At 52.7% G+C, this 55,975-nt stretch carries 60 protein-coding genes, 1 tRNA gene and 1 pseudogene (1 of these 62 cut by a window edge); 37 read left to right on the forward strand and 25 right to left on the reverse strand.

The window, feature by feature from the left end; all coding sequences use genetic code 11:
• From RJ38_RS19515 to RJ38_RS19070, 4 genes and pseudogenes are all read right to left on the reverse strand, one after another.
• Positions 1-216: pseudogene (locus RJ38_RS19515) on the reverse strand (IS6 family transposase); the annotation flags it as partial.
• Between the two features lie 153 nt (positions 217-369).
• Positions 370-1,473 (reverse strand): T6SS phospholipase effector Tle1-like catalytic domain-containing protein, encoded by a 1,104-nt coding sequence (locus RJ38_RS12895; RefSeq protein WP_202903890.1) that lies wholly within the window; start codon positions 1,471-1,473, stop codon positions 370-372.
• Positions 1,413-2,927, reverse strand: a complete 1,515-nt coding sequence (locus RJ38_RS18200) for a DUF4123 domain-containing protein (protein WP_052245382.1) — start codon at positions 2,925-2,927, stop codon at positions 1,413-1,415. The genes RJ38_RS12895 and RJ38_RS18200 overlap by 61 nt, the downstream gene beginning before the upstream one ends.
• The gene (locus RJ38_RS19070) at positions 2,878-3,204 is read right to left on the reverse strand and encodes a hypothetical protein (RefSeq protein ID WP_162183572.1); all 327 of its coding nucleotides are present in this window, start codon (positions 3,202-3,204) and stop codon (positions 2,878-2,880) included. The genes RJ38_RS18200 and RJ38_RS19070 overlap by 50 nt, the downstream gene beginning before the upstream one ends.
• A gap of 261 nt (positions 3,205-3,465) precedes the next feature.
• Between RJ38_RS19070 and RJ38_RS12900 the strand changes: the two genes are divergently transcribed.
• Together RJ38_RS12900 and RJ38_RS18905 are read left to right on the forward strand one after the other, a co-directional pair.
• Positions 3,466-3,831: a hypothetical protein gene (locus RJ38_RS12900; protein ID WP_420319420.1), complete on the forward strand. Its 366-nt coding sequence runs from the start codon at positions 3,466-3,468 to the stop codon at positions 3,829-3,831.
• 192 nt (positions 3,832-4,023) lie between these two features.
• Positions 4,024-4,350, forward strand: a complete 327-nt coding sequence (locus RJ38_RS18905) for a hypothetical protein (protein ID WP_156121861.1) — start codon at positions 4,024-4,026, stop codon at positions 4,348-4,350.
• Between the two features lie 55 nt (positions 4,351-4,405).
• Here RJ38_RS18905 and RJ38_RS12905 read toward each other — a convergent pair whose 3' ends face one another.
• Positions 4,406-4,693 (reverse strand): hypothetical protein, encoded by a 288-nt coding sequence (locus tag RJ38_RS12905; RefSeq protein WP_039019302.1) that lies wholly within the window; start codon positions 4,691-4,693, stop codon positions 4,406-4,408.
• Positions 4,694-4,795: 102 nt separating this feature from the next.
• Between RJ38_RS12905 and RJ38_RS18910 the strand changes: the two genes are divergently transcribed.
• Positions 4,796-4,933 carry a hypothetical protein gene (locus RJ38_RS18910; RefSeq protein ID WP_156121862.1) on the forward strand — a complete coding sequence of 46 codons (138 nt, stop codon included), beginning with the start codon at positions 4,796-4,798 and terminating at the stop codon, positions 4,931-4,933.
• Positions 4,934-4,994: 61 nt separating this feature from the next.
• On the forward strand, positions 4,995-5,705 hold the full coding sequence (locus RJ38_RS12910; RefSeq protein ID WP_039019303.1) for an IS6 family transposase: 711 nt from the start codon (positions 4,995-4,997) through the stop codon (positions 5,703-5,705).
• Between the two features lie 93 nt (positions 5,706-5,798).
• Here the strand turns inward: RJ38_RS12910 and RJ38_RS12915 are convergent, their stop codons facing one another.
• Positions 5,799-6,995 carry an NnrS family protein gene (locus tag RJ38_RS12915; protein WP_052245383.1) on the reverse strand — a complete coding sequence of 399 codons (1,197 nt, stop codon included), beginning with the start codon at positions 6,993-6,995 and terminating at the stop codon, positions 5,799-5,801.
• Positions 6,996-7,139: 144 nt separating this feature from the next.
• On the opposite strand from RJ38_RS12915, the gene pheS reads away from it, so the two are divergent.
• Genes pheS through RJ38_RS12930 form a run of 3 tightly spaced genes read left to right on the forward strand, consistent with a single transcriptional unit; the run spans position 7,140 to position 9,185 of the window.
• The gene (gene pheS / locus RJ38_RS12920; RefSeq protein WP_039019304.1) at positions 7,140-8,213 is read left to right on the forward strand and encodes a phenylalanine--tRNA ligase subunit alpha; all 1,074 of its coding nucleotides are present in this window, start codon (positions 7,140-7,142) and stop codon (positions 8,211-8,213) included.
• The gene (locus tag RJ38_RS12925) at positions 8,210-8,731 is read left to right on the forward strand and encodes a hypothetical protein (protein ID WP_039019305.1); all 522 of its coding nucleotides are present in this window, start codon (positions 8,210-8,212) and stop codon (positions 8,729-8,731) included. Before pheS ends, RJ38_RS12925 begins: the two co-directional genes overlap by 4 nt.
• 19 nt (positions 8,732-8,750) lie before the next feature.
• Positions 8,751-9,185 (forward strand): ASCH domain-containing protein, encoded by a 435-nt coding sequence (locus tag RJ38_RS12930; protein WP_039019306.1) that lies wholly within the window; start codon positions 8,751-8,753, stop codon positions 9,183-9,185.
• A gap of 18 nt (positions 9,186-9,203) precedes the next feature.
• Here RJ38_RS12930 and RJ38_RS12935 read toward each other — a convergent pair whose 3' ends face one another.
• Positions 9,204-9,419 (reverse strand): hypothetical protein, encoded by a 216-nt coding sequence (locus RJ38_RS12935; protein WP_039019307.1) that lies wholly within the window; start codon positions 9,417-9,419, stop codon positions 9,204-9,206.
• Between the two features lie 252 nt (positions 9,420-9,671).
• Here RJ38_RS12935 and pheT point away from each other — a divergent pair, with 252 nt between their 5' ends.
• Positions 9,672-12,068 (forward strand): phenylalanine--tRNA ligase subunit beta, encoded by a 2,397-nt coding sequence (gene pheT / locus RJ38_RS12940; protein ID WP_039019308.1) that lies wholly within the window; start codon positions 9,672-9,674, stop codon positions 12,066-12,068.
• Between the two features lie 32 nt (positions 12,069-12,100).
• Here the strand turns inward: pheT and RJ38_RS12945 are convergent, their stop codons facing one another.
• Complete coding sequence (locus RJ38_RS12945) at positions 12,101-13,036, reverse strand: LysR family transcriptional regulator (protein WP_052245384.1); 936 nt, start codon at positions 13,034-13,036, stop codon at positions 12,101-12,103.
• An 85-nt stretch (positions 13,037-13,121) separates the two neighbouring features.
• Between RJ38_RS12945 and RJ38_RS12950 the strand changes: the two genes are divergently transcribed.
• On the forward strand, positions 13,122-13,790 hold the full coding sequence (locus tag RJ38_RS12950; RefSeq protein ID WP_039019309.1) for a class I SAM-dependent methyltransferase: 669 nt from the start codon (positions 13,122-13,124) through the stop codon (positions 13,788-13,790).
• 17 nt (positions 13,791-13,807) lie between these two features.
• Here RJ38_RS12950 and clpB read toward each other — a convergent pair whose 3' ends face one another.
• A complete protein-coding gene (gene clpB, locus RJ38_RS12955; RefSeq protein WP_039019310.1) occupies positions 13,808-16,423 on the reverse strand; it encodes an ATP-dependent chaperone ClpB in 2,616 nt (871 codons plus the stop codon).
• 435 nt (positions 16,424-16,858) lie between these two features.
• On the opposite strand from clpB, the gene RJ38_RS12965 reads away from it, so the two are divergent.
• Both RJ38_RS12965 and pyrF read left to right on the forward strand, forming a co-directional pair.
• Positions 16,859-17,083: a hypothetical protein gene (locus RJ38_RS12965; protein ID WP_039019312.1), complete on the forward strand. Its 225-nt coding sequence runs from the start codon at positions 16,859-16,861 to the stop codon at positions 17,081-17,083.
• A 120-nt stretch (positions 17,084-17,203) separates the two neighbouring features.
• Positions 17,204-17,914 (forward strand): orotidine-5'-phosphate decarboxylase, encoded by a 711-nt coding sequence (gene pyrF, locus RJ38_RS12970; protein WP_039019313.1) that lies wholly within the window; start codon positions 17,204-17,206, stop codon positions 17,912-17,914.
• 72 nt (positions 17,915-17,986) lie between these two features.
• Here pyrF and RJ38_RS12975 read toward each other — a convergent pair whose 3' ends face one another.
• Entirely contained in the window at positions 17,987-18,271 is a 285-nt protein-coding gene (locus RJ38_RS12975) for an NfeD family protein (RefSeq protein ID WP_039019314.1), read from the reverse strand.
• Complete coding sequence (locus RJ38_RS12980; protein ID WP_039019315.1) at positions 18,268-19,167, reverse strand: SPFH domain-containing protein; 900 nt, start codon at positions 19,165-19,167, stop codon at positions 18,268-18,270. The genes RJ38_RS12975 and RJ38_RS12980 overlap by 4 nt, the downstream gene beginning before the upstream one ends.
• Positions 19,168-19,276: 109 nt before the next feature.
• On the opposite strand from RJ38_RS12980, the gene RJ38_RS12985 reads away from it, so the two are divergent.
• A complete protein-coding gene (locus tag RJ38_RS12985; RefSeq protein WP_039019316.1) occupies positions 19,277-20,539 on the forward strand; it encodes a DNA polymerase IV in 1,263 nt (420 codons plus the stop codon).
• Between the two features lies 1 nt (position 20,540).
• Here the strand turns inward: RJ38_RS12985 and RJ38_RS12990 are convergent, their stop codons facing one another.
• Complete coding sequence (locus tag RJ38_RS12990) at positions 20,541-21,431, reverse strand: N-formylglutamate amidohydrolase (protein WP_337588976.1); 891 nt, start codon at positions 21,429-21,431, stop codon at positions 20,541-20,543.
• Between the two features lie 147 nt (positions 21,432-21,578).
• Between RJ38_RS12990 and RJ38_RS12995 the strand changes: the two genes are divergently transcribed.
• Positions 21,579-21,653, forward strand: a tRNA-Val gene (locus RJ38_RS12995).
• A 107-nt stretch (positions 21,654-21,760) separates the two neighbouring features.
• Positions 21,761-21,886, forward strand: a complete 126-nt coding sequence (gene ykgO, locus RJ38_RS18555) for a type B 50S ribosomal protein L36 (protein ID WP_008562923.1) — start codon at positions 21,761-21,763, stop codon at positions 21,884-21,886.
• 107 nt (positions 21,887-21,993) lie between these two features.
• Here ykgO and RJ38_RS13000 read toward each other — a convergent pair whose 3' ends face one another.
• The 3 genes from RJ38_RS13000 to RJ38_RS13010 all read right to left on the reverse strand — a co-directional run bounded on the left by RJ38_RS13000 (position 21,994) and on the right by RJ38_RS13010 (position 23,719).
• On the reverse strand, positions 21,994-22,296 hold the full coding sequence (locus RJ38_RS13000; RefSeq protein ID WP_156121863.1) for a LysE family transporter: 303 nt from the start codon (positions 22,294-22,296) through the stop codon (positions 21,994-21,996).
• A gap of 29 nt (positions 22,297-22,325) precedes the next feature.
• Complete coding sequence (locus tag RJ38_RS13005; RefSeq protein ID WP_039019317.1) at positions 22,326-22,772, reverse strand: hypothetical protein; 447 nt, start codon at positions 22,770-22,772, stop codon at positions 22,326-22,328.
• Positions 22,773-22,852: 80 nt separating this feature from the next.
• Positions 22,853-23,719 carry a branched-chain amino acid aminotransferase gene (locus RJ38_RS13010; RefSeq protein WP_039019318.1) on the reverse strand — a complete coding sequence of 289 codons (867 nt, stop codon included), beginning with the start codon at positions 23,717-23,719 and terminating at the stop codon, positions 22,853-22,855.
• 189 nt (positions 23,720-23,908) lie between these two features.
• On the opposite strand from RJ38_RS13010, the gene RJ38_RS13015 reads away from it, so the two are divergent.
• The 8 genes from RJ38_RS13015 (at position 23,909) to RJ38_RS13050 (ending at position 29,979) form a co-directional block, all read left to right on the forward strand.
• On the forward strand, positions 23,909-24,424 hold the full coding sequence (locus RJ38_RS13015) for a MarR family winged helix-turn-helix transcriptional regulator (protein ID WP_039019319.1): 516 nt from the start codon (positions 23,909-23,911) through the stop codon (positions 24,422-24,424).
• Positions 24,421-25,119: a response regulator gene (locus tag RJ38_RS13020; RefSeq protein ID WP_039019320.1), complete on the forward strand. Its 699-nt coding sequence runs from the start codon at positions 24,421-24,423 to the stop codon at positions 25,117-25,119. The genes RJ38_RS13015 and RJ38_RS13020 overlap by 4 nt, the downstream gene beginning before the upstream one ends.
• A 7-nt stretch (positions 25,120-25,126) precedes the next feature.
• The gene (locus RJ38_RS13025) at positions 25,127-25,549 is read left to right on the forward strand and encodes a DUF5360 family protein (RefSeq protein WP_052245385.1); all 423 of its coding nucleotides are present in this window, start codon (positions 25,127-25,129) and stop codon (positions 25,547-25,549) included.
• The gene (locus tag RJ38_RS13030; RefSeq protein ID WP_039019321.1) at positions 25,546-26,472 is read left to right on the forward strand and encodes a histone deacetylase family protein; all 927 of its coding nucleotides are present in this window, start codon (positions 25,546-25,548) and stop codon (positions 26,470-26,472) included. The genes RJ38_RS13025 and RJ38_RS13030 overlap by 4 nt, the downstream gene beginning before the upstream one ends.
• Entirely contained in the window at positions 26,469-26,702 is a 234-nt protein-coding gene (locus RJ38_RS13035; protein WP_039019322.1) for an exodeoxyribonuclease VII small subunit, read from the forward strand. The genes RJ38_RS13030 and RJ38_RS13035 overlap by 4 nt, the downstream gene beginning before the upstream one ends.
• Complete coding sequence (locus tag RJ38_RS13040) at positions 26,703-27,569, forward strand: polyprenyl synthetase family protein (RefSeq protein ID WP_039019323.1); 867 nt, start codon at positions 26,703-26,705, stop codon at positions 27,567-27,569. It abuts the gene before it with no gap.
• A 30-nt stretch (positions 27,570-27,599) separates the two neighbouring features.
• The gene (gene dxs, locus RJ38_RS13045) at positions 27,600-29,522 is read left to right on the forward strand and encodes a 1-deoxy-D-xylulose-5-phosphate synthase (protein ID WP_039019324.1); all 1,923 of its coding nucleotides are present in this window, start codon (positions 27,600-27,602) and stop codon (positions 29,520-29,522) included.
• Positions 29,523-29,784: 262 nt separating this feature from the next.
• A complete protein-coding gene (locus RJ38_RS13050) occupies positions 29,785-29,979 on the forward strand; it encodes a hypothetical protein (protein WP_039019325.1) in 195 nt (64 codons plus the stop codon).
• Between the two features lie 97 nt (positions 29,980-30,076).
• Here RJ38_RS13050 and RJ38_RS13055 read toward each other — a convergent pair whose 3' ends face one another.
• Entirely contained in the window at positions 30,077-30,778 is a 702-nt protein-coding gene (locus RJ38_RS13055; protein ID WP_039019326.1) for a GntR family transcriptional regulator, read from the reverse strand.
• Positions 30,779-30,854: 76 nt separating this feature from the next.
• Here RJ38_RS13055 and RJ38_RS13060 point away from each other — a divergent pair, with 76 nt between their 5' ends.
• Complete coding sequence (locus tag RJ38_RS13060; RefSeq protein WP_039019327.1) at positions 30,855-31,388, forward strand: HutD/Ves family protein; 534 nt, start codon at positions 30,855-30,857, stop codon at positions 31,386-31,388.
• A 6-nt stretch (positions 31,389-31,394) separates the two neighbouring features.
• Here RJ38_RS13060 and RJ38_RS13065 read toward each other — a convergent pair whose 3' ends face one another.
• The gene (locus RJ38_RS13065) at positions 31,395-32,762 is read right to left on the reverse strand and encodes a formimidoylglutamate deiminase (RefSeq protein WP_039019328.1); all 1,368 of its coding nucleotides are present in this window, start codon (positions 32,760-32,762) and stop codon (positions 31,395-31,397) included.
• A 74-nt stretch (positions 32,763-32,836) separates the two neighbouring features.
• On the opposite strand from RJ38_RS13065, the gene hutI reads away from it, so the two are divergent.
• The 8 genes from hutI (at position 32,837) to RJ38_RS13105 (ending at position 40,336) form a co-directional block, all read left to right on the forward strand.
• Positions 32,837-34,051 (forward strand): imidazolonepropionase, encoded by a 1,215-nt coding sequence (hutI, locus tag RJ38_RS13070; RefSeq protein ID WP_039019329.1) that lies wholly within the window; start codon positions 32,837-32,839, stop codon positions 34,049-34,051.
• Positions 34,048-35,571 carry a histidine ammonia-lyase gene (gene hutH, locus RJ38_RS13075; RefSeq protein ID WP_039019330.1) on the forward strand — a complete coding sequence of 508 codons (1,524 nt, stop codon included), beginning with the start codon at positions 34,048-34,050 and terminating at the stop codon, positions 35,569-35,571. Before hutI ends, hutH begins: the two co-directional genes overlap by 4 nt.
• Positions 35,568-36,350 carry an N-formylglutamate deformylase gene (gene hutG, locus RJ38_RS13080; RefSeq protein ID WP_039019331.1) on the forward strand — a complete coding sequence of 261 codons (783 nt, stop codon included), beginning with the start codon at positions 35,568-35,570 and terminating at the stop codon, positions 36,348-36,350. The genes hutH and hutG overlap by 4 nt, the downstream gene beginning before the upstream one ends.
• Positions 36,347-36,691 carry a hypothetical protein gene (locus RJ38_RS13085; RefSeq protein WP_052245386.1) on the forward strand — a complete coding sequence of 115 codons (345 nt, stop codon included), beginning with the start codon at positions 36,347-36,349 and terminating at the stop codon, positions 36,689-36,691. The genes hutG and RJ38_RS13085 overlap by 4 nt, the downstream gene beginning before the upstream one ends.
• 13 nt (positions 36,692-36,704) lie before the next feature.
• Positions 36,705-38,384: a urocanate hydratase gene (gene hutU, locus RJ38_RS13090; RefSeq protein WP_039019332.1), complete on the forward strand. Its 1,680-nt coding sequence runs from the start codon at positions 36,705-36,707 to the stop codon at positions 38,382-38,384.
• Between the two features lie 153 nt (positions 38,385-38,537).
• Positions 38,538-39,056 (forward strand): YHS domain-containing (seleno)protein, encoded by a 519-nt coding sequence (locus tag RJ38_RS13095; protein WP_039019333.1) that lies wholly within the window; start codon positions 38,538-38,540, stop codon positions 39,054-39,056.
• A 14-nt stretch (positions 39,057-39,070) separates the two neighbouring features.
• On the forward strand, positions 39,071-39,520 hold the full coding sequence (locus RJ38_RS13100) for a rhodanese-like domain-containing protein (protein WP_039019334.1): 450 nt from the start codon (positions 39,071-39,073) through the stop codon (positions 39,518-39,520).
• A gap of 3 nt (positions 39,521-39,523) precedes the next feature.
• Positions 39,524-40,336: a CE1 family esterase gene (locus RJ38_RS13105; RefSeq protein WP_238321702.1), complete on the forward strand. Its 813-nt coding sequence runs from the start codon at positions 39,524-39,526 to the stop codon at positions 40,334-40,336.
• Between the two features lies 1 nt (position 40,337).
• Here RJ38_RS13105 and mdoH read toward each other — a convergent pair whose 3' ends face one another.
• The 5 genes from mdoH to RJ38_RS13130 all read right to left on the reverse strand — a co-directional run bounded on the left by mdoH (position 40,338) and on the right by RJ38_RS13130 (position 47,329).
• Complete coding sequence (gene mdoH, locus RJ38_RS13110) at positions 40,338-42,245, reverse strand: glucans biosynthesis glucosyltransferase MdoH (protein WP_238321703.1); 1,908 nt, start codon at positions 42,243-42,245, stop codon at positions 40,338-40,340.
• Complete coding sequence (locus RJ38_RS13115) at positions 42,221-43,729, reverse strand: OpgD/OpgG family glucan biosynthesis protein (protein ID WP_039019335.1); 1,509 nt, start codon at positions 43,727-43,729, stop codon at positions 42,221-42,223. The genes mdoH and RJ38_RS13115 overlap by 25 nt, the downstream gene beginning before the upstream one ends.
• Positions 43,729-44,895: an OpgC family protein gene (locus RJ38_RS13120; RefSeq protein ID WP_238321704.1), complete on the reverse strand. Its 1,167-nt coding sequence runs from the start codon at positions 44,893-44,895 to the stop codon at positions 43,729-43,731. Before RJ38_RS13120 ends, RJ38_RS13115 begins: the two co-directional genes overlap by 1 nt.
• A gap of 28 nt (positions 44,896-44,923) precedes the next feature.
• Complete coding sequence (locus RJ38_RS13125; protein ID WP_039019337.1) at positions 44,924-46,279, reverse strand: tetratricopeptide repeat protein; 1,356 nt, start codon at positions 46,277-46,279, stop codon at positions 44,924-44,926.
• 195 nt (positions 46,280-46,474) lie between these two features.
• On the reverse strand, positions 46,475-47,329 hold the full coding sequence (locus tag RJ38_RS13130) for an SDR family oxidoreductase (protein ID WP_039019338.1): 855 nt from the start codon (positions 47,327-47,329) through the stop codon (positions 46,475-46,477).
• 146 nt (positions 47,330-47,475) lie between these two features.
• On the opposite strand from RJ38_RS13130, the gene RJ38_RS13135 reads away from it, so the two are divergent.
• A complete protein-coding gene (locus RJ38_RS13135) occupies positions 47,476-48,246 on the forward strand; it encodes an ion transporter (protein WP_039019462.1) in 771 nt (256 codons plus the stop codon).
• A gap of 6 nt (positions 48,247-48,252) precedes the next feature.
• Here RJ38_RS13135 and RJ38_RS13140 read toward each other — a convergent pair whose 3' ends face one another.
• Together RJ38_RS13140 and RJ38_RS13145 are read right to left on the reverse strand one after the other, a co-directional pair.
• A complete protein-coding gene (locus tag RJ38_RS13140; protein WP_039019339.1) occupies positions 48,253-49,095 on the reverse strand; it encodes a carbon-nitrogen hydrolase family protein in 843 nt (280 codons plus the stop codon).
• A gap of 1 nt (position 49,096) precedes the next feature.
• Positions 49,097-49,981, reverse strand: a complete 885-nt coding sequence (locus tag RJ38_RS13145; protein ID WP_039019340.1) for a MurR/RpiR family transcriptional regulator — start codon at positions 49,979-49,981, stop codon at positions 49,097-49,099.
• A 371-nt stretch (positions 49,982-50,352) separates the two neighbouring features.
• Here RJ38_RS13145 and dctP point away from each other — a divergent pair, with 371 nt between their 5' ends.
• From dctP to RJ38_RS13170, 5 genes are all read left to right on the forward strand, one after another.
• Positions 50,353-51,363, forward strand: a complete 1,011-nt coding sequence (gene dctP, locus RJ38_RS13150) for a TRAP transporter substrate-binding protein DctP (RefSeq protein WP_039019341.1) — start codon at positions 50,353-50,355, stop codon at positions 51,361-51,363.
• An 81-nt stretch (positions 51,364-51,444) separates the two neighbouring features.
• On the forward strand, positions 51,445-52,008 hold the full coding sequence (locus tag RJ38_RS13155) for a TRAP transporter small permease (protein WP_039019342.1): 564 nt from the start codon (positions 51,445-51,447) through the stop codon (positions 52,006-52,008).
• On the forward strand, positions 52,005-53,297 hold the full coding sequence (locus RJ38_RS13160) for a TRAP transporter large permease (protein ID WP_039019343.1): 1,293 nt from the start codon (positions 52,005-52,007) through the stop codon (positions 53,295-53,297). Before RJ38_RS13155 ends, RJ38_RS13160 begins: the two co-directional genes overlap by 4 nt.
• Before the next feature lie 203 nt (positions 53,298-53,500).
• Positions 53,501-54,988, forward strand: coding sequence for a SulP family inorganic anion transporter (locus tag RJ38_RS13165; RefSeq protein ID WP_039019344.1), 1,488 nt, complete (start codon positions 53,501-53,503; stop codon positions 54,986-54,988).
• Between the two features lie 12 nt (positions 54,989-55,000).
• Positions 55,001-55,864, forward strand: a complete 864-nt coding sequence (locus tag RJ38_RS13170) for a universal stress protein (RefSeq protein WP_039019345.1) — start codon at positions 55,001-55,003, stop codon at positions 55,862-55,864.
• 54 nt (positions 55,865-55,918) lie between these two features.
• Here RJ38_RS13170 and RJ38_RS13175 read toward each other — a convergent pair whose 3' ends face one another.
• On the reverse strand, positions 55,919-55,975 hold the final stretch of the coding sequence (locus RJ38_RS13175; RefSeq protein WP_039019346.1) for an aspartate aminotransferase family protein. 1,269 nt of this gene lie beyond the right edge of the window; 57 of the gene's 1,326 nt are visible here — the last part of the coding sequence; its start codon lies beyond the right edge, outside the window; its stop codon occupies positions 55,919-55,921.

Genomic DNA, 55,975 nt, shown 5'->3' on the forward strand with positions numbered 1-55,975 from the left:
GGAACGGCATAGGTGCCGCTCGGTCCTTTTCGCAATTTCAGGCCCAAACTTCTGCACCCATCGAAAAACTGTTGAACGATCTAGGGCGATACCACGCTCTGCCAAAAGGTCAGTAACATCATGACATGAAAGTGGATAACGGCAATACCAACGCACCGCCAAAAGAATGATGCCCTGCGGAAAACGATGGCGCTTGAAGGGATTTCGACGTTTCATCTCACACCTCAAAATACAAAGTTTGACCAAACAAGTCAGTTAATGCAACAGCCCGTTTGGGTGGCTCCGCGCGAGTTCTTGAAAATCGCTCCTACAATTCACCTTTCAGTTCGTCCGTTAACGCATCGGTAAGCGTAAAATTTCCTCCTAGGGCTACCTTTCCGCTTTTGTTTTATCATTTGCATATTCTTTTCTACGAAGACCGCCTTGTGGGCGAAACCCCATCCACGCGTTTGGATCATCCATAAAGGCGTCAAATTTGCTAGAGCAATGTACATACTTGTTGCGGAGCCTTTTATGCACAACGAGATCAACAGGTTCCCCCGCCATTAATGCCTCTTTTGCCAGAACAATATCCGGATCATCCATGGGAAGATCGTAGTCTGGACCCGAGAGCATGTCTGAAAATGGGAAGCCATCAATTTCCCGTGCTTGTTGGTGCATGTAGTGTAGCGGAATACGAGACAGTCTATTACTCAGCTCCCGTGTCATTATGTATGCGATTTCAAATGAGTAATCTATTACTGGTGGCATTGTCGGAATAATAAATCGCTCAATACTCGATTCTTTAACTGATATTTGCGACTGTGTGGCCCACCCTTCATCCAACATTTTGGTGACTACGGGAGGTAAATCCTTATTGGCAGCCAGATCTAACTCCATTTGCGTTTTTTGACGCGTAAGTAGAGTTTCAGCTCCTGTACGACTTCGGGAAATACCTGAGTATTTATACAATAATCGTTCTTCAGGCCCCGTGTGATACCCCCCGCCTACATCTGTATGGGCTCCAGGGAAAACCTTCTGAATACCTCCGTCTGGCGTATTGCAGTTCAGCCTGAAATTTGTTCTGAATTCATCATTTTCATCGGCCACGAGGTGGACAATCTTTTCCGCGGAGACACCATCTTCTAGATGGACATTTACGTCATAATTGTACGAATTGGTTGCAAGGCCAATCGCGGCTACTGTGTCAAAGATACCAACAAATCTGATTTTAATATTCCGTCCTTCGGGCACCTCAGCTTCATGCACTGTGGGCGAATTAAACAAAATATCCCACATGCTATATTCTGAATATGTCACGCTCCCTTTATTGAAACAGTTCACAAAATATCTGGCGGCTGCAGCACCTCGACTAAATCCAAAGACATCCAAGATTATTTCTTTTGGTTCTGCATCAGGTGAGAGTTCCCTCACTAATGTCCCGATCTCCAAGCAAGCCTTGTAAACTGTATTTTCAACGCCTGCCGGCCCCATGCCGAAAAGTTTTCCCCAGAATTTGTCATCATCTCCCGAAATTGTTCCAATGCCAGGTTGGTACGTCGCCCTGTACCTAGTCTTGGGTCTCCGAATTTTTGATTTGATGGGAACTCAGAAACACATATTTCAAATAGCGTGCCCTCTGGATCTTTCCTTTCAAATCCCTCTCCGAGCATGACATCTAAGTAGGAAAAAGTATAAATGTGATCCATTCGGGTAAACCCAAAGTTGCGGAATCGAGCTGCGCATTCTCTCACGATTTCAAGAGATTCTTGCATGGAAAGGCTTGGTTTTGAGGCTGATACCGCTTCAAAAACATTCGAGGCGATCACTTCTAAGTCACAATTATACTTGGCTCCGTTCAGCGCCTGATATTCTTCCTCTGTCAGAATGAAATTTCGAGATGTAGCTTTCCTACGGTCACATTCGAATATGGCACGGGTACATGTCGGTCCATGCATATCGTTTGACATTACACAGATCGAATGCACGGAACCCCTTCCCGAATATAGCACTTCCCAGCACCAAACTGTATTCAGATTTTCACGTATTTTTTCAAAATATGCCCCAAGGGTTGCACCCTCCCAGAATCTGAATAGGAACCACTTTCCCTTTTCATTTTTGATGCGTGTGAACTTTCTGAAGTGTCTCCATATATCATCGAAATTCGCACGTGATCTGATGTATATACCGGGATCGAGATCCCACATATTTGAAGCCATACCCGCACTGGTGAATATATCGCGGGTGAAGGCGCTGTTCTCTTCCAGTTCGACCAAATAGGGCGCGACATTCTTAAGCTTATCAGCCGTCTCACCTTTGAACAGGCACCGAAATTTCAAACCAGAGTTGGCTAGAAACAATGGCAAATGCAAGACCTTCGCCGCGTCTAGGATGGCGTAGGTTTTCATGGAGGGGACGTTGGCAACGCTTCCATGTTGTTCAACCTCTACTTCCGTCGGCGCGACAATCCCAAACAGCGGTTCTCTTAGCACTTCGGGAACTGATTTTTTTGGATGCGCACCGAATTGATTGTCCAAAGGGGCAAAGCCTCTGATTTCTTTAATGGCTAGGTAGCATTCTGTTTCAATGCTACCGTTTTGCGCTTTCAGCGTAGACAATTGGACCAAATGCCCGGGATGCACTGCCCGCGCAAGTGGTCCAACGTTCTGCTGATGTCCATGTCTCCCGATATATTCTGGAGCAGCAAGGCATTCTTCCACCCAGAGGGTTCTAAACCCGATCCCCTCCAGGTGTGCGGCATTTCTTATGGCAGTCATGTGATCATTCACATTTTGCTCATAGATCATCGTTGGCCGTATTTTGGATACGTTTTGATCAAGCGCCACATGTACATTCCTGAACCGTGTTTTGCGCGTCACCTCGTTCCAATATTCTTGATCACCAGTTTTCAGCGTTTTGCCAGCCGTGTTGATTGATGCATATGTCATTGGTTTTCCCTTCGTGACATGTTGATTTTTGGTCTATGTCCGTGCATCCCGCTAAAAAATGAAGGCGGGTCGGGGATGCCGAAGGCACCAGCTCTGCTGGGCGGAAAAGTTTTGGAATGACTAAGATCAACACAATCGGAACCCGCAAAAATCTGCGCAGCTTTTCAACCCAGCGATAGGTTTCCGAAAAGTTTTTCACTCCTTGACGCGGGTTTATTTTGGAGCCAATCCGGAGGATATAGTTCCAAATATCAGCAGAGCATTCCCGATCAGCCACCGGAGACGCACGACCGGGTTAGAGATTTTGGGAGACAGGATGTAACGCAGGAAACCAGATTCATCTGGGTGACGCAGTGCAATCGTGGATTTCTAAATCTCTAACCCGAACTCGCGTGGCCTCGGTGGCGGGTACTGGATACAAGACGCGCGACTGCGCCACGGGCCAAAGGCACGTTCTATAACACCGCGCGCATTGGCAGACACGTTGACATTTACCTAAAATGTTCTTATTTTGTTCTTATAGATTTTGGAGGATACTATGCAAGCTGCCGCTCATATAATTCGCGAAGATAGCCCCGCACCATACGGCGGGCCCAACCCGATCTTGTTGGCCCCGACACAAAAGCAAATGGCCTATGCACGTAAGATTGCATCCAGCCGCGCGATCACACTGCCTTGGGACGTTCAGCAATCGCGCATCGCGCTTTCTCGTTGGATTGATCGCAATTTGCACACCTCGGCAAAAAGCAATCATTCATCCGATCTGCCGACATCGAAACAAGTTGCCTTTGCCGAACGTGTCGCCACTATCAAGCGCACAAATGTTCCCCGTGAGTGCTTTAAAAGCCGCCAACTCATGAGCAGATGGATCAACGAAAATAAGCCCGCACATCGCCACGCATGACGCCTTTAGGTGTTCTTAGCGAAAGCGCCAGTCTGGTCCAATTTCGGCGTAGTCGGGATTTGGTCAGACACCTAATAATACCTTCAAATCAACCAATACACTTAATTTGAAGGTTAAGCGGCCTGTCCGCTTTGTTCCTTGATACAATGCGTTACCATCGATAGTGTGGATTAAGATGGGGACGGACATAATATGAATATAACCAAATTTACGATATGTGGTTTGATAGCTTTACTTGCAGGATGTACAAACCCAATAAATCATGTTCCAATTGAACAACCTAGGCTGTACTCGCCACCTGCCGCATCGGGTCTGCTCTCTAATAAAACTTTTTTATCTCCGAATACAATTTGTGAACCCATAGGGGAAAACGAATTAACTGTTGATTATCTTGATCATACGGCGACTTTAATCGGATGCCCAGTACACGAAAGAATGGCAATTCAAGACCAACTAGATGCAGGTGCTGAGAAGCTAGATGTCGTTGGTCAGTGGCTGTTGCTTTCATTACCCGACTAATAATTCAAAAGGGCCGGATTAACTCCAGCCCCTTTTTCAATTGTCATTTCACAGATCAAAAGCAATTTGGCACCCAGCTATCAATAACCGCGCCCTGCTCTTTCGTGACCCCCGCTGCGTCACGATAATCTTGATCACTGATCAGCTTGTGCATGATGATGTTTTTCTCGCCCTTTTTCGATTTGGCAAACCCTTTGAAAATATCGCTGGTTTCATCCAACTCAAGCCAGCCCAAAAATATCACATCAAGCTGTGCTGATTTTAGACGTTTGAAACAGTTCTCAACCGTTGGCGTCCAGATTGCCCGAATGTCGGCTCCGGTCTCGGCTTCAATACGCGCCATGAAATTACCGCGTGAGGTTTTTAGGGACTGCGCAAATGCTTCTGTGATCTGAGTATTGCGGTTCTTTTTGCCAAGTTCACGGAATGCTTTGAATGCTTCGCTTTGATCCTCAAGCGCAAGTTCCCCAATAGCGTCATTTTCAATTTCCTGCGTCTCCGTCAGTTCGCCACCGATCCGGCCATCAAGCGTGAACCCATCGTCAATCTCTGGCTTGTTTTGCTCGTGATCAAAGCGCAGTGATAAAAGGGGGCTGTTGCATTAACTGACTTGTTTGGTCAAACTTTGTATTTTGAGGTGTGAGATGAAACGTCGAAATCCCTTCAAGCGCCATCGTTTTCCGCAGGGCATCATTCTTTTGGCGGTGCGTTGGTATTGCCGTTATCCACTTTCATGTCATGATGTTACTGACCTTTTGGCAGAGCGTGGTATCGCCCTAGATCGTTCAACAGTTTTTCGATGGGTGCAGAAGTTTGGGCCTGAAATTGCGAAAAGGACCGAGCGGCACCTATGCCGTTCCAGTTTGAATTGGCACGTTGATGAAACCTATCTCCGAGTAGGTGGGCAATGGCGATATCTGTGGCGCGCCGTCGATGCGAATGGTCAATTGGTTGATTTTCGTTTAACCGCAAGACGTGATGCCAAGGCCGCGAAATCCTTTCTAAGTAAGGCGATTGAGCGTGTTAGATTGCACCGACCTGTTTCAATCATCACGGATAAAGCACCCAGCTATCGTAAAGTAATCCGCGATATAAATTTCCGGTATGATCCGCATTTCGACGGTATTAAGCACATCGATAAAAAGTGGCGAAACAATAGGATCGAAAGCGATCACGCCGCTTTAAAACGGTTGTTGGGTTACAGGCAAAGCTTCAGATCATTACGAACTGCCAAGGCCACTTTGCAAGGAATTGAAACCATTCGAACGATCAAAAACCAACACATCCATTACCCGCGCCCCAGCATTCTGGGTGAGATGGAATTCGTGAAAAATCTGTCCATTATCAGCGCCTGATCGTGGAAGGATCCCGTTCTTCATAAGCCCGTGAAGTTAATGCAACAGTCCCCTGAGGCGTGGGTTCTGGGTGTTGCCTGAACCCGCTTCGGTCTATTCCTTTGCTTTTGAAAACAAGACGGGTGCGTAAAGCACAGCAAATCCTGCGAATGCCATGATCCATGCGGTCGCTGCGATATGCAATAGGAATTCGGGCGTTGGGAAGGCCGCAATCACGCGAACGACCGAGGCGATCAAAATCATCCCGTAGATGAAAACCTCACGCCAAGTTGTGTGCAGCTCGCGCCCAGAATGTCCCAGGCTTGCGCGCGTCATAACGGCCAACATCATGCCGCCCATCGCGCCGCTAAGCCATGCGTGAAGCCCTGCAAGTGATGGCACAGTTTCGGGCGAAATCATAGATAGGCCTTGCAGTAAAAAGCCAAGCGGAACAAAGCTATAAGCAATATGAAGGGCCATTACGATAGGTACAGATGCGGTCTTCTGGCCTTGCCAGCGGGACATGCGAATGATGTGCAGAATACCCGCAGTGAGAAATAAGAAACCCGTGATCAGGTTCGGCATGGCAACCACCCAGGTCAGCAAGGACACTGCCGAAATGCCAACTGTGACCTTGTCAAGCCCATTGAACATAATGGGCAGGTTTTCGGCGCTGTGTTTGATCAGCCAATTGCGTGTGAAGGCCGGGATAATCCGCCCCCCGATGAGGCTGAGGAGCAGAATAATGGCACCAACGGACAGCTTTGCGCCAGGGCTGACAGAGGCATATCCACCTGCCAGCGAAATCACATCAAAGAAGACCTGGCCCATCAAGAACAACAGGATGATCGCCAGAACGGGCATGTTCTTTTGATTGCCGGATTTTAGTAAAATTCGCGCGGAGATGATTAACAGCGCAAGCAAAAATGCGATGTCCAGAAGGATCACCACCACCAGGGGCAGTCCGCCTGACAGCCACACCGCAACCCGCCCCAAAGCCCAAAGCACGGCCAAAAGCGCAAGGGGGGTGCCTGTGATCATCTTGGTGTCGGTCCAATTGGGGATGGCGGTCAACAGAAATCCCCCCAGCACCGCCGGGGCAAATCCGTATAATATGCTGTGCATGTGCCAGTCTTGCGGCAGCATTGCCCCGGATGGTAGCTCGGTTCCAGCTGCCCAAAAGCTGATCCAGGCGATCATCACATAAGCGGCCCACAGTGCGGCCATGAAAAACATGATCCGAAAACCACCTTGCAAGATTGTCGGTGTGGTTTTGATAGGGGCTGTCTTGGGGGATTTGGGCGTGGTCATTGGGTGCTCCTTGCGGCTGGGCCTATCTGAACCGCCGGGCAGGGGAAGTGCAATATGATAATCCGTCGCGCTTATATCCTTCGGCGCGCTTGCATTTCGGCGTTCATGTGGTAGCAGAACAGCAACAAATTTCGGGAGCGCCAGATGGACGATCTAAGACAAAAATACCTGACAGCCATTTCTGCCGCGTCTGATGAAGGCGGTCTTGAAGAGCTGCGCCTGCAAGCCGTCGGCAAAAAAGGCGAAGTCAGCCTAAAAATGCGTGAGCTGGGCAAGATGACTCCGGAAGAACGCCAGGTCTTTGGTCCCAAGCTGAATGCGCTGAAAGACGAAATCAATTCAGCCCTTGCCGCCAAGAAAGAAGCCCTTGGCGATGCCGCTTTGGAAGAACGTCTGAATTCCGAATGGCTTGACGTGACCCTGCCGGGGCGCACGCGTGGTCAAGGCACCATTCACCCGATCAGCCAGGTGTCTGAGGAAATCGCAGCGATTTTTGCTGATCTTGGTTTTTCTGTCGCAGAAGGTCCGCAGATCGAAAACGATTGGTACAACTTTGATGCGCTCAACATCCCACCACACCACCCGGCGCGCCAGGAATTTGACACCTTCTATATGCACCGCGATAAAGATGACGAACGCGCGCCACATGTTTTGCGCACCCATACGTCCCCCGTGCAAATCCGTGAGATGGAAAAAACCGGCGCCCCGATCCGGGTGATTGCGCCGGGTCGTGTGTATCGTTCCGACTACGACCAAACCCACACGCCAATGTTCCACCAGATCGAGGGCATGGCGATTGGCAAAGACATTTCCATGGCGAACCTGAAATGGGTGCTGGAAGAATTCTTCGCGGCCTTCTTTGGCATCGAGGGCATTAAAACCCGTTTCCGCGCGTCGCATTTCCCGTTTACTGAACCTTCGGCCGAGGTCGACATTCAGTGTTCTTGGGTCGATGGACAGCTGCGCATTGGCGAAGGTGACGGCTGGATGGAAGTGCTGGGCTCCGGCATGATGCACCCGAAAGTTCTGCAAGCCGGTGGCGTTGATCCCGACGAATACCAAGGCTTTGCCTTCGGTATGGGCATCGACCGCCTCGCTATGCTGAAATACGGCATCCCCGACCTGCGCGCCTTCTTTGACAGCGACCTGCGCTGGCTGAAACACTACGGCTTCAACCCACTGGCGCAACCAAACCTGCATGGCGGCGTGAGCGGATGACTCCTGAAGCTCTTAAGCTAATCGAAACTTTTCTCCCTGCTGGAATCGCGATTCTGACGATTTTGGGTGGGGGGATAATGTATCAATTGCAAAAGAGTGCAGACCGTAAGAATCAAATCTTGCAAGAAAGACGCGAGCTATACCGGAAGTTTATTGGTAGAGCTCAACAGCTTGAAATACATCGATTAACGAAGAATGAAGCAGCGGCTATTTCCGAGTATCCGGATTTTAAGGTGTTACTTTCCGAGTTGATGGTAACAGCACCCGACGAGGTAGTTGAGACCCTTCGAGAGCTGGACAAATGTGTGGCAGCCTTGCTAGCTAAAACGTTTCAAGCAAATCCAAAAGGCGCACATTTTGGGGATAGTACGGATGAGGCTACACTTCTGAACAATATGTCTAAGGCTTTCGAAACAGCGGTTGTGGCTATGAGGCGTGATAGCTTTAAAAATACAAATTTCACTGTATTGCTAGTAGGTGATTTATTGAAAATCAGCACTGGTATTGTGAAGCGATAAGTTGAGTGAAAGTAATCAAATGACCGAAACTGAAAACGACGACTTCGAAGATCTTCAAAAGACCTATCCTGGCGCGGGCTCTTACCGTTTTGGCGGGTCTCAGGCGCAGTGTGAAAAGCTGCTGAAGCTTGTGCGCACGGGGAAGAAAACTGCGAATTGCGAGGCTTTGCGTGAATTTGCCCAGGAACCAGATGCCCTGCCGAAACCTGGCCGTTGCGATATCGCCACGCTGTGGGATGGCACGCCAACCCTGATCACCCGCACGGTCAGCGTGAACAACATTCGTTTTTGTGACGTGACTGAAGAACAGGCGCGCCAAGAAAGCGATCTGCCGTTGGACGATTGGCGCATGATGCAGCAAAAACATTTCAGTAAATCTGGCGGCTTTGACCCTGAAATGCTGTTGGTGTTTGAGGTGTTTGAAGTTGTCGAAGATCTGCGCGAACGCGTGTAGCAAAAAGGCGTGGGGCGGCTAGCGCCCGACGCTGACAAAACGGGTTGTGCGCCGCGCGCCGTCACAACCGGTAGGCCCAAGAACAGCTTTAAGCGTGGCCGTGTTGCAGCGGGAAAGCTGGCTTGCGAGGCTTGCGCGGAAATGGTTCGTTGGGTCACCAAGTTGGTTAAAGGCGATCACCGAGACCACAAGCCCAAGCGCGAATAAGATACGGGTCGGTCCGCTGAGTTCCATGGCGATTTCCTAACACTCATGATCAAGCTGAATTCATTACCCTTCAAATATGCTGAAATTTGAAAATTTCACGTGTTTTCTTAACAGCTGGTTAACGTGGCGCATTGGGTTTTACAGGGTCATTCTCCGTTAACCACGTGTGAATGTGACGAAAGATGAAGTCCCATAGCCCAGAAACGTATTCTGCCCTTCCCTGCTTAGGCCCAATCGGATAAGCACGTTTCAACCATTAATGCGATGAAAGACTGACCCGTGAAATTCACTTTGTCCTGGCTGAAAACACACCTCGATACCGAGGCTTCTGTTGATGAAATCCTTTACGCTCTGACTGATCTTGGTCTTGAAGTGGAAGAGGTGTCCAATCCCGTTGACCGCCTGAAGGATTTCACTTTGGGGTATGTCGAAACCGCTGAAAAACATCCGGATGCGGATCGTTTGAATGTCTGTCAGGTGAAGACCGACGAAGGCATGAAACAGATCATCTGTGGTGCGCCAAACGCACGCGCTGGCATCACCGTTGTTGTTGCGAAACCTGGCGTTTACGTGCCTGGCATCGACACAACCATTCAGATCGGTAAGATCCGCGGCATCGAAAGTCACGGCATGATGGCCTCTGAACGTGAGATGGAATTATCCGAAGAACATGACGGCATTATTGAGTTGCCTTCCGGCAATGTTGGTGATCGTTTCGTCGATTGGCTGTCTGAAAATGATCCTGCCAAAGTTGACGTGATGATCGACATCGCCATCACGCCAAACCGTCCCGACGCCCTTGGTATCCGTGGCATCGCGCGTGACCTTGCGACCCGTGGTTTGGGTGTGTTGAAACCCGCCCCGACGGCCAATGTTGAAGGCACCTTCAAAGCGCCGTTTAACATCACGATTGATGCGGATACCGCTGATGGTTGCCCTGTTTTCATGGGTCGTTTGATCAAAGGCGTGAAAAACGGGCCAAGCCCTGAATGGCTGCAACGCCAACTGAAAGCCATCGGGTTGCGCCCGATTTCGGCTTTGGTGGATGTGACCAACTTTTTCACCTATGATCAGAACCGTCCTTTGCACGTGTTTGACGCGGATAAAGTGCAAGGTGACCTGCGCATTCACCGCGCCAATGGCGGCGAAACCCTGGTTGCGCTGGATGAAAAAGAATACACAATGCGCGAAGGTATGGTCGTGATTTCCGATGACAATGGCGTGGAAAGCGTTGCTGGCATCATGGGTGGTTTGGCGTCCGGGTGTACGGACGACACGACCAATGTGATATTGGAAGCGGCCTTCTGGGATACCATCCAAATCGCGAAAACTGGGCGTGCGCTGAAGATCAATTCTGACGCGCGTTACCGCAATGAACGTGGCATTGATCCGGCGTTTAACGCCCCCGCGATGGAACTTGCGACCCAGATGATCATCGACCTTTGTGGGGGAGAAGCCTCTGAGGTTGTGATCGCGGGCGAAGTACCCGACGTGGCGCGTGCCTATAAGCTGGACACCGATCGCGTTCAAAGCCTTGTTGGTATGGAAATTTCCCCTGAAACCCAACGTAAGACCCTGACAGACCTTGGTTTTGTCATGGAAGGCGATATGGCCCATGTGCCAAGTTGGCGCCCTGATGTCTTGGGGTCTGCGGATCTTGTGGAAGAAGTCGCACGGGTTGCGTCCCTGACCAAACTGCAAGGCAAACCTATGACACGTGAGAACGTGGGTGTGCCAAAACCGATCCTGACGGCCATGCAGAAACGCGAAGGCATGGCGCGGCGCACAATCGCCACGCTGGGCTATAATGAATGCGTGACCTACAGCTTCATTGACCAGCCAACTGCTGAATTGTTTGAGGGTGGCGCGGATGCGACCAAACTCGACAACCCGATCTCATCTGAAATGAGTCACATGCGCCCGGATCTGCTTCCTGGCCTTCTGCAAGCTGCCAATCGCAACCAAGCGCGCGGTTTCGCGGATATGGCTTTGTTCGAAGTTGGTCCTGCCTTCCATGGTGGTGAACCCGAAGAACAGCACTTGCAAGCCGTAGGCATTTTGATCGGTCACACGGGACCAAAAGACGTGCATGGTGAACGTCGTGCTGTTGATCTCTATGATGCCAAAGCCGACGCCGAAGCCGTGCTGTCCGCGATTGGCGCCCCCGCCAAAGCCCAGGTTCTGCGCAGCGCGCAATCTTGGTGGCACCCTGGTCGTCACGGTAAAATCTGCCTTGGCCCGAAGAAGGTTCTCGCGACCTTTGGTGAAGTTCACCCGAAAATCCTTGCGAAAATGGGCGTCAAAGGCCCAGCCGTTGCTTTCACAGTTCTGCTGGAAGCCGCCCCTTTCGCCAAGAAAAAATCATCTACCCGTGACGCGTTGAAGATCTCTGATCTGCAAGCCGTTGAACGTGATTTCGCCTTTGTGGTGGATGCAGGTGTTGAGGCGCTGAGTATCGTGAATGCGGCGACTGGCTCAGACAAAGCACTGATTGAAAGCGTGCGTGTATTTGACGAATTCATTGGTGGGTCTTTGGGGGATGACAAGAAATCCATCGCAATCACAGTGCGTCTTCAGCCCGGCGAAAAGACCCTGACCGAGAAAGAAATCGAGGCGGTTTCTGAAAAGGTCGTGGCGAAAGTCGCGAAAGCTACGGGCGGCATTCTGCGAAGCTAAGTCCACGACGAAACACGATGATGCGGGGCAGTTTACGGATGTAACTGTCCCGGTGGCAGGTCCGCTTTTTGATCCCAACGGTCAGATAACACTTCGGCCAAGACGTCGAAGACAAGCCGTATGCGGCGGCTGCTGTGTAACTCACTATGTGTGACGAGCCAAACCGGATACTTTAGCGCGGGGCGATCTTCAAGCAGTGGCACGACGTCGGGGTGCAGGCGTGCAAGCTCTTCTGACATCAGGGCGATGCCGTGACCTCGGCGCACAAATTCCCACGCGACAAGCGGCGTTTCACAGCACATTGCGATCTGGTTTTCCTGAACAGTAATGCCAGTTTCTGCTTTCAATACGTCAATCATCTGGGCAGGATTGTCGAAGCCAACGAAGCGGTGGTTGATTAAGTCCAACTCTGTCTGGGGGGTGCCATGGCGGGCAAGATATGCGTGTGATGCAAAAAATCGGGCATTTGCTTCCCGGATTAGACGGGCAAACAACCCGGGCTGGGTTGGCCTGACATGACGTATCGCGATGTCTGCTTCGCGGCGGCTGATATCCTGAACTTCGTTTTCTGCAATGATATCAATGCGTAGGTCAGGGGCCAGCTGTTGAATTTTTTCGACAGCATAGGGCAGCACCCAAGCGGCCATCAAATCTACGGCGGTTATGCGTACAACACCTGAAATGGATTGCGTTTGGCCTGATGCCACGAGAGATACTTGACCTGCGGCTTCCCCCATTGGGCGAATTTTCGCAAGAAGTGCGCGGCCTGGATCTGTCAGAATGAGTGACTTTCCGACCCTTTCAAAAAGTTGAATATTTAGATCGTTCTCAAGCGCTGCAACTTGCCGGCTTAGCGTCGGCTGAGACGCACCTAACACGCGGGCGGCAGCTGATAATGTTCCTTCCTCAGCAGTTACCAAAAAGGCGCGTGCATGGTTCCAGTCAAAGTTTATGTTTTTCCAGTTCATGCAAATATGTATAACATCTCTGCATTTTTTGCCAATTTGTATTTATATTTGCATGTGTATGCTGCCTGTCACAAAGGAGAGCAACATGGTTGATGCGGAGAAATTTTGGGATGGCGTGGCAGCTTCCTATGTGAAAGGCAAAATTGGGGATATGTCGTCCTACGACATGACGCTTGAGCGGGCAGCGGCACATCTGAAGCCAGAAGACAGGGTGATTGAACTGGGTTGTGGTACGGGCATGACCGCGCGGATCTTGGCACCTGGTGTGAAAACTTACATAGCAAGCGACATCTCGGCAGAAATGTTTGCGCAAGGGCAGCGGACGGCACGTGAACACCCCTCAAACATTAACTTTGCCAAGGGGGATACGTCGCAGGTATTGGGAGAGCAGAAAGATTTGAATGCGGTCTTGGCGTTCAATGTGCTGCATTTACTAAAAGATCCAGGAGATGCAATTCGCGCCGCTCATACTGCGCTGAAACCTGGTGGCGTTTTTATTTCAAAAACCCAATGCAATGCGGATGGATTTCAGCTTTTTCATGGCCGAACATGGGTTCTGCGTTTGATGATGTGGATCGCTTTGCCTGTGATGCAGCTTGTTGGGAAGGCGCCTTATGTGAAGCTGCGCAGCGTTCAAGCACAAGAGGCGTTGTTCACCGAAAATGGGTTCGAGATCATCGAAAGCGGTGACTATCCCGCGCAACCACCACGTCGTTTCATTGTCGCCCGTCGCGTGTCGCAAAAAGCCCGCTGATCACAGCGGGCTTTTGTTTAGTGGACTATTGTTTCATCTGGCGGCGTTTGATTGCTTTCAGAGATCCTGTCGCCGACAACCAGCCCATCTGCGCCAGCGCTGACGGGAATGGTCGTGCCATCCATGACATCCCCAGACAGGATCATTTCGGCCAGCCTGTCTTGCAAGGCACGTTGAATCACGCGTTTCAGCGGACGTGCACCAAACACCGGATCATAGCCTTCATCCGCCAGCCAGGTTTTGGCCGCTTGGTCAAGTTCCAGCTTGATCTTGCGCCCTGCCAAACGTTTGCCAAGACGGTTCAACTGGATGTCGACGATGCCGTCCATATCCACCCGGGCAAGTCGATCAAAGATGATGGTTTCATCCAAGCGGTTCAAGAACTCAGGGCGGAAATGGGCGCGTACAGCATCCATGACATCACGTTTCGCATCGACCGCATCCGCGCCCTCAGGCAGTTGCGAAAGCGCCTGCGCCCCAAGGTTTGATGTCAGAATGATCAACGTCTGTTTGAAATCAACAGTCCGTCCTTGCCCATCGGTCAGCACCCCATCGTCAAGCACTTGCAGCAAGATGTTGAACACATCTGGGTGGGCTTTTTCGACTTCGTCAAACAGCACAACCTGATAGGGTTTGCGCCGCACGGCCTCGGTCAAAACGCCGCCCTCATCATAACCAACATAACCGGGAGGGGCGCCAATCAAACGCGACACGGCGTGTTTTTCCATGAATTCGGACATATCAATACGCACCATCGCGCTGTCGTCATCGAACAGAAATTCGGCCACCGCTTTCGTGAGCTCGGTTTTGCCCACGCCTGTCGGCCCAAGGAACAAGAAGCTGCCTAAGGGGCGGCCTTCGTCATTCAGGCCCGCACGCGCACGGCGCACAGCATTGGAAACCGCGGTCACAGGTGATCGTTGTCCGATCACACGTTTGCCCAACTCATCTTCCATACGCAGCAGTTTTTCACGTTCGCCTTCCAGCATCCGCGACGTTGGAATACCTGTCCAGCGTTCCACCACCTGGGCGATCTGTTCCGGGCGGACCGCTTCGGAAACCATCTTGGCATCTTCCAAACCATCGGCCTCTGCGAGGGCTTTTTCGAGATCAGGGATGACGCCGTAAGACAGTTCGCCTGCGCGGGCAAGATTGCCTTCACGTTTGGCGATTTCTAGATCCGCGCGAGCACGATCAAGGCTTTCTTTCATGTTCCGCGCCGAGTTCATCTTATCGCGTTCACCCTGCCATTGTGCTGTCATCTCAGCCGAGCGTTGCTCAAGATCGGATAGCTCCTTCTCAAGCGTATTCAAACGATCTTTGCTGGCGACGTCATTTTCCAAACGAAGGGCTGCTGCTTCGATTTTCTTTTGCAAGATTTCGCGATCCAGCGCGTCCAGTTCTTCTGGCTTGCTGTCGACCTCCATGCGCAAACGCGACGCGGCTTCATCCATCAAATCGATGGCTTTATCGGGCAGAAAGCGATCCGTGATATAGCGATGGGAAAGCGTCGCCGCAGACACCAGCGCATTGTCGGAAATACGCACGCCGTGGTGCATTTCGTATTTTTCCTTGATGCCACGCAGGATGGAAATCGTATCGGAAACAGTGGGTTCCTCGACAACAACGGGCTGAAAGCGCCGCGCAAGGGCTGCGTCTTTTTCCACATGTTTGCGATATTCATCCAATGTCGTCGCACCGACACAGTGCAACTCACCACGCGCCAAAGCAGGCTTGATCAGGTTCGCCGCATCCATTGCGCCGTCGCCCTTGCCCGCGCCCACAAGCGTGTGCATCTCATCAATGAACAGGATGATTTCACCGGCGGCTTCGGTCACTTCTGTCAATACAGACTTCAGGCGTTCCTCAAATTCACCGCGATATTTCGCACCGGCAATCAAAGCGCCCATATCAAGCGACAACAGCTTCTTATTCGCGATGCTTTCCGGCACGTCCCCATTCACAATGCGCAGGGCAAGACCCTCGGCAATCGCGGTTTTCCCGACGCCAGGTTCACCGATCAGAACCGGGTTGTTCTTGGTGCGCCGTGACAGAACCTGCATCGTGCGCCGAATTTCTTCGTCACGACCAATAATAGGGTCTATTTTACCCGCTCGCGCGGCTTCTGTCAGGTCACTGGCGTATTTTTTCAACGCATCATACCCGTCTTCGGCACTGGCAGAATCCGCCGTGCGCCCTTTGCGAATATCATTGATCGCTTCGTTCAGTTTTTGGGCAGACACCTTGCCGGCATCCAATGCGTCTTTCGCCTTTGATTTCACAAGGGCAAGCGCCATCAGGATGCGTTCGACAGGCACAAAGCTGTCACCTGCCTTGGTCGCGATTTTTTCCGCTTCCGCAAGGACCTTGCTGGTTTGTCCGTCCATGTAAACTTGGCCAGAATCACCGGTCACTTTGGCGATTTTTCCCAGCGAAACTTCAAGCATTTCACTGACGCGTTTGGCATCGCCAACGGCAGCCGTAATAAGGTTAGACGCCAGCCCTTGGTCATCATCCAGCAGGGCCTTTAGCAGGTGTTCAGGCCCAAGCCGTTGGTGGCTTTCACGGGTGGCGATTGTTTGGGCCGCTTGCAAAAATCCGCGCGACCGCTCAGTGAACTTTTCGAGGTTCATCACTCTCTCCTTTATCTAAGCGCCCCAAGGAAGATGCCCGCTGTGCGGCACATCCATAGTGGAGCCTCACCCTATAAAATGGGGTGAAAAATGGAAAACTCAAGGGGTGTTAAAATGTTGGTGAAAAAAATACGAAAGAAACAGTCTGTCTCAAAATTGTTCAGAGGATCTTTACCGTTTTCTGTTGGATTAGGGTTAATTCGTCACCTCAGTGGAGCCAGCCATGCCTTTCGACAGCCGGGTTAAAACCGTTTCCCAAAACCAAGGTAAACATCAGTATGAAGGAGAGATCCTATTCACTTCACCGCGTGGGGGCAGGCGGGGTATCCGCATCGCGATTACTGACACCATAATGTGGCCGATTCAGCGTGTAAGCAGAGAGGCATTAAACGTGTCTCGTTTTCGCCGCGTCGCAAAGCGGAATGGGGGGGCGACATGAACGTCGAAATCAATGTAAAACCGGTTCCCATGGTTGTTGTTCGCGCTAAGGAAGGCACACCAATACGCCGTGTTTTACCGCGTGCGGTAAGGGAGTTTTTGCAATCGCCAGTCTCGGTGGTGCGCGTGTCAGAGAAACCGTTTTCCGCCATCACACCTGATCGCGGGCGTGTGGCCGACGATTGGATTGTCCCCTTTCCTGGAGATCCGGGTCCGTTCTAAATTGCAACTGATGCGGCAGCGCAATATTGATTTTGGATGGAAAGCAGATTTCCATCGCTGACCTTGCCCGCTGTCGTCGAAATCCGTATGAGAGGGAAATCCCCTTATACGGAGCGCCCCATGTCCCATTCCCCAGTCGCAGATGATCGCCTAATCGTGGCCCTTGATGTTGCCAATGCAATTGCCGGAATGGAGGTCGCCGCGAAAATCGGTGACGCCGTCAGCTTTTACAAAATTGGCTTGGGCTTGTTGTCTAGCGGCGGCATGGCCTTGGCCAATGAGTTAAAAGCAGAGTTCGGCAAAAAGATTTTCATGGACCTTAAGCTGTTCGACATCGGTGCGACCATCGAAAACGCAGTGCGTGGTCTGACCCAATTTGATCTCGATTTCTTGACCGTTCATGGCGATCCCTATGTGGTGCGTGCAGCGCAGGAAGGAAAAGGGGGCAGTGAGATGAAAATCCTTGCGGTGACGATCCTGACCTCTCTTGATCGTCAAGACCTTGATGGCGCGTTGATTAAGTCTGGCGACATCAAAGACCTGGTGCAGGAACGTGCGGGCAATGCATTCTTGGCGGGTGCCGATGGTGTGATTGCGTCACCACACGAAGCTGCGGTCATTCGCGCGTTGCCAGAAGCCAATGGCAAACTGATCGTGACGCCAGGTGTGCGCCCAATTGGTGCTGACGCAGGTGATCAAAAACGCATCGCGACACCCGCGCAGGCGATCAGCAATGGCGCAAATCATGTGGTGGTGGGGCGCCCAATTTGGCGCGCCGAAGATCCACGGATTGCCGCACAAGACATCATTTCTGAGATCGGGTCTCTCTGAATAAAATGTATTAAAGCAATAAAGGCCGGGGCAGTGCAATCTGTCCCGGCCTTTAGCATTCTTCGAACGATCCTAATCGTTGATGTCGGTTTCCCAGATCTTAGGTTGGTTGTACCGTTTGCCGATCACCCGACGTAGAACCACCCAAGCCAAAAGGGACGCAACAGCAAAGATCACTAAGGTCAGTGGAAAAGACGCCGCAAGCCATCCAGCAATCGGCCCGCCGATGCCGAACAACAATCCGACGAACGCCGCGCCAAGGGCAAAGCCCAATAAGATTACGCCTGGGGCGAGGATCTCAAGGATCCCAAGGATTAACCCGCCCGCAAGCCATGCCCACCAGGTCGTCCAAATCATTTTTTGATTCCTTTCAACATTGCAAAGGCGTCGCCAAACGCATCAAGCGCATTGGACGGCAGCAGAACGGTCTGCTTGCCATCGCCCTTGGCGATATCAGCCAAAGCTTCGACTTGCTTCAATGCAACCTGATATTGCGCCGCTTCGATACCGTTGTCTTTGATGGCTTTTGCCACAACTTCGGTTGCGTAGGCTTCCGCATCGGCGGAGACGCGGCGCGCCTTTGCCTGTTGTTCAACGGCATAAAGTTCGGCGTCCGCATTTAGTTCAACAGAGCGTTTTGTGCCTTCGGCCTCGGTCACCTGTGCGCGGCGCGCACGTTCTGCGTTCAACTGCTGCATCATCGCGTCGCGTGTTGCCTGGTCAAGATTTACGTCAATTATCTCAGCGCGGGTCACTTCAATGCCCCAATCATCCACAGCGCCTTCAACAGCGAGTTTGATTTGCGAAATCAGCTGGTTACGGTTTGATTGAACTTCGTCCAATTCCATTTTGCCAATTTCAGCACGCACGATCCCGGTGACCGTTGTGGCGATCGCAGCGTCTACATCGCGGATACGGTAAACAGTGCGTTCAGGTTCTGTGATGCGGTAAAACACCGATGTTTCGACACGAACCAACACGTTGTCGGTGGTGATTGCATCCTGGCTGGCGTTGGGCAATTGGCGTTCTAGAATCGAAATCTTGTGGGCGACGCGATCAAGGAATGGGATGACAAAGTTGATCCCAGGCCCAAGCACCGAACGTAGACGACCAAACCGTTCAACCACATATTTTTCAGACTGGGGCACGATGCGTACGCCCAGAAAAATACAGAGAATAAGAAAGGCTGCGATCAGCAAGCCAACGATGCCATTGCCGCCGATTGCAGCAAAAATTTCCATTACAATATCCATTTTATGTCCCTCATAGTGTACACTTTATATAGGTCAGAATTGCTGACTTTCAAGGTTGCGTCGATTTCCAGCAATTGTTTTCGCGCCAGTTTCCACATAAATACGGGACATGCCAGCTCTATGTCGTGACTGCCTTGCACAATTTGATGACCCTGATTTGGGCTTGCGTTGCCCTGCCTGTGGGCGGCCGTCTTTGCTTGCGCATCCTGAATTGTTTTCGCTGTCCATTGCGCATATGGATTGCGATGCGTTTTATGCTTCTGTTGAAAAACGCGACAATCCTGAATTGCGTGATAAGCCAGTTATCATTGGCGGAGGCGAGCGCGGCGTCGTATCAACCGCTTGTTATATTGCGCGAATTCGCGGCGTGCGCTCGGCGATGCCAGCGTTCCAAGCGCGCAAGCTTTGCCCGGATGGGGTGTTCGTTCCCCCCAGAATGGAGGCATATGCTGCTGCGTCGCGGCAAGTGCGCGCGATGATGGATGAACTCACGCCCAAAATTGAACCTTTGTCTCTGGACGAAGCTTTTCTGGACCTGACAGGCACGCAAAAACTGCATGGTGCGCCTCCGGCTGTGATGTTGGCCCGCCTTGTGAAGCGGATGAAGGACGAGATCGGGATCACCGGGTCCATCGGTTTGTCACATAATAAGTTTCTCGCGAAAATCGCGTCTGACCTTGATAAACCGCGCGGATATTCTGTGATTGGCAAAGCTGAAACAGCGCAGTTCTTAACCGGTAAATCTGTGCGGATGATTTGGGGGATTGGCCCGGCTGGGCAGCGGTCGCTTGAAAAAGCTGGGGTGCGGATTTTCGATGATCTTCTGCGTTGGGATAAAAGTGACCTGATTGCGCGTTTTGGCAGTATGGGCGAGCGGCTTTACCACCTTGCCCGCGGGAATGATCGGCGCAGTGTGTCCACCAATGACCCCGTCAAAAGTATTTCCAAGGAAACAACTTTTGCGAAAGATAGCAATGACATAGATTTGCTGGATGGACATCTGTGGCGATTGTCGGAGCAGGTGGCGGATCGTGCTAAAGCCCGTGATTTGGCGGGAAGTGTCGTGACCCTGAAGCTGAAACGTTCAAATTTTTCTGCCTTGTCCCGGCGTGTGACCTTGCCCGGTTCGACGCAATTGGGGGATCGAATTTATCGCACAGCACGTGGGTTGTTCGATCAGGTGGCTCAAGAAGGGCCATTTCGTTTGATTGGGGTTGGCATCAGCAATTTGGATGCGGCGGAAGGCGCGGATCAATTCGCTGATCTGTTGGATCCTGATGCTGGAACGCGCGAGAAAGTAGAGCGCGCATCAGATGCGATCCGGGAACGTTTCGGAAAAGATGCGATCGTTAAGGGGCGCTCGCTGAACTAAGCTATTCAGCCGCCAGCAAAGCGCGTGGATCGCGTGCAATATCGGCAATGTCTGAGATGACGTTGTTTAGGATTGCTTTGAATTCATGAAAGTTGGCATTGGGGGTGATATGGGCCTCATTCATGTACAGGCTGCGGTTGATTTCAATTTGCAACGCATGCTGACCCTGTGATGGCCGCCCATACTGTTGCGTAATATATGCGCCTGCAAAGGGAACATTATGCGCAACGGCGAAACCCGCGTTGCGAAACCCTTCAGCAACATGTTTGGTGATTTGGCCAGAACAGGTCGAGCCAAATCGATCGCCGATAACGATGTCTGGGCGTTTGTTGTCATTGCCGGCAACCGAATCAAGGGCCTCGTGGGGCATGGAATGACAATCGATCAACATGGCCTGCCCAAACTTATGCAATGTGTCGCCCATCAGCGAGGCAAGCGCATTGTGATAAGGATACCAATGATCTCGCAGCCGTTGTTCGGCTGTGATCAGCTGCATCTTCCCATGATAAATCGCACGGCCATTTGCAACGACGCGGGGAATCACCCCAAGACCCGAAGCCACGCGCGGGTTGCTGCGCGTTTTGGGCACGTTATGTATTAAGGCGCCATCAAGTTCATCGACGGCTCTGTTCAAATCCACATAAGCGCGCGGGGTGTTTGCGCATAGCAAAGGCGCACCAAATTCGGGTGCATCTTCAAACAATACATCAACGAAGGCATCTTCAGAGCTGCGCAGGCGGAGTTGATCCAAAACACTGCTTTGTAAGAAGCTATTCGTATATGCACGCCCCGAATGTGGCGACGCGAAAATCACAGCGGTGGATTGTGACCTTGGGCGTGTGATGTGGAATGGTAAGTCGCTCATGCTGAAATCAATATCATTAATTTGCATGTGATAAAACTCCTTTGCCAAAAGCCCTTGATCCCCAGATCGACTCCTTTTATAGACACCGGACAGACGCGGCCCAATCCGCGTCCCTTTTGTTTTATACAACACTTGTCATTGTTGTTCTAAGGGGCTAGATGGGGCGGCAACGGCGGATGATTAGCTCAGCGGTAGAGCACTTCGTTGACATCGAAGGGGTCACTGGTTCAATCCCAGTATCGTCCACCATTCCCCTCCTGGGAATAAAACAAGGTACAGTCATCGGATGAGCCGATGATGCAGAGATTTAACCCGAGGCGCACGTTTCTTGCGCGCCGCGATATGAGGATAGACTTATGAAAGTCAAGAACTCGCTCCGCTCGCTCAAGAACCGTCACCGCGATTGCCGCGTTGTACGTCGTAAGGGCCGTGTTTATGTGATCAACAAAACACAGCGCCGGTTCAAAGCTCGTCAGGGCTAAGCTGAACCAGCTTTAGAATTTAGAAGGTCGTTCCTACAAGGGAGCGGCCTTTTTTGTGCTTTCCGCTGAAAATCTTGCGTTATGATTGCCATGGAATACAACGCATCTCACTCTTGATCTGTCAGAAGGCGAAGGCCAGCAAGGCCAAAAAATGTGCCAAGCGTGCCTTGAATGGCTCGGCGCGCCCGCCCGTAAATGCGAACCATTGCGGGGGTCGAGAAAGCCAAGGCATATAGGAAGTGAATCACTACGGACAGAATGAATGTGCCACAGACAATCGCTCCGGCAACCCAAAGTGGGGCGCCTGGCACTAGGCCGAGCGAGATAATAGCGATCCACGCCAACGCTGCTTTTGGGCTGGTATCGGATGTGATCAGTTGGTCGCGTGATAGTGTGTTTAAATCGAAAATGACCGCATCGTCCCTTTAGGCGGCCTTCATCATTGATGCATTCGATATGCTTCGACGGCCATGCGCACACCAGCTGCCGCCCCGCTTAAGGGGGTGGGGCCAATGTTGTTTGCCCCAATTCGGTAGGTGACGCTGGTTTGACTGCCGCTGGTTTCTTCAAAGAAAACGACAACTTCTTCACCGTGTCGCGCAAAGGCGCTTTGCAGCAATTCCCGTGTGTCTTCCTGAGTGAAGCGGCGATTTCCGCTGTTTCCCCAAGATACCATCGCCAGGATTGCGACCTGTTTTCCGGTGCCTTCCAGCGCTTGTTGTTCGCGGGTGATTGCCAAGGGGGCGGCCGTTCCGGTGAAGTAATACCATGCCCCACTGATCGTTGCGGGCGCTGCGAGCACCACAAAGATGATCGCAAGCGTCAGAACCCGGTGTTCCGAGCGTTTGATAACGATCTTTGGGGGGGATGACTTTACTTCTGACATAGGCGCTCTCAATGTTGGCTTATGTCTATCTGTACCCCGAGGCCATTTGGATTAGGTTAATGGCCCCGGAGTTATTTTATTTAAGCACGAACGAGTTTCTCGTAACTCTCTGAAATATCACGTGCAATGTCGCCCACTTCAAAGGTGTGCTCGCCGATTTGACCCACTGGCGTCACTTCGGCAGCGGAACCGGTCAACCAGCATTGTTCAAAATCAGCCAGTTCTTCGGGCATGATGTGGCGCACGTGAACCTTGATGCCTTTTTCTTCCAACATCTTGATCACGGTTTGACGGGTCAGGCCGTTCAAGATCGCATCCGGCAGGGGCGTGTGCACTTCGCCGTCTTTCACGAAGAAGATATTCGCGCCGGTCGCCTCAGCAACATAACCGCGATAATCCATGAACAGCGCGTCAGAACAGCCTTTGGCCTCAGCTGCATGTTTGGACATGGTGCAGATCATGTAAAGACCAGCAGCTTTGGCAGCCGTTGGAATGGTTTCCGGGCTTGGTCGCTTCCATTTCGCGATATCAAGCTTGGCGCCCTTCATCTTGGCGTCACCGTAATAATTGCCCCAAGACCAAGCAACAACAGCCATGCGCACAGGGTTACGTGCCGCTGAGACACCCATGTCTTCACCTGACCCACGCCATGCAACAACACGCACGTAAGCATCGGTCAGACCATTGGCTGCGACGACTTCTGCCTTCGCAGCTTCGATTTCATCAACAGTGTATGGGATGGGCATATCCATCAACTCACCGGATTTGTGAAGCCGTTCTGAGTGCTTGCGCGACAGGAAGATTTTGCCGCCATAGACGCGCTCGCCTTCAAACACAGAAGAGGCATAGTGCAAACCATGGGTGAGGATATGGACGTTGGCATCGCGCCATTCAATCAGCTTGCCATCCATCCAGATTTTGCCGTCGCGGTCATCATAGCCGGTCATTGCTTTGGTCCTTATTGTCTCTCCGACGTATCGGAATTTGCAAAAATTACGTTTAAAGGTCCGTATCGGACATTTTATTGCGTAAAAAGTGATGATTGGTACGAATTGATTCTTGGAAAGTCAACATAGCTGACATAAAATCGGGAAAAATGTGAAGAGACGCCATCTAGGCATCGAAAAGGGGCAGGCATGGACGACAGATCAGGATCGGATGCGTTGGATGGCGGGGGGCTGCTGTTTCTGACGGATGAGCAGCTTCTCAAAGGCAGCGAGGCGATGTTTTTCGCCTATCGTGGCTTCACTGCGGATCCGGACCGGATTTTGGCCGATAGCGGCTATGGTCGCGCACATCACCGGGCGATTCACTTTATCGGGCGCACACCTGGGACCACGGTGAACAATCTGCTCGCTATTTTGGGGGTGACCAAGCAAAGCCTGAATCGCGTATTGCGGTCTCTGATCGAAGACGGTTTGGTGGAAAGCCGCGTTGGCACCAAGGACAAGCGCGAGCGGCATTTGTTTTTAACCGATACAGGCGATGCGTTGGATCGATCTTTGTCAGATGCGCAGCGGGCACGTATGCGCGCTGCCTATTCAGCGGCAGGGCCTGAGGCTGTGCAGGGGTTCCGTAAAGTGCTAGAAGCCATGATGGACCCAGATATGAAACGACGGTTTAACCGTATGCGGGAAGGCGAAAAACGATGAACACTGACGCCCATTTGTTGATCGTGGATGACGATGAACGCATACGCACCTTGCTGCAGAAATTTTTGATTCGGAACGGGTTTTTAGTTTCGACCGCCCGTGATGCCGCACATGCACGTAAGATCCTGTCTGGCTTGGAATTTGATTTGATCATCATGGATGTGATGATGCCCGGCGAGGATGGAACCACCCTTACGCGCAGTCTACGTGAACATTTGAAAACGCCGATCATTTTGCTGACGGCAAGGGGTGAAACGGAAGACCGTATTCAAGGGCTTGAGGCCGGTGCGGATGACTATCTTGCAAAACCATTTGAGCCGCGAGAATTGTTGCTGCGGGTGAATGCGATTTTGCGCCGTGCGCCTGCCACTCAGGTGCAAAATCAGGGGCCGAAAGTTTTGAATCTTGGTCCCGTGCGTTACGATGTGGATCGCGGTGAAATGTGGCAGGGCGAGGGGCTTGTGCGGTTGACCGCGACCGAAAGCCAGTTGATGCGGATTTTCTCAGAGAAGCCAGGGGCTGCCGTTAGCCGCGCGCAATTGGTGGAAGATCTTGGTCGTTCTGGTGGGCAAGCCCAGGAACGCGCCGTGGATGTTCAGATCACCCGTCTGCGCCGTAAAATCGAAGCCGATCCCAAGCAACCCCGTTACCTGCAAACCGTGCGCGGCGAAGGTTATATGTTGGCGCCGGACTGAGGCTGGGATGTCTGAAATCGCACGACACAAACCCACCAGTATTTTGGCAGTGTTACTGACGCTGACAGAAATCGGAATGCTGGGATATTGGGCGTTGGCGGGTGCATTGGTGGCCGGTTGGGTCACTATTGCGCCAGAATACATGTATTCTGATTATGAAAACCCGGTGATCGTGGCGTGGAATTGGTCTTTTTTCCCAATTGACGTCGCCTTCGCCCTTTGTGGCTTAACGGCACGTTTTGCACCCTTACGACAATCTGTTGCAGAGCAGCTTTCAATTATCGGCGCAACGCTGATGTTTTGTGCTGGCGTCATGGCGATTTCGTTCTGGGTGATCCAACGAGAGTTTGATCCTCTATGGTGGGGGTTGAACATTTGGCTGTGCCTCCTGAGCATCCTTTTTCTTTTCCATCTCATGAGGCAGAAATGAAAACAGCGTTTATCACTCATCCCGATTGTGATGGTCACGTCACGCCCCCCGGTCATCCAGAACAGGTGGCGCGTTTGGATGTCATTCGCAAAGCTTTGGCAGGGTTTGACCTGTTGCGCGAAGACGCCCCCCTTGGCCGTGCCGAGGACATCCTGCGTTGTCACCCACAGCATTATATTGACCGTATCGAGGCCTCTGTGCCTGAAAACGGGTGGAATACTTTGGATGGCGATACGCATATGGCACCTGGGTCTTATCAGGCGGGCCTACGCGGTGTCGGTGGTGTGACTCGGGCCGTTGATATGGTTGTGAACGGTGATGTTGGCAACGCCTTTGTCGCCGCACGCCCGCCGGGCCATCACGCGGAAACCGAAACGGCCATGGGGTTTTGTCTGTTTGGCAATGCGGCGATTGCTGCGAAATATGCGCTTGATCATCACGGGTTGTCGAAGGTCGCCGTTTTGGATTTTGACGTGCATCACGGAAATGGCACCCAGGACCTTCTGTGGCATGAACCCCGTGCGATCTTTGTATCGTCGCATCAAATGCCGCTGTATCCCGGATCAGGGGCGCGTGGGGAACGTGGGGCACATGGGCAGATGCTAAACATCCCATTGGAAAGCGGCACAGGCAGCGTGGAAATGCGCGCGGCGTGGGAACATCGCGTGATGCCAATGCTGCGCCGTGAAGCCCCGGAATTGATCATCATTTCCGCAGGGTTTGATGCTCATGGGAATGATCCTTTGGCCGGTTTGAACTGGACGACAGAAGATTTTGCATGGCTCACCCGTGAAATTTGCACAGTTGCGGCCGAAGTCTGTTCTGGCAGGGTGGTATCCACTTTGGAAGGTGGTTATGATCTGGAGGCGCTGGGCGCGGCAACCGCTGCCCATGTACAGGAATTAATGGAGCACGCGACATGAGCGAAACCCCCGTTGCAGAGATGAGCTTTGAAGAAGCTATGGCCGCCTTAGAAGGCGTTGTTGGACAATTGGAACGCGGTGATGTGCCGTTGGATCAGTCCATCACGCTGTATGAACGCGGTGCTGAACTTAAGAAGCATTGTGAATCAAAGCTACGTGAAGCCGAGGAAAAGGTTGCGAAAATCACCCTCGGGCCGGAAGGTTCCCCACAGGGAACAGAGGCGCTTTAAGTGTTTCAAGCCCAGCTTCAAGAAGATGCCGCCCGTACGCAGGCCTGTCTGCGTGCAGTAATGGGGGGACTGCATTCCGTGCCGGTAAATGCCGGGATGCATTATGCCGTGGATGGGGGCAAAGGTCTGCGTGGTTTCTTGGTGCAAGAAAGCGCCCGGATGCATGGGATTGATCCCGCGCAATCGGTCTATGCGGCCGCCGCGATCGAGGCGATGCATGCCTATTCGCTGGTGCATGATGATCTGCCTGCCATGGACGATGATGACCTGCGCCGTGGTCGCGCAACCGTACATGTGAAATGGGATGATGCGACCGCGATTTTGGCTGGGGATGCCTTGCAGACTTTGGCATTTGAATTGCTGACCTGGGCTGAAATTGGATCCGCCAAAGTGCGTCTGAACTTGGTAATGGAATTGGCGCGCGCAGCCGGTGCGCGGGGCATGGTTTTGGGGCAGGCACAAGACATTGCCGCTGAAACCGCCGCGTTGCCTTTGACCTTGGCTGAGATCACTGAGTTGCAGGGCAATAAGACGGGTGCTTTGATCGGATGGTCTGCTCAGGCTGGTGCGATCATGGCGGGCAAAGATACCGAGGCGCTGCGCAGCTATGCCAATGCGCTGGGCCTGGCTTTTCAAATCGCCGACGACATCCTTGATGTGGAAGGCGATGCGGTCAAAACTGGTAAGCGCGTGAACAAAGATGCGGATGCTGGGAAGGCCACTTTCGTTTCACTTTTGGGACTTGAGGGCGCAAAGACCCGGGCGCGTGACCTTGTCGCAGAAGCTTGCAGCGCCCTTGACGGATATGGTGATAAGGCCACTTGCTTGCGGCAAGCGGCTGAATTCGTTATTTCCCGCGACAGCTGATCCATCAGGATAAACGCCAGGATAAACCGCATGAGCGACCAGACCACCAACCCACGCCCTGTGACACCGCTTTTGGATCGGGTGCATACGCCCGCCGACATGAAGAGCTTGTCCGATGGCGAGCTAAAGCAACTGGCACATGAATTGCGTCAGGAAACGATTTCGGCTGTGTCAGAAACCGGTGGGCATCTTGGGGCCGGTCTTGGTGTGGTGGAATTGACCGTCGCTTTGCATGCGATTTTTGACACCCCAAAAGACCGCCTGATCTGGGATGTGGGCCACCAATGTTACCCACATAAGATCATCACGGGACGGCGCGAACGCATTCGTACCTTGCGTATGGAAAGTGGCCTGTCCGGTTTCACCAAACGCACGGAAAGCCCTTATGACCCGTTTGGTGCTGGGCATTCATCGACTTCGATTTCCGCTGCCCTTGGCTTTGCCGTGGCGCGGGATCTGGGTGGTGCGCCTGAACATGGCCTGGGTGACGCAATCGCCGTGATTGGTGATGGGTCGATCTCGGCTGGCATGGCGTTTGAAGCGATGAACAATGCTGGTCACCTGGGCAAACGTCTGTTTGTGATCCTGAATGACAATGAAATGTCGATTGCCCCGCCGGTTGGCGCGATGTCATCTTACCTGTCGCGGCTTTATGCTGGTGCGCCCTTTCAAGACCTGAAATCAGCCGCCCGTGATGCCGTTAGTTTCCTGCCTGAACCTTTCCGTGAGGGGGCGAAACGTGCCAAAGATATGCTGAAGGGCATGACGGTTGGCGGCACCTTGTTTGAAGCGCTGGGCTTTTCTTATGTGGGTCCGATTGACGGGCATGATCTTGACCAACTGTTGCCTGTTTTGCGCACCGTGCATGATCGCGCCACCGGACCAATGCTGATCCATGTTACGACCAAAAAGGGCAAAGGTTATGCCCCGGCGGAAACGGCCGCTGACAAAGGCCATGCCACAGCGCAGTTTAACGTATTGACCGGAAAACAGAAAAAATCCCCTTCCAACGCACCTAGTTATACAAAAGTGTTTGGCGACGCTTTGGTGAAACATGCGGCAGAAGATGATAAAATTTGCGCGGTAACCGCCGCGATGCCGGATGGAACGGGCTTGAACTTGATGGCGCAACGCTATCCCAGCCGGTGCTTTGATGTGGCGATTGCCGAACAGCATGGGGTGACGTTTGCGGCGGCTTTGGCTGCGGGGGGCATGAAGCCATTCTGCGCGATGTATTCGACATTTTTGCAGCGCGGCTATGACCAGATCGTGCATGATGTTGCGGTGCAAGGATTGCCCGTACGCTTCGCGATTGATCGGGCGGGGTTGGTTGGCAATGATGGCGCCACCCACGCGGGCAGTTTTGACGTGGCGTTCTTGGCGAACTTGCCTGGATTTGTTGTCATGGCGGCCGCAGATGAAGCCGAACTTATGCATATGGTGGCGACGGCGGTGGCGCATGACACGGGGCCGATCGCGTTCCGTTATCCGCGCGGCGAAGGCGTCGGTGTGGACCTTCCCGAACGCGGTGAGGTGCTTGAGATCGGCAAGGGCAGGATGATACAGCAGGGCAAACGCGTGGCAGTCCTGTCGTTTGGTACGCGTCTGTCTGAGGTCATGAAAGCCTGTGAATCCTTGGCGCAACAGGGGATCACCCCGACCGTTGCGGATGCGCGTTTTGCCAAACCTTTGGACAAAACGATGATCCTTGATCTGGCTGCAAACCACGATGTTCTGATTTCCATCGAGGAAGGCTCTATTGGTGGTTTCGGCAGTCATGTGGCGCAGATGTTGCTGGAAGAAGGCGCATTGGATGGTGGTGTGAAATACCGTTCCATGACTTTGCCCGATGTCTTTGCCGAGCATGCATCCCCCAATGCGATGTACGAGGCCTCGGGGTTGAATGCGAAGGGCATTGAAGCAAGAATTCTAGAGCTGCTTGATATCACGTGACGGCGATTTGACGTGATCTTCGCCGGTGTTGTTCAGTATGTGTGATTCGGTTCATGGCTCGCATCGGTTACTTGGGTTGGGTCGCAGGGGGGAGAGTTTTGACCAAAACATCAAAAATGCGATGTTTTGGGGTGAAATTCACGATTTTGTAGCGTCGCTGCAACGGTTTTGACCCAAAGCGCCTAAATGCCCTGTCGTTATTGGACTTCGTTGCTGTAAGGCAGGTACCAGCACAACCAGATACACATAGATAAGGTAAGTCATGAAAAATATCGTTTTGTCCGCCGCTTTCGCACTCTCCGCAACAAGCGCATTTGCAGGTGGTTTGAACCAACCTGTTCCTGAAGCAGAAATTATGCCAGTAGACGTTGTAGAAGCTGGTTCTTCTTCTTCAGGTTCTGGCATTCTTGTTCCATTGTTCGCATTGGTTCTGTTTGCAGCAGCTGCATCTAACTAATCGTTAGATACGTCTAACGAAAAACCCCGCGGGCTTGCCTTTGCGGGGTTTTTTGTTGTCCAAATGTTGGTGTTCGGGTTGGGGGACGCGGCTTATTTTAATAACGCGTGCTCATTTGATACCCCTGATGAAACGTCATGCGAACGAATGTGACCGGCGTGTCTTGAAACCAAGTTGTGCGTTCCATTTGAAACAGCGGTGTGCCTGTCGGGGTCGCCAAAAAATCTGACAATTTGCTATCTGCTGACACGGCAGTAAATGCGATTTCTGCATTTGAGAACGGGATCTCGGTGAGAAGCCATTCATTGGGACCAGTGTCGGTTAGATCGGCGTCGACCACGGAAGGTACAGCAGCAGTATTGATCCACCGTTCCTCGAATTGAAACGGCCGATTGTCTGAGTAATGCATGCAATTCAGGTGTAAGACCTGTGCCGCGTCTTCTAGATCCAATTGGGCGCGCAACCACGCGGGAGCCTGGTTTAGGCTGCGGTGCACCAAGGAATAGCGGTAGACGGCGTTCATGTCCTCGATTGTTTGACGCACAATTGAAATCTCAAAGGTGGCTTGTTTGACTGGTGAGATATTCACGCGGGTTCCGCTTTTGCGTTTCCGATCAATGATGCCCCGATCTGCAAGTTCTCGCATAGCGCGGTTCACAGTGGCACGGGCACAGCCAAATTCTTCGGCCAATTCATGCTCTGTGGGAAGTAAACTGCCGGGCACCCAAACGCGCTGTTGGATGCGCGCCAAGACTTCGTTGCGAATATCTTGGAAACTGACTTTTTGCCCCGTCGTCACATTGGCCTCATTTCTTACATCTGTACAATACTGTGTTATGATAGTGCTTAACAGAAGTGACGAGGGAAAGCTATCGATGCGCTTTGATGCGAATGAATGCCGCGCAGTGCCGTGGAAGAATGGCGGTGGGGTTACCCGTGAACTCGCCGCGCATGAAGACGATGTGGGCATTATCTGGCGTTTAAGTCTTGCTGATATTGAGCGCGACGGTCGGTTTTCGGTTTTTCCAGGACTGGCACGCATTCATACGATTGTGTCTGGGTGTGGATTGATCTTGTCGGGAACGGATGTATCGTTAGAGGCAAAACCGTTGCGACCGGTTTCGTTCGATGGCGGCCTTGCATTGACGGGGCAACTGCATAATGGCCCCAGCCAAGCTTTGAACCTGATATACGACCCTCACAAAATACGGGCCCATGTGAATGTCCATCAGGCTGAGGGGCGGATTCGACTTGGGCGAGAAGCGCTGATTTTTGTTGTCTCGGGTACTGCAGTTTACAGCGGTCATGATGTCTTTCACACGGGCCAAGGGGCGGCCCTATGTGGCGATTTTGAACTCAGCATATCTGGCGGTTCACAGATAATCGTCGTGACGTTAGAGCCGATCTAAACCACCCTAAATGGACGCCAAAAGATCAGTGATGGCTGTTTTATACGTCGCAATAATCGCATCGCGGTGAATGTGTTTGCGGTCTTTCACTTGGTGGCGACCGGCGGACCAAAGGTCTGTGACGATGGTGTCGTCTGCGGCAAAGCATAGACCATCTAAGATCTGATCATCGCGCAGTGCAAACATGGCAGGTGCGGTGCTGTCGATTGCGACGAGATCTGCCAAGGCCCCGACTTCGATGCGTCCGCTGTTGCGGCGCATCGCGCGTGCCCCGCCCACTGCGGCGCCCATGTATAATGCATCTCCGACGGACCCTTCAGATGGGATAATCACGTTGCGCCCGAGGTCGCGTAGGCGTTGTGAGTATTCGAGGGTTCGTAGTTCTTCAGTAAGTGAAATCCTCACGTTAGAGTCTGATCCAAGCCCAAAAGCACCACCATGCGCAAGGTATTCAACGCCATTGAACGGCCCATCGCCAAGGTTGGCCTCGGTGATAGGGCAAAGCCCCGCGATGGCCCCGCTGCGTGCCATATCCTGTGTTTCTTGACTGGTCATATGGGTTGCATGGATTAGGCACCATTGGTCGGAAACAGGCGCATTTTGCAGCAACCATTCGACAGGACGTGCGCCAAGCCAAGCTTGGATATCAGTGACTTCTTTTGGTTGTTCTGAGATGTGAATGTGGATCGGATTGCTGTCTGCGATCGTCAACACCTGTCTCAAATCTTCAGGCGATGTCGCGCGTAGGGAATGGGGGGCGATGCCGACACAGGCGTCACTGGGAAGTGTATCGGCCGCGCGGGTTCGCGCATTGGCCACCAAGGTACAAAAACTGTCGACTGTATTGCCAAATCGCATTTGCCCGCCTGCCAATTCCGCCTTTCCTGCACCGCCATAACTGTACAGCACGGGCAAATGGGTTAGGCCAATTCCGGTGTGGTGGGCAGCGGCAAAGACACGTTCACTGAGTTCAATCTGGTTGTCGTATTTCTGGCCGCCATGTTGGTTGTGCACATAGTGAAATTCGCCAACGGCAGCATAGCCTGCTTCCTGCATTTCCATGAATGTCAGGGCGGCGATGGCCTGATATTGTTCCGGCGTGACATGTTCCATGAAGCGATACATTAGGTCGCGCCAGGTCCAGAAACTGTCTTTGCCTGCTGCGCGCACTTCGGTCATTCCGGCCATGGCACGCTGAAAGCTATGCGAATGCAAATTGCTTAGAGAAGGCAGTAAAGTGTCTACTAGAATGTCGCTAGGTTGTGCTGTGGTCGCGGCTTCTAGGTTTGTGATTTTTCCTCCGACACAAGTGATCCTTACGTTTTCGGTCCAGCCGTCGAATGTCCGGGCGCGTTTGGCGAAGATAACCTGCATGTGTGATCCTTATGTCTAGACATAATACCTATAATGCCATACATACATTTCAGCAAGTTCAATATGAGGCAGCAATGACCGACAGTTTTAACTATGTGCTGACACAAGCAAATTTGGCGACAATGCAGCAATCTGACGTGCCCTACGGTCTGGTTTCTGGTGGCGCAATTGTGATTCGCGATGGGGTGATTTCTTGGGTTGGGTCGGCTGATATGCTGCCCAAAGAACACGCTGATTTGGCTGTGATCCCTATGAATGGCCGGCTTGTGACGCCTGGCTTGATCGATTGCCACACGCATATTGTGTTTGGAGGCGACCGGGCCCGTGAATTCGAAATGCGTCTTGAAGGTGCGAGTTATGAAGAAGTCGCGCGTGCGGGTGGGGGCATTGTGTCCACCGTAAAGGCGACGCGTGAGGCGGATGTCGATGCTTTGATTGCGGGCGCATTGCCGCGTTTGGATGCTTTGTTGGCCGAGGGCGTAACTGCTGTTGAGATCAAGTCGGGATACGGCCTTGATCGCGAAACAGAGCTGAACATGTTGCGTGCAGCACGTGCTTCGGCAACGCTGCGTGATGTTCAGATCAAAACGTCATTTCTGGGGGCGCATGCTGTGCCTGCGGAATATGCTGGGCGTGCGGATACTTATATTGACGAGGTCTGTATTCCCGCGTTGCGCGCCGCCCATGCCGAAGGTTTGGTTGATGTGGTCGATGGGTTTTGTGAAGGCATTGCTTTTGATGCCACACAGATCCGACGGGTGTTTGAGGCGGCGCAAGAACTTGGCTTGCCGGTGAAGCTACACGCAGAACAATTGTCCAACATTGGCGGCACGAAGCTGGCCGCAGAATTCGGGGCCTTGTCGGCGGATCATGTGGAATATGCCAATGATGATGACGCGGCTGCGCTTGCGAAATCAGGCACTGTCGCGGTGATTTTGCCTGGCGCGTTTTACACGTTGCGCGAAACACAAATGCCGCCGATTGACAGCTTTCGCAAACATGGTGTGCCGATGGCCTTGGCGACGGATTGCAATCCTGGATCATCCCCGATGACGTCACTTTTACTGGCGATGAACATGGGCTGCACCCTGTTTCGCATGACCCCGGAAGAAGCATTGATCGGGGTCACCCGCAATGCGGCCCAAGCTTTGGGCCTTGCGAATTGCGGTCAAATAGCGCCGGGGATGCGCGCGGATTTGGCTGTGTGGGATGTGAAGCATCCCGCTGAATTATCATACCGGATTGGGTTCAATCCACTGCACAAACGAATTTTAGGAGGGGCGTTATGATCACGCTTACACCCGGCACCGCAACGCTTTGCGTGCTTGAAGATATCTATCGCAACATGCCTGAAGTACGGTTGGACGACAGTGCGCGTGGGCCAGTTCAGGCTGCCGCAGATATGGTCGCTGACGCCGCAGCAGGCACGGTTGCCGTGTACGGGATCAACACGGGTTTTGGGAAGCTTGCCAGTAAGAAAATCGCCCCGGAAGACACGGAAACTTTGCAGCGAAATTTGATCCTGAGCCATTGTTGTGGTGTGGGCGAAGCGCTTGCGGAAGACAAGACCCGTCTGATGATGGTGCTAAAGCTTTTGTCTCTGGGGCGTGGTGCATCTGGCGTGCGTTGGGACATTATCAAGCAGATTGAAGACATGCTTGCGAAAGGCGTTATTCCGGTGGTGCCCTCGCAGGGTTCTGTGGGCGCTTCGGGCGATCTTGCACCGCTTGCGCATATGGCAGCTGCGATGATTGGCGCGGGTGAAGCAACCCATCAGGGCGTGCGGATGCCTGCGGCGGATGCGCTGAAAAGCGCTGGAATAGACCCTGTTATTTTGGGGCCGAAGGAAGGTCTTGGGCTGATCAACGGCACGCAATTCTCTACCGCTTGTGCCTTGGCTGGCTTGTTTGATGCCTGCCGCATGGCAAAAGCGTCTATGACGATTGCGGCTTTGACGACGGACGCGATCATGGGGTCCACAGCGCCGCTTTTGGCGGATATTCACAGCCTGCGGGGGCATGCCGGCCAGATCGATGTGGCATCGGAAATGCGGGCGATTATGGACGGGTCTGAGATCCGCGAAAGCCATCGTGACGATGATCACCGCGTGCAAGACCCCTATTGCATTCGTTGTCAGCCACAGGTGGTTGGGGCGGCTTTGGATGTGATCCGAATGGCGGCCCGCACCTTAGAAATTGAAGCGAATGCGGTGACCGATAATCCGCTTGTGTTGGTCAATGAAGGCCGCATTGTTTCGGGTGGGAATTTCCATGCGGAATATGTTGGTTTTGCCGCCGATCAACTGGCTTTGGCGATTGCTGAAATCGGCGCGATTGCCCAACGTCGTGTGGCCCTGATGGTGGACCCGACTCTGTCTTATGATTTGCCACCGTTCTTGACGCCAAACCCTGGTTTGAATTCAGGCTTTATGATTGCTGAGGTCACGACAGCGGCTTTGATGAGCGAGAACAAACATCTTGCCAATCCTTGTGTCACGGATTCCACGCCGACAAGCGCGAACCAGGAAGACCACGTGTCGATGGCGGCACATGGTGCATTTCGGTTGAAGCGGATGAATGACAATTTGGCTGTGATTTTGGGTGTTGAATTGCTGTGTGCAGCCCAAGGTATTGAGGCGCGCGCGCCGCTGCAAACATCATCCAAATTGCAAGCCGTGGTCGCGTTATTGCGCACGCAAGTGGAGACATTGGGAGAGGACCGTTACCTTGCCCCAGACATCGAAGCGGCGACGCAAATGGTGCGCGATGGAGTGATATCCGAAACTGCGGGTGTTGAGGTCGCATTGTGATTGAAGTGGCCCAAGGCAACAGCCCGCTTGTGTTGGGTTTACCGCATACGGGAACGGATGTGCCGGATGAAATTCTGGCATCATTCAACGAGACCGGGCGGGATCTGGCGGATACGGATTGGCACATCCACACGCTTTATGAAGGGCTTGTGCCTGAAATCACAACTGTGCATACGCCTGTGCATCGGTATGTGATTGATGTGAACCGCGACCCGGGTGGAATTAGTCTCTATCCCGGGGAAAACACCACGACTTTATGTCCGCTGACGGATTTTGATGGCAATGGCATCTATAAGACCGGGATGGAACCGGATGAGGCTGAGGTCGCAAGCCGCCGCGAGAAGTTTCACAAACCTTATCACGAAGCCCTTGCGGCGGAGCTGGATCGTGTGCGTGCGCTGCACGGTTTTGCGTTGCTTTATGATTGCCATTCAATCCGTTCAGGTATTCCGTTTTTGTTTGATGGCACACTGCCTGATTTCAACACGGGCACCAATCTTGGCACGACCTGTGACGCGTCGATTGAAACCCTCGTTGTTGAGCGTTGCAAACGCGCCGACGGCTATACATCGGTTTTGAATGGGCGTTTCAAAGGCGGATGGACCACGCGGCATTATGGGCGGCCAGCCGAAGGGTTGCATGCGATACAGATGGAATTGGCGCAATCCACCTATTGTCTTGAGCGCGCGCCTTGGATTTGGGATGCCGGGAAAGCCGACAGGTTGCGAGCGCATTTGCGTGACATCGTGACGGACCTGCAGAATTGGAAACCCGCGTGAAATTCATTGCTTTTATCACAGCACTTTTTGCCACGCCGTGCTTTGCGCAAGAAGTGCGTTTGACGGGCGATGAGATTCAGGAACTGCTGCCGACGATCGTTGTAACGGGCAATCAGACCTGGCAGAATTTCGACCTGAACGGCGACACGCGTTACGATGACGCGCGCGGACCATCCCATGGTTGGTGGGAGGTGCGCGGCAATCAATATTGCTCGGCCTGGGGTTCACGCGAGCCATCCTACTGGAGCTGTTATCAAGTTTGGCGCGATGGCGAGACCTTGATTTGGTCCAATGATTCCGGTCACCGCACCGAAAACCACATACAAAATCGACAGAATTAACAGGAGACCCCACATGAGCGATCCACGCAAAAATACCCGCGACGTCTTCCCTGCAACGGGCACTGAAATCACCGCGAAATCTTGGATGACAGAAGCGCCGATGCGGATGTTGATGAACAACCTGCATCCAGATGTCGCCGAAAACCCACATGAACTGGTGGTTTATGGCGGCATTGGGCGGGCTGCACGGACCTGGAAAGATTTTGACCTGATCGTTGAGACGTTGAAGACGCTGGAAGAAGACCAGACCTTGATGGTGCAATCGGGCAAACCCGTTGGTGTGTTCCAAACCCACAAAGACGCGCCGCGCGTGTTGATCGCGAACTCAAACCTTGTGCCGCATTGGGCGAATTGGGATCACTTCAACGAGCTCGATAAAAAAGGCTTGATGATGTACGGTCAGATGACGGCTGGGTCTTGGATTTACATTGGCACCCAGGGCATTGTTCAGGGCACCTATGAGACATTTGCAGAAGCAGGGCGTCAACATTTTGGCGGCGATCTGACGGGCAAATGGATCTTGACCGGTGGTCTTGGTGGCATGGGGGGCGCGCAACCTTTGGCGGCCGTTTTTGCCGGTGCCTGTTGCTTGGCTGTTGAATGTAACCCTGACAGCATCGATTTCCGTCTGCGCACGAAATATCTTGATGAAAGGGCCGAAACGCTTGATGAGGCCCTTGCGATGATCGACGCCTGGACCAAAGCGGGCGAGGCAAAATCTGTGGGTCTTTTGGGTAATGCGGCGGATGTTTTCAAGGAACTTGTGGAACGTGCAAATGCGGGTGGCATGCGCCCTGACATCGTGACCGACCAGACGTCTGCACATGATCCTGTGAACGGATACCTGCCGCAGAATTGGACTATGGCGCAGTGGAAAGATAAGCGTGAATCAGACCCTAAAGCGGTGGATAGAGCCGCTCGTGCCTCGATGAAGGTCCAAGTGAAGGCGATGTGTGATTTCCACGCGATGGGCATTCCAACCGTGGATTACGGCAATAACATCCGCCAGATGGCGCTGGAAGAAGGTCTGGAAAATGCCTTTGATTTCCCAGGATTTGTGCCGGCCTATATTCGTCCATTGTTCTGCAAAGGCATCGGCCCATTCCGTTGGGTTGCCCTGTCTGGTGATCCGGAAGATATCCGCAAAACCGATGCGAAGATGAAAGAATTGTTCCCAGATAATCACGATCTGCACCGCTGGCTTGATATGGCATCTGAACGGATTGCCTTCCAAGGTTTGCCTGCGCGGATTTGTTGGATCGGCTTGGGCGATCGTCATAAAGCGGGCCTTGCGTTTAACGAAATGGTGCGCACGGGCGAACTTTCCGCACCGGTTGTGATTGGACGTGATCATCTTGATTCAGGCTCTGTTGCGTCACCAAACCGCGAAACAGAATCCATGATGGATGGGTCTGATGCGGTGTCGGATTGGCCACTTTTGAATGCGCTTTTGAACACGGCTTCTGGTGCAACTTGGGTGAGCTTGCATCACGGCGGCGGCGTTGGTATGGGCTTTTCGCAGCATTCAGGTGTTGTGATTTGCGCCGACGGCACGGATGACGCGGCGCGCCGTTTGAACCGCGTGTTGTGGAACGATCCGGCAACCGGCGTGATGCGCCATGCGGATGCGGGATATGAGATTGCAAAAGATCATGCACGTGAACACGGTCTGAACCTGCCAGGTATCCTTTAACCCTATACGTAACCTGGCACGTGAGGTGAGAGCGTCCGAATTTCGGGCGCTCTTATTTTTTGCACGATTGGTCACAACACTGTGAGGCGGGCTTTCACGATTTGGCAATTCCTGTAGCACTAGAAGAAACGGCGTAACCAAAGGATACCTGTCATGAAGAACCTTCTTATCTCTCTGTCCGCATTGGCGATTTCCACGACGGCTACATTTGCGGGCGACCAATATGTAGATGAAACCGGATATGCGGTTTCTGGCTATGATGTTGTTGCCTATTTCGATCTTGAGCAAAACGCGATTGGAACACCTCAGACAGAGGCGGTTCCGGGGAATGCATCTATCACCGCGGAATATAACGGTGCGAACTGGGCGTTCTCGTCCGAGGAAAACCGCGCGCGTTTTCTGGAGAACCCTGCCGCCTTTGCGCCGCAATATGATGGGCATTGTGCTTATGGCGTGTCCCGTGGCGGTAAAGTTCCAGGCAATCCCAACCTTTGGCGCATTGTGGATGACAAGCTTTATGTGAATATCACGCCCGTTGTTGTGGGTTTCTTTGAGAAAGACATTCCGGGCAATATTAACTTGGCTCAGGGTAATTGGCCTGCGATAGAGCCAGATGCCGCATCGACATCTACCATCCCGCAGTGGTTATCTGAGGCACCCATTCAGAACTAACGATAGGTTAACCCATGCCCCACCCGTTGATGTCCCGTCGCAATGTCATTCTTGCAGCCGTTGCGATTGGGGGCGGTGGGGTATGGTATGCCAAGCGCCTGCCCTTTGAAGGGCAACAGATCACCCCAATTGAAGCCCATGCGCGTGCCAAGGCGGGTGAAATTACATTGGTCGATATTCGTAGCCCTCGTGAATGGGCCGCGACAGGTGTTGGCGAAGGCGCTTGGGCGATTGATCTGCGCGATGATGGTTTTATCGCGAAGCTTGAAAATCTGGTCGACCATGACCGCGCCGCGCCGGTCGCTTTGATTTGCGCAAGTGGCGTCCGGTCCAATCGGACCAGTCAACGCCTGCTGGATGCAGGCTTTACCAATATCATCGATGTGCCTGAGGGCATGTTGGGATCAACAGCTGGGCCGGGCTGGCTTGCGCGTGACCTGCCAACAGAAAGCGTTCAGAGATAAACCATGCTGAAACAAATGACATTCACGGGCCTTTTTTTATGTGCGGCCACCGGGGCGCAGGCCGCATGCGGCGGGGCGGATACGCCATGTATCACCGAAAACGGCGACTATCATGTTTCAATGCCAGATGCGGCCCAGGATGCGCCCGTAGTGGTTTTTCTGCATGGTTATGGCAGTCATGGGATGGCATCGCAGAATAATCCAAATATTGCCGGTGACATCCTTGATCGCGGTTATGCGTTGATCAGTCCGAACGCTTTGAAGGAAGGGCGCGCGACGGCTTGGAATTTCCATCCGAATTCTGTTCAGGGCCGTGATGAGGCCAATTTTCTGTCCGAGGTCATCCAAGATGCGGTTGACCAATTTGGCCTAGACGCGGATCGGGTTCTTTTGGCGGGGTTCAGTCTTGGCGGATCAATGACCAGTTATGTTGCCTGTAACGATCCTGACGGATATGCCGCTTTCGCGCCCGTAGCAGGCAGTTTTTGGCGTCCCGAACCCGCGTATTGCACGGCGCCCATACGGCTGCTGCACACCCATGGTTGGGCGGATAAAACCGTACCGATCGAAGGGCGCGAAGTCGGATCAGGCTTTATCCAGGGGAACGTGTTTTCGGCGTTTGAAACCCTGCGTTTGGCAAATGAATGCCAACAACCCCACGCGGGGGAAATGCGCGAAGACGGGATATTCATGCGCCGGAAATGGACGGATTGCGCCCCAGGCTCAGCGCTGGAATTGGCGTTGTTTCCTGGTGGTCATACGGTGCCTGCGGGTTGGGCGGATATGGCGCTTGATTGGTTTGAAGCGCTTCCCTGATTTATTCTGCGGCTTTGGGTTGATGGTGTAAGCTGTCTCGCAATTCTGCCCGCCAGGTTTTCGCCTGCGTGATGATCTGCGGGGTTGAGAATTCAATCGGTGTGCCCAGATGTGGCCAATTGCGTGAGCGGAAATTCAAGCCTGACAGTGCGGACAGTGGCACAGCACCTGCAAGGCTGATTGCGATGGGCAGCAACCATAAAGACACAAGCCCGGACGCGATCCCAACCAAAAGTGCTATGCCAATGCAGGTTTCCAACAGGTGGAATTTTAGCAGAACCTGCCAAGAATAAGATTCGGCCTCGCGGCGTTGTGGTTCCCATTGTTCCCGAAATCCAACTGCTGTGCGCAGCACGGCGACGGTTTGCTGCACCATCATAATCGGCGCGTATAGGACAGAGGCGAAGATTTCAGCGATGAACGAAATAAAGAACTGACGGTGGCCGCCATACGCTTTGCGCACATTGGGTTGGGCCCAGACGGTCATGGCACCCATGAATTTTGGCGCCAACAACATCGCATACATGAAGATCAGGATCAAAATGGAATTTACTGTGCTCATATGTGGCCAAACTGGCATGGTGGGGTTGCTGTCACTGAAATAAGAAACGAGGTTTTCACCCTCGCCATTGGCCAGCAGCGCCCAGACCAAAAGCAGGGCGAACCAAGCCGGAGACAACAGATAACTGATCGCGCCATGTAGCATGTGAAACCTAGACACAGCATGCAAGCCACGGGTCGGGATGATGCGTAGATGTTGCAAATTGCCTTGGCACCAGCGCCGGTCGCGCAGGGCGTAATCGACAAGGGTGGGGGGTGTTTCTTCAAAACTGCCTTTGATCTGTGGCATAAAACGAACCGCCCAACCGGCGCGGCGCAGCAGGCCCGCTTCGACATAGTCATGTGACATGATCAAACGATCAGCCCCCCGCAAACCACGCAGGCGGGGCAGGCCAGCAGAGGTGGCAAACGCGCGGGTGCGGATGATCGCATTATGACCCCAATAGTTGCTTTCGCGGTTGGACCACATGGCAAGTCCAACAGACAAAGGACCGCCATAGGTGGTGCCGGAAAACTGCTGAAGTCGGGCAAAAAGCGTTTCTGCGCCAATAAGTTCCGGGGCCGATTGGATCAGGCCAGCGGATGGATCACAGGCCAGCTCATCGGACAATGCAATAATGGCCTCACCACTCATCAGACTGTCGGCATCCAACACAAGCATGGCGTCATATCCGCCACCCCAACCTTCAATCCAATCTGCTAGGTTACCTGTTTTGCGGTCGGAATTCGTCGCGCGTCGGCGATAGAAAATATTGCAATCTGTGGGCAGTTTGTGGCGCAATCTGGCAAAGGCGCGCAATTCCGCATCCGCGATGTCATCCATGCGGGTGTCTGACAAGACAAACAAGCTGAAGTTATGTTGGGAGGGCAAGACGTCCAATTCGGACAGCATCGCTGCGGCATTCCCGAACACATCGTTTGGGTTCTCGTTATAGATCGGCACCAAGAGGGCGACGTTTTGGGTCGGAATTTGATTTTTCGGCAGACCTTGGGTGGTCATGCGGTTCGAGGTCAGGAAGAACCCGATCAAGCCCAGGGATGCCGTGGCCACGGACAGTGAAATCCAGAAAAATGTAAGGCCGACCAATGCGATCAATAGATATTCGAGCCAACCAAAGCCCCCGGTGGAAAGCCAATCGGTGAAGGCCGTCAACAAAAGCGCTGTCGTCACCATTGCGGGCAGGAACGTGGCCAATTTCCACAATCGGGCACGCGTGCGTCGCCAACCGGGCGCATCCCCGTCGCTATAAGACGCACGTAGATTTTGCACCGGCATATCAAGTGGCGCACGCGCTGGCATAAACGCCGGCATATCGATGTGTTTCACGCTGTCCATCGATAGAGCCATACTTCGCTGATGGACCGGCCATCAAGCAGAATTTGGGCGCGCAGTTCGGCTGAAGTTGCCTCGCCTGCGTGGAAGGTGAAGGCCGCGCGTAGGCCGCCGGTTTGGGGGTTGCGTTGCAAGATCGCGGGCGTCACTTCACCGGTGCTTGTGTTGGCCTGCACAGTTAGGTTCGCGAGGTCTTCAGGAAAATCGACACTGTCTTCAAAATCAATCGTGGTGATCCGACCACCGCCAAAACGTTCCCCCATACGTGTGTTCACAACACGCGACACTGGGTTTTGCAAAGCAGGGTCTTCCCCCCAGCTGAGTTGATAGCTGAAGCGATGCATCTGCCCGGCCTCTAGGGGTGTTTGCGGTTGCCAATAGGCCACGATGTTGTCGTATATTTCGCGATCCGCTGGGATTTCAACAAGGGTTACAGCGCCCTTGCCCCAATTCTCGCCGGGTTCAACCCACAGCCCGGGGCGCGTGTGATAATGCGCTTCGAGATCGGCGAAATCGGCCAGATCACGGGCGCGCTGCATCAGGCCAAACCCTTGCGGATTGTCGTCAACAAAGCTTGAGACCTGCAAAGATTTCGGATTTGCCAGTGGGCGCCACAATGTTTCGCCTGCACCATTGCGCATCAACAGGCCATCTGTGTCGTGCACGGCGGGGCGGAAATCATCAAACATCGACCGGTTGGTTTCGTCAAACAGGAACATACTGGTCAACGGGCCAAGGCCAAAGCGTGACAAGGCCACGCGAGGATAGATCTGGGCGCGCACATCCATCAGGGTTGGCGTGCCAGGGGATATATCAAAGCTGTAGATCCCGGCGACAGAGGGTGAATTCAACAGGGCGTGTATTGTGATTTGTTGCCGTCCAGGGGCTGCGCGTTCGATCCAGAAATGTGTGAAATCCGGGAACTCTTCGCCTTCAGAAGATGCGGTGCCAATGGCCAGCCCACGCGCGGATTGGCCATAGTTTTGGTCACGGGCCACTGCGCGGAAATAGCTTGCGCCTTGCATCACAAAAAACTCTTGGAAAACGCCGGGCCTTTTCAATTCCGTCGTCAAGCGAAAGCCGGAATATCCAAGAGTTTCATCCACAGGAAGATCTGGGACCTGGTCGGTTTTATCGAAGGCAGATAAATCGAATTTCAACTCGCGGGCCAAGCCATCTTCGACCAGTGAAATTTTCACCGGGCGGGGGAAATACAGACCAGGGTGGAACATCTCGACTTGGAAGGGGCTATCGGTGTTGCGCCAAACCGCATCTGCGCCGCGAAACCAAATGCTTTTGTATTGGTCGTAGGACAGGTCTTTCCAAGCTTGGGGAACCTCGGCCATGGGTTGATAGGCGCTGGTGGCCAGTTCTTGGGCCATGTCATATAAAGCAGACACCGAAAATGGCTGAGCATCGCCCAGTTCGGGACCTGAAACAGCAGGGCGGGGCATTGCGGCGGCTGCGGCCAAGGCGGTGAGAAAACCACGTCTGTGCATCATGCTTTCCTCCGCCAAGGTTGGGATTTGAACCAGCCCGCCAAATAAGCGACGCCAATGATCAGGGCAAAACCGATGATGTTTGCAGCGAACATGTCAAAGGCGGTTTTGTGGGTTTGATCCAAGGCAAAACCCAACATCCGCGCCAGCACCATTGAGAAGACGAAGACGGCCAAAGATTGCTGGCCAACTTTCAGGATCAACGTTAGCACAACGCGCCATGCTTTTGCGGCCATGCTTTGGCCGGTTGCCATGATGCGGTGACCATTTTCGCCCGCAACCCACCAACCAAGATAGGCCAATGCGAGGAAGTGAAGATATCTGAACAGGCCAAAGTCGGTTTTCTCGGTGAGAAAGCGGATAGAACCGGCAATATCGCGCAGGCTTTCATATTCACGCAAAAACCGGAAGTAGGCGAAGGGCACTGTGCCCAAGATGATGATCACCGACAAGCCTGCCAGTAAGATATGCCGTGGGGGGGCTGGGATCCAACCTGCCATCCATGCGAAACCTGTGAAAAAGATCAGTTGCCAACCGAAGGGGTTGAAGAACCATTCGCGTTGGCTCCAGGGCTCGGCTGGGAATTGTGCCATGTCGAAATTCGCCAAAAGCCAGACGGCGATCACAAAGGCGATCGCCACCGACAGGTGAATGTTGCGCAGGCCAACGACAATCGGCATCATCAACAGGATGCCGATATACATGGGCAACACATCGAAATAATTCGGCACGTAGGTTAAGGTCATCAAGGCGGGCAGTTGGCTTTGGGGCGTGTTGAAAAACGGCCAAAGGTTCAGCGACCCGATATAGCTTTTCTCAAACAACGCGCTGTTGTCGATCATTGCCATGAGCAAAGCGATCACAAGAAATGTGCCGATATGCGCCCAATAGACCTGCCAGCAGCGAAACAGCACACGCGCCGTGCCGAGAAACCAACCACGATTGGCAAAACTGCGACCGAAAGCAATGGCCGAGGCCATGCCAGAACAGAAGACAAAGATCTCGGTTGCATCGGAGAAACCAAAACGCGCGGGGATCCAAAGGGTCCAGGTGTTGCCGGGAATATGGGCGACGAGAATGATAAACATCGCAAGGCCACGATAGAAATCGAGCCTTGGGTCACGCAGGGTTGGGGCCTGGACGATGGGGGCGGGTTGGGCGCTCATAATATGTGTGGGTTCTTTTGTAATGTGCTTATTCGGCAGGTTGTTTTTGTGCATCGCCGCGCGCGTCGGAGATCATTTGAAAGCGTACTGACGCAAAATTATCTTCAGCGCCACCACGATTCGTCTGGCGATCTTTCAAAATGGCTTCGGCTTGTGCAAATGCGCCGCTGCGAATGCCGGCATCAATGGTGATACGTTCAAAAATATCGCGCTGGGCGTGACTGCCACCGGCCAATTGCATTTGACTGCGCGCCGCGGATAGGTTGGCGAATGCACCGGTGAAATCGGCCTCAGAAAAGGCTTCGAGACCGGACATGGCAGACAGCCCAGGTGAGGCCATCACGCGATCACTGTCAGACCCATTGCGTGCGGCATCACGTTGCATCCGGGCCATGATCTTGCGGATGGCGTCCTTGCGATTGCCGCCCATCAGGGCCAGCATGTAATGAAGGTCAGCAAAGATCAGGCAACCATCTTCGGTGCGATTTTCGGAAAAAGCCGCCAGTTCTTCCCAGCGATTGCCGACATTGTGACCGTAAAGTTCAAGGCGGGACAACAGGGCCGTCGCGTTGGAAATATCACGATAATCATCTGTTTTATCCGCGCGAATTTCGGTGTCATATAGATCCATCACTTGGTCAATATGGCCCGATTCAAGCAGCATTAGAGCCTTGTGCCACCAAACGTGATAGCGGAAATTGTTGCAATGCGCCCAGGATTTTTCGCGCCCTGTGAGCCAATCAAGACCTTTGGTGGTTTGTGCGGTCATGTCATAAACATGGGCGACAGCATGCAAGCCCCAAGCGTCATCGGGGGCTTGCAAAACGCCTTCGCGACCGATTTCTTCGGCGCGGGTGTAGTCGCCTGTTTCTTCCAACGCAAAAGCGTAACAGCCCTTGATATAACCGCTGGCTTTATGGGTGGGGTCATAGGATGGAAGCACGCTTTCAAGCGAGCGGCGCATCATTTGACGATCGCCCATGATGAAGGACATTGCGTGGGAGATTTTCATCGCCAGGCTGTCGGTTGGTGTCGCGATTAAGATTGTTTCAACTTCATCGCGCGCCTGGATCATATGCCCGGCAAGCCACAGGTTAAGCGCGCGGACGAAGGATCGCTCGCGTTTTAGGGGCGATTTTGGACAGGATTGCGCGGTTTTATTGGCCTCAATCGCGACCTCGATCAATTCGCGTTTGCCAAGCATCATATAGAAAAGGCCCTTCACCGCATGCGCAGCGGCAAACCCAGGTTCACGTTCCAAGACATCTGCCAAATGGTTCGGGGTCGCGGCGGAATGCGCCAGAAAGGCCATCTGCATTTTATTCCAGCTGTCGCGAGCTGCGGTGGTTTCCAGGGAAACCTCGGTGCCGAAAATGTCGTTCATGGTTTGGGTTACTCTCAGGGTAAAAAACTTTGGCCATTGTAGGGGGGGACAACGCGGGCGCATACCCGATGTTGCAGCAGGTAACGTCCATTTGACCAAAGGTGTAATGAATCCCGAAGAACAGTGTGAAACCAGCGAAAATCAGCCTTGAAGCGGATTTCTTTTGGTGTGGTTTTGCTGATTTTTCGTTTAAAGTCAGTCCATCAACGCTTGAAGGCAGGATTTGTAATCGGGATATTTTAAGGTGACGCCAAGTTCAGATGTGATGCGCTTATTGCTTACACGTTTGCTGGTCGCATAAAAACTGCGCGCCATCGGTGTCATTTCGGCGGTTTCGAAGTCTTCTTCGGGGGGCACGTCACGCCCCAGTAGGCGCGCGGCATGGGCCAGTACGTCTTGGGGTGGTGCGGGATCATTGTCACAGACATTATACACACGCCCTGGATTGGGGGCGTTTAGTGAGGCCAGCAAAACCTGTGCGATATCGTCGACATGGATGCGGGAAAACACTTGGTTTTTCTTGATGATACGACGCGCGGTGCCGTTCAGGATCTTGGCGATCGGGCCGCGCCCTGGGCCATATATCCCGGCAAGGCGAAAGATGTGCACGGGAAGGCCGTGATCCGTGGCCAGTTTCAGCCAGGCGTTTTCAGCGTCTTTACGCCATTGTCCACGGCGGGTGGCGGGCTCAATCTTGGTATCCTCGGTCACCCATCCGCCTTGGTGGTCGCCATAGACGCCCGTGGTCGACAGATATCCAACCCAGGTCAGATGCGGGGCGCGTTTGATGATCGCTTTGGTGCTGGTGGTCAGCACGGGGCAACCCTCTGCAGAGGGGCCGCTGGAAATCAGGATTGCATCCGCCTGCGCAATGGCCGCGTCAAGATCGCCCGTGGGCCAAATCAAAGGGGTGACGCCGGTTTTCGCGATGATTTCGGCTTTCTCGGCGCTGCGTGTGGTGCCAGTTATGGACCAACCCTGTGCCTGAAGCAGAGGCGAAAATGTACGCGCGGAAAGACCGTGCCCGATGCTGAGAAGATGTTTTGTCATGCGCCTATTTTGTGCCCAGCACAGATTGGACACAAGAGAAGATCCGCCGAAATGCGCAATATTTGCATTACATCAGCCTGAGTAAGGGGTTGAATGATTGGGGGCTGGGCGTCAGTAAGGCGCGGGAAAAGCACAAAGGCAGGGTTATGCAACAGACCATCCGCAACATCGTTGAAGGCGTAAAATTTCAGAACTTTATTCTGGCGGTTATTCTGCTGAATGCGGTTTTATTGGGTTTGGAAACCTATGATGCGGTGATGGCGAGTATTGGCGGTCTTATCCGGCTTTTGGATGGGCTGTGTTTGGCGATTTTCATTGTGGAAATCAGTTTGAAGCTATTCGTGCATCGTTTGGCGTTTTTCCGCAATGGTTGGAACTTATTCGACTTTACGGTTGTGGGCTTGGCCTTGGTTCCCGGTGGTGGGGATTTCCGGGTGTTGCGTGCGTTGCGCATTTTGCGTGTGCTGCGTGTGATTTCTGCTGCCCCGCGCCTGCGTCGCGTGGTGGAAGGTTTTCTGTCAGCCTTGCCGGGGATGGCGTCTGTGTTTTTGTTGATGGCTTTGATCTTTTACATCGGGGCGGTGATCGCAACACGTTTGTTTGGCCCAGAATTTCCTGAATGGTTTGGCACACTTGGCAGTTCTGCTTACACATTGTTTCAGATCATGACGCTGGAAAGCTGGTCCATGGGCATCGTGCGTCCGGTGATGATTGAACAACCCTATGCGTGGGTTTTCTTTGTACCGTTTATCTTGCTTACCACTTTTGCGGTGGTGAACTTACTGGTCGGCCTGATCGTGAATTCCATGCAAGATGCGCACCACGAAGACGACGTGGAACGCACTGATAATCACCGCGACGAGGTCATGGCGCGTCTTGAAAGCATCGAGAAAATGCTGAAAGAACAACGCAAATAGGCCTGATTAAAGCGTGCTATAATCTTCCAGCCGGTCCTTTAGGAAGGTGTAATCTTCACGCACCTTGGGGATGTCAGATGGATCCAAAGTGATGAATTGGAAGTCCTCAGCTGCGTCCTTGAAATGGATCGGATGCGTGTTTTCATCCATCCATGGTTTACAGAACAGTGAGTTGCCATAGGTTTCGCCGGCGCGGTTCAGCGACAGGAAGAAGACTTGGTTTTCCATTGCGCGTGTGGTGGCGAAAGCATGCCAAGTGGCGAAGGATTCATCGCGATAATAAGCGCCGCAATGCAAGATCAGATCAACGTCGTGGTCCAGGGTCAGCGTGCGCGACAGTTCTGGGATGCGAATGTCGTAACAAATGATCGGTGCTATGGTCAGGCCGCCGACTTTGAAGGTGAAGATGTGGTCGCCACGGTCAAAGTAATCTTTTTCCATCGAGGCACCGTATTGGCACATATGCAGCTTGTCGTAATGGCCAACCAAAACGCCGTCCGGCCCGACAACCGCGATGGCGATATAGGTGCCTGTCTCATCGCGCCGGGCGAAACTGTAGGAAATATGAGCGTTGAATTCCTGGGCAACCGCACGCCAGGTTTGGAAGGATGCGCCATCCAATGGTTCGGCAATGACATCGAGTTGATCGAAGGTGGCACGGGAATAATCAATGCTGGACAGTTCGGGCAACACCACAAGATCCGCGGATTTCGCCTGTAGCTGGGCGCGCAGTTTGTCGGCGGATTTTGAAAGATGCGCATCACGTTCGGCGGCACTGGTCATGGTCGGAATGTCAATCTGACAGGCAAGCAGTGTCAGTGGTTGGGTCGCGGCGGTGATGGTGTGCATTCTATGTTTCCTTATTCGTCCAATATTCGCCAAGTTGGATCCGATCCGCTTCGATCCGTTCGATCCGGGCAACAACATCTGCGGTCTGTTCCAAGGTGAAGAACCCAATGATGGCCTCGATGATGATTGTGGCCGAGACGTAGGATTCGAAGAACATCGGGCTTTGATTTGGGGTGAGTACCGTGAAATCAGCAAGCAAAGCTAGGGGGGAAATCGGGCTGTCTGAAATGGCGATGACGGTCGCATCGCGGGCCTTGGACAGTTGCGCCAACTGGATTGTGGCATGTGCGCTGGGCTGTTGACTTAGGACGACCACGGCATCTTCAGCCCCAAGATCTGTGATGTCATCGGCAAAAACGCCGCCTTCGGAACGAATAAGCTGGAATTTATCGCTGGCCATGCCGCCCAGAAAGTTCAGGTGCATCATAAAGCTGTGGGACGCCTGCATGCCAACAAGATAGACCCGTCTGCATTTCGTCAAAACCTGTGCAATTTCTTCCAAATAATCCGAATCGAGCTGGCTGAACAGCTGCTGGGTGTTTTCGATGACCGATTCCTGCATCGCAGCCAGGAAGGCAGCACTGTCATTCATGCGGTTGGGTTTGTGTAAAGTTTCGGCGCGCAGATGATAGTAACTGGCGTCGTGCAACTGAACCTGCTTTCGATAGATTTCGCGCAATTCCCCATATGTTTCATAACCCAGCATCTTAGCCAGTCGTGAAAAGTTGGGCAGTGACACGCCAGCATTTGTCGCGACTTGTCGCATTGAAAGCGTCGCGACATCCCCAGGATGTTCGAGCAAATAGGCGGCGACAACCTTCAGGGCGCGCGGCAAATCGGGGTGCATTTCCCGAAGTGAATCATTGATCTGCAGAAAGTCTTTCATGGGTGTTGCGTTCTCTCAGTCATGCGATCGGGTTGCGAAAATTTGGTGTTCGTACAACTTTTGCGGTAAAAGTTAGCGTTTGCAACATATGATCATTGGTGAACGACCACAGTAGGAAGGTGCAGCTATAGCTATTTGATTTTATTAGTTCTTATTCCAACACGGGCCCCTGGTTTTTGAATGGGCAACCCTGTGACAGTATTTGATTTTCTACGCTGCTCACTAAGCAAAGTGTTGCAAATGATAAAAAATGTCAAAAGAAATTGCGAATGTTGATTTTATTCCCTAGGGTGCCTGACTAACACTGATGATGTCGCCGCAAGAACGGCACTTCAGATCGTTAATGAAGAACACTCTATAGGGAGACTATTATGAAATTTTCGACACTGGCCAAAGGTCTGACAATTGGTGCTGTAAGCGCTCTTATGTCTACAGCTGCAATCGCAGAAGACATCACGCTGCGTTTTGCAGGCGTGTTCCCAATCGATCACCAGGGCACAAAAATGATGGAACAGGTTGCTGCTGACGTTGCTGCGGCTGGCGTTGGTCTGTCAATCGACGTATTCCCAGCGAACCAATTGGGTTCCGGCGAAGCGCTGTTTGAAGACGTTGCACGTGGTAACATCGATCTGGCCGCTGCGTTCATCTACGCTGACACCGATCCACGCCTTGAGTTCCTGTCCATGCCATTCCTCGTTGGTGGCTGGGATGACATGGACAACATCATGCGCAACCTAGATTCTGAATATAACACAATTCTGCAAGAAATCGTAAGCGACTACGGCGTGCAGGTTCTGGCACAGAACCCTGAAGGTTTCGTTGGTATCGTGGCAACAAAAGAGCCAACCAACTGGAACAACTTCGGTGACAAAGGCATGAACATCCGTGTTTGGTCTTCTAGCGTTGTAAAAGGCATGGTTGAATCACTGGGCTTCAAAGCGACAACAATGGCATGGGGCGACATCTTCCCAGCGATCCAATCCGGTATTGTTGACGGCGCGATCTGCTGTACCAAGACTGCGACTTATTCAATCTTCGCACAATCTGATGTTGGGTCTCACTTCATTGAGTATAACTCAATCTCTGAGCTGACAACGTTCTACGGTTCAACGCGTTCTATGGATAAGTTGAACGACGAGCAGAAAGCTGCTCTGCAGGCTGCTATGACCAAAGCGTCTGACGACTTCTTTGCTTACAATCGTGAAAATGACGCGATATTCGGCGAGAAGCTGGTTGAAAGCGGCTACACCATCCTGAGCCTGAACGACGAAGAGCAGGCTGCAATGGCGGCACACGTTCAAGAAAACGTCTGGCCCTTGATGGCTGAGAGCGTTGGCCAGGACGTCATCGACCGTCTGCTGGCTGCAAAAGCAGCTAACTAATCGATAGTTTCTGAAAGGGCCGGCAAATAAGCCGGCCCTTTTTCTATGTACTGAAACATATAAAATAAGATAGGGGGGGGAATGTCGCATACACATATAACGGACGAACTGCCAACCATCATTGGTGCACCGATGCGGTGGATGCTGGGGGCCATGCGGGCTATCACCACGTTTTCCGGTTTTCTAATGGCGTTCACTTTTGGCCTGGTTGTGATCAGGCGCTACATTTTTGGACTTGATGTTTTCGCTTATGAAGAATGGCTTTTGGCCGTCAGTATCGTAGGCTATTTCACAGGTGCTGTGTTGGCTTCTGAACGTAAGCTTCACATTAACGCCGATATTCTTGGCATTATCATCAAAGACCCGCGCTTGATTTGGTGGCGTGGTTTTGTGGTTTTGCTGATCGAACTTCTGGTAACGGTTTTTGTCGTATACGCCTGTTACGTCTCGCTTGCGGATGACTTTTCATTCCCGCGCCTGCGTGCGACGCCTGTGCTGCGCATTCCATTCGTGTCCTGGCGCATTGCCATCATGGTTGCGTTTACCTTCATGTCGATGTTCTCAGCGGCTTATCTCTATGTGCACATCCGTCAGGGCCTGGGCTTGTCCCCGACGCCTGATAATTCAGGGGAGATCGCAGAATGATCATCACAGGAAGTCTACTTATCGTCTGCGTGATGCTTCTTTTGGGCGTGAGCGTCTATGTGGCATTTGGATCGGTCTTGATCTTTATCGCAATGGTTGGGGATCAATCGATTTCTGGCTATCTGCCAACAGGTGCAACAGGGATTCGATCCTTGGTGTTGCTGGCCATTCCCTTGTTCATGATCGCCGGTGGCATCATGGAAAAAGGCAAGATCGCGGCACCGCTCGTGGCCTTGGCATCGATGTTCATCGGTCACATCAAAGGTGGCCTGAGTGCCGCTGCGGTTCTTGCTTGTGGTGTCTTCGGATCCATCTCTGGTTCTGCGAACGCGACCCTGACCTGTATCGGTGGCATCATGATGCCGCATTTGAAAAAGGCGAAATATCCTAAGGGTCAATCCGCAGCTTTGATTGTTTCTGCAAGCCCCTTGGGCCTGTTGATCCCGCCAAGTTCGTCACACATCCTTTATGGCTGGGTTGCACAACAACACGTGTTGAAATGTTTCCTATCCACGGTGATCCCTGCGATTATTTTGATCACGCTGTTGATCATCACCAATCAGATCATGCTGCGTAAATATGACAATATTGAGCTGTCTGAGCGTCCAAAACCCTTTATGCCGACCTTTGGTCGTCAGGGTCGTTTGGCGGGGCCTGCCTTGTTAATGCCCATCATCATTTTGGGTGGCATCTATGGCGGCATCATGACCCCAACTGAGGCTGCTGGTATTGCGGTTGTCTATGCGATCCCCGTTGCGATCTATATCTACAAAGGTCTGACGTGGAAGACTTTGGCACAGACGATCTGTAACTCAGGTGTGACCATCGGTGTGGTTATGACCATGATCTTCATGGTTCTGATCGTATCCGATAACTTGATCGCGCAGGGTGCACCACAGATCGCCAAAGACATGGTTTATTCCGTATCTGATAACCCGATTGTTATCCTTCTGATGATCAATGTTGTTATGATCCTGATCGGTATGTTGATGGATGATATCTCTGGCCTATTGCTGGCGACACCTATCTTGCTGCCAATCGCACAAAGCACCGGTATGGACCCGATCCATTTCGCGGCGGTTATCGGTGTGAACCTTGGCATGGCGAATATCACGCCACCGACAGCACCTTTGCTATACCTTGGTGCGCAGGTCTGTGACACGCCGGTTGCAAAGATGCTTTGGCCAACTCTGTTGTTCATCGTGTTTGCTTGGTTGCCAACATTGATGTTGACCACATTCGTCCCCCAGCTGGCATTGTTCTTGCCTGATCTGCTTTTGGGCAAGTGATCTTAACATTATAGAATTAAAGGCGTCCGTTTTTCGGGCGCCTTTTTTATGCGCATATGGCACGATTTTCATCGTGGCTTTCTACCGTTGATATGCGAAGGCGGTTGTTAAATATCGGCGCAAGGCTGGCTATTTCTGTCCCTCTCGCGTATGGGCGTGACAAACGCGAACTGACCGGAGATTGACCTGTGCAAACTGATTTTATGAGCAGCCTAAAGCAAGATTGGCTGGGCAACATCCGCGCCGACCTGCTGGCGGGCCTTGTTGTGGCGCTGGCGCTGATCCCGGAAGCCATCGCTTTTTCGATCATTGCGGGTGTTGACCCAAAGGTTGGCCTATACGCGAGTTTCTCAATCGCTGTGATCACCGCGATTGTTGGTGGACGTCCCGGCATGATTTCAGCCGCCACCGCTGCGACGGCGGTTTTGATGATTACGCTCGTGAAAACCCACGGGCTTGAATATCTTCTCGCGACCACGGTTTTGGCTGGTTTGCTACAAATTCTTGCGGGGCTTTTGAAGCTGGGCAATGTCATGCGCTTTGTTTCAAACTCTGTGATGACCGGCTTTGTGAACGCGCTTGCGATCCTGATTTTTATGGCGCAATTGCCCGAACTTGATTTCGGCACCGAGGGCGTCAACATGACGACCTATATGATGGTTGCGGGTGGTCTGGCGATTATTTATCTCTTTCCATACATCACCAACGCCATTCCTTCCCCGCTGGTGACCATCGTTGTTTTGACGGCGCTTTACCTTTGGTTGGGCCTTGATGTGCGCACGGTCGGTGACATGGGCGCACTGCCGGATACATTGCCGATCTTCCTGATCCCGCAAATTCCGCTGAACTTTGAGACCCTGCAAATCATCTTCCCTGTTGCGGCTGCGATTGCTGTTGTGGGCTTGCTGGAAAGCTTGATGACTGCGAAATTGGTTGACGATCTGACAGACACGAAATCTGACAAAAACCAAGAATGTATCGGCCAAGGCATCGCCAACACGGCGACTGGTTTCATCGGTGGCATGGCGGGTTGTGCGATGATTGGGCAATCTATGATCAATGTGAAATCTGGCGGGCGCGGGCGTTTGTCCTGTTTCGCAGCCGGTGTTTTCCTGTTGTTCCTGATCGTGGTTCTGGGCGCTTGGGTTGCTGTGATTCCGATGCCAGCGCTTGTCGCGATCATGATCATGGTGTCCATCGGGACGTTCTCCTGGTCTTCCATCACCGACCTGCGTGAACATCCGCGTGCCTCTTCCATCGTGATGTTGGCCACGGTTGTGGTTACGGTTTACACGCATAACCTGGCGCTTGGCGTTTTGACCGGCGTGCTTCTGTCGGGCATCTTCTTTGCTTGGAAAATCGCGGCGGTCTTCCGTGTGACATCAAAACTGTCCGAAGACGGTCGGCAACGTGATTACCTTGTGGAAGGGCAGCTGTTCTTTGCAACTGCCCCCGATCTTGCCGAAGCCTTTGATTTCGGCGAAGTTTTGGAACGTGTGACAATTGACGTCAGCACCGCGCATATTTGGGATATTTCATCTATCTCAGCAATTGATATGGTGGTTCTGAAGTTCCGTCGTGACGGGGCCGAGGTCGAGATCATCGGCATGAATGAGGCCAGCGAAACCCTGATGGGTCGCCTGTCTGAACATGATAAACCGGGCGCGCTTGAACGCCTGATGGGCCATTAAGGGAGCAGAGATATGAGCAAGATTATCGCATTGGTGGATGGATCCGCTTACTCTGAAAGCACCTGTGATTACGCCGCTTGGATTGCCGCGCGCGAAGGTCACAGTGTTGAGGTTCTGCATATTATCACACGCAAATTGGATGCGGATAGTAACCTGTCGGGAAACATCGGTTTGGGCGCACGTTCTAAGTTGATGGATCAACTGGCGGATCTGGACGCGCAGCAGGCGAAACTGGCCAATGAACGCGGTCGCGCGATTTTGGAAGACGCTGAGGCGCGTATCAAAGCCGCGGGTGTTGCTGATGTGACCACCCGCTTGCGCCATGGTGATTTGCTTGAAGAACTGCTGGAAGCTGAGAAAACCGCAAGCCTGGTTGTCATCGGCAAACGCGGTGAAAACGCTGATTTCGCGACCATGCATCTTGGGTCAAACCTTGAACGTGTTGTGCGCACCAGCATGATCCCGGTGCTGGTGGCGTCGCGTGCGTTTGTTGAACCCAAAAGCTTCCTTTTGGCTTTTGATGGTGGCAAGACGGCGATGAAAGCTGTGAACCATCTGGCAGAGGCGAAGACTTTCGTGGGCCTTGAGGCACGCATTATTAGTGCTGGCAGTGACGGCACAAAACACGCGATTGAAGGCGCTGCGGCCACGTTGAAAGCCGCTGGTTTTGAGGTCTCTCACGAGATCACAGAAGGCACCCCAACCGAGGTCATCGCACAGCGTATCCACGTCGCGGGCCAGGACGCAAACCCTGATGGGGCTGATATGCTGGTCATGGGCGCTTACGGCCATTCCCGTATCCGTCGCCTGATCATCGGTTCGACCACCACCGAAATGATCCGCACTTGTCAGGTGCCGCTTTTGTTGGTGCGTTAAGCTTTCGACATTGAATAGAAAAAGAGCCGCGAGATGATCGCGGCTCTTTTTGTTTTAGGAAGGAATGATCTGCGCCATCGCCCGTTTCAGGGGCTCGATGATGTCGGGGAT

The organism is Halocynthiibacter namhaensis (assembly GCF_000812685.1).
Classification (GTDB): Bacteria; Pseudomonadota; Alphaproteobacteria; order Rhodobacterales; family Rhodobacteraceae; genus Halocynthiibacter; species Halocynthiibacter namhaensis.

Coding starts and splice junctions, on each gene's coding strand:
- RJ38_RS12965 (WP_039019312.1), top strand. CDS start 16,859: ATGAACGTCGAAATCAATGTAAAACCGGTTCCCATGGTTGTTGTTCGC.
- RJ38_RS12950 (WP_039019309.1), top strand. CDS start 13,122: ATGGTTGATGCGGAGAAATTTTGGGATGGCGTGGCAGCTTCCTATGTG.
- dxs (WP_039019324.1), top strand. CDS start 27,600: ATGAGCGACCAGACCACCAACCCACGCCCTGTGACACCGCTTTTGGAT.
- RJ38_RS13105 (WP_238321702.1), top strand. CDS start 39,524: ATGCTGAAACAAATGACATTCACGGGCCTTTTTTTATGTGCGGCCACC.
- RJ38_RS13035 (WP_039019322.1), top strand. CDS start 26,469: ATGAGCGAAACCCCCGTTGCAGAGATGAGCTTTGAAGAAGCTATGGCC.
- RJ38_RS18200 (WP_052245382.1), bottom strand. CDS start 2,927: ATGACATATGCATCAATCAACACGGCTGGCAAAACGCTGAAAACTGGT.
- RJ38_RS12990 (WP_337588976.1), bottom strand. CDS start 21,431: ATGCAAATTAATGATATTGATTTCAGCATGAGCGACTTACCATTCCAC.
- RJ38_RS12985 (WP_039019316.1), top strand. CDS start 19,277: ATGCCAGCTCTATGTCGTGACTGCCTTGCACAATTTGATGACCCTGAT.
- hutH (WP_039019330.1), top strand. CDS start 34,048: ATGATCACGCTTACACCCGGCACCGCAACGCTTTGCGTGCTTGAAGAT.
- RJ38_RS13030 (WP_039019321.1), top strand. CDS start 25,546: ATGAAAACAGCGTTTATCACTCATCCCGATTGTGATGGTCACGTCACG.
- RJ38_RS12910 (WP_039019303.1), top strand. CDS start 4,995: ATGAAACGTCGAAATCCCTTCAAGCGCCATCGTTTTCCGCAGGGCATC.
- RJ38_RS13145 (WP_039019340.1), bottom strand. CDS start 49,981: ATGAAAGACTTTCTGCAGATCAATGATTCACTTCGGGAAATGCACCCC.
- pyrF (WP_039019313.1), top strand. CDS start 17,204: ATGTCCCATTCCCCAGTCGCAGATGATCGCCTAATCGTGGCCCTTGAT.
- dctP (WP_039019341.1), top strand. CDS start 50,353: ATGAAATTTTCGACACTGGCCAAAGGTCTGACAATTGGTGCTGTAAGC.
- RJ38_RS13160 (WP_039019343.1), top strand. CDS start 52,005: ATGATCATCACAGGAAGTCTACTTATCGTCTGCGTGATGCTTCTTTTG.
- RJ38_RS13130 (WP_039019338.1), bottom strand. CDS start 47,329: ATGACAAAACATCTTCTCAGCATCGGGCACGGTCTTTCCGCGCGTACA.
- RJ38_RS13165 (WP_039019344.1), top strand. CDS start 53,501: ATGAGCAGCCTAAAGCAAGATTGGCTGGGCAACATCCGCGCCGACCTG.
- RJ38_RS13060 (WP_039019327.1), top strand. CDS start 30,855: ATGCGCTTTGATGCGAATGAATGCCGCGCAGTGCCGTGGAAGAATGGC.
- ykgO (WP_008562923.1), top strand. CDS start 21,761: ATGAAAGTCAAGAACTCGCTCCGCTCGCTCAAGAACCGTCACCGCGAT.
- RJ38_RS13010 (WP_039019318.1), bottom strand. CDS start 23,719: ATGACCGGCTATGATGACCGCGACGGCAAAATCTGGATGGATGGCAAG.
- RJ38_RS12895 (WP_202903890.1), bottom strand. CDS start 1,473: ATGGGGCCGGCAGGCGTTGAAAATACAGTTTACAAGGCTTGCTTGGAG.
- RJ38_RS12915 (WP_052245383.1), bottom strand. CDS start 6,995: ATGACCACGCCCAAATCCCCCAAGACAGCCCCTATCAAAACCACACCG.
- RJ38_RS12935 (WP_039019307.1), bottom strand. CDS start 9,419: ATGGAACTCAGCGGACCGACCCGTATCTTATTCGCGCTTGGGCTTGTG.
- RJ38_RS13050 (WP_039019325.1), top strand. CDS start 29,785: ATGAAAAATATCGTTTTGTCCGCCGCTTTCGCACTCTCCGCAACAAGC.
- RJ38_RS13005 (WP_039019317.1), bottom strand. CDS start 22,772: ATGTCAGAAGTAAAGTCATCCCCCCCAAAGATCGTTATCAAACGCTCG.
- RJ38_RS13065 (WP_039019328.1), bottom strand. CDS start 32,762: ATGCAGGTTATCTTCGCCAAACGCGCCCGGACATTCGACGGCTGGACC.
- RJ38_RS13025 (WP_052245385.1), top strand. CDS start 25,127: ATGTCTGAAATCGCACGACACAAACCCACCAGTATTTTGGCAGTGTTA.
- pheS (WP_039019304.1), top strand. CDS start 7,140: ATGGACGATCTAAGACAAAAATACCTGACAGCCATTTCTGCCGCGTCT.
- RJ38_RS13170 (WP_039019345.1), top strand. CDS start 55,001: ATGAGCAAGATTATCGCATTGGTGGATGGATCCGCTTACTCTGAAAGC.
- RJ38_RS13120 (WP_238321704.1), bottom strand. CDS start 44,895: ATGAGCGCCCAACCCGCCCCCATCGTCCAGGCCCCAACCCTGCGTGAC.
- hutI (WP_039019329.1), top strand. CDS start 32,837: ATGACCGACAGTTTTAACTATGTGCTGACACAAGCAAATTTGGCGACA.
- RJ38_RS13020 (WP_039019320.1), top strand. CDS start 24,421: ATGAACACTGACGCCCATTTGTTGATCGTGGATGACGATGAACGCATA.
- RJ38_RS13100 (WP_039019334.1), top strand. CDS start 39,071: ATGCCCCACCCGTTGATGTCCCGTCGCAATGTCATTCTTGCAGCCGTT.
- RJ38_RS18905 (WP_156121861.1), top strand. CDS start 4,024: ATGAATATAACCAAATTTACGATATGTGGTTTGATAGCTTTACTTGCA.
- RJ38_RS12980 (WP_039019315.1), bottom strand. CDS start 19,167: ATGGATATTGTAATGGAAATTTTTGCTGCAATCGGCGGCAATGGCATC.
- RJ38_RS13095 (WP_039019333.1), top strand. CDS start 38,538: ATGAAGAACCTTCTTATCTCTCTGTCCGCATTGGCGATTTCCACGACG.
- hutU (WP_039019332.1), top strand. CDS start 36,705: ATGAGCGATCCACGCAAAAATACCCGCGACGTCTTCCCTGCAACGGGC.
- RJ38_RS12925 (WP_039019305.1), top strand. CDS start 8,210: ATGACTCCTGAAGCTCTTAAGCTAATCGAAACTTTTCTCCCTGCTGGA.
- RJ38_RS12905 (WP_039019302.1), bottom strand. CDS start 4,693: ATGGCGCGTATTGAAGCCGAGACCGGAGCCGACATTCGGGCAATCTGG.
- RJ38_RS13115 (WP_039019335.1), bottom strand. CDS start 43,729: ATGCACAGACGTGGTTTTCTCACCGCCTTGGCCGCAGCCGCCGCAATG.
- RJ38_RS12945 (WP_052245384.1), bottom strand. CDS start 13,036: ATGAACTGGAAAAACATAAACTTTGACTGGAACCATGCACGCGCCTTT.
- clpB (WP_039019310.1), bottom strand. CDS start 16,423: ATGAACCTCGAAAAGTTCACTGAGCGGTCGCGCGGATTTTTGCAAGCG.
- RJ38_RS13135 (WP_039019462.1), top strand. CDS start 47,476: ATGCAACAGACCATCCGCAACATCGTTGAAGGCGTAAAATTTCAGAAC.
- RJ38_RS13155 (WP_039019342.1), top strand. CDS start 51,445: ATGTCGCATACACATATAACGGACGAACTGCCAACCATCATTGGTGCA.
- mdoH (WP_238321703.1), bottom strand. CDS start 42,245: ATGGCTCTATCGATGGACAGCGTGAAACACATCGATATGCCGGCGTTT.
- RJ38_RS12930 (WP_039019306.1), top strand. CDS start 8,751: ATGACCGAAACTGAAAACGACGACTTCGAAGATCTTCAAAAGACCTAT.
- RJ38_RS12975 (WP_039019314.1), bottom strand. CDS start 18,271: ATGATTTGGACGACCTGGTGGGCATGGCTTGCGGGCGGGTTAATCCTT.
- RJ38_RS13125 (WP_039019337.1), bottom strand. CDS start 46,279: ATGAACGACATTTTCGGCACCGAGGTTTCCCTGGAAACCACCGCAGCT.
- RJ38_RS12900 (WP_420319420.1), top strand. CDS start 3,466: ATGCAAGCTGCCGCTCATATAATTCGCGAAGATAGCCCCGCACCATAC.
- RJ38_RS13140 (WP_039019339.1), bottom strand. CDS start 49,095: ATGCACACCATCACCGCCGCGACCCAACCACTGACACTGCTTGCCTGT.
- RJ38_RS13015 (WP_039019319.1), top strand. CDS start 23,909: ATGGACGACAGATCAGGATCGGATGCGTTGGATGGCGGGGGGCTGCTG.